The organism is Rhodoferax sp. GW821-FHT07F03 (assembly GCF_059418745.1).
In genome coordinates, this window is sequence record NZ_JBWKQM010000004.1 from 342,980 (window position 1) to 385,157 (window position 42,178).

Annotated in this window: 39 protein-coding genes (1 of these 39 only partly in view); 25 read left to right on the forward strand and 14 right to left on the reverse strand. The window is 63.2% G+C overall.

Annotation, left to right across the window (positions count from 1 at the left end):
* From AC07R0_RS08020 to AC07R0_RS08055, 8 genes are all read left to right on the forward strand, one after another.
* Positions 1-507: the 3' portion of a 5-oxoprolinase subunit C family protein gene (locus AC07R0_RS08020; protein WP_495104417.1), read on the forward strand. It extends 474 nt beyond the left edge of the window; 507 of the gene's 981 nt are visible here — the last part of the coding sequence; its start codon lies beyond the left edge, outside the window; the stop codon is at positions 505-507.
* 268 nt (positions 508-775) lie between these two features.
* On the forward strand, positions 776-1,204 hold the full coding sequence (locus tag AC07R0_RS08025) for an acetyl-CoA carboxylase (RefSeq protein ID WP_495104418.1): 429 nt from the start codon (positions 776-778) through the stop codon (positions 1,202-1,204).
* A gap of 13 nt (positions 1,205-1,217) precedes the next feature.
* Positions 1,218-1,991: a LamB/YcsF family protein gene (locus AC07R0_RS08030; RefSeq protein WP_495104419.1), complete on the forward strand. Its 774-nt coding sequence runs from the start codon at positions 1,218-1,220 to the stop codon at positions 1,989-1,991.
* A 212-nt stretch (positions 1,992-2,203) separates the two neighbouring features.
* Positions 2,204-2,956 (forward strand): SDR family oxidoreductase, encoded by a 753-nt coding sequence (locus AC07R0_RS08035; RefSeq protein WP_495104420.1) that lies wholly within the window; start codon positions 2,204-2,206, stop codon positions 2,954-2,956.
* Between the two features lie 37 nt (positions 2,957-2,993).
* Positions 2,994-3,695 (forward strand): amino acid ABC transporter permease, encoded by a 702-nt coding sequence (locus AC07R0_RS08040; RefSeq protein ID WP_495074061.1) that lies wholly within the window; start codon positions 2,994-2,996, stop codon positions 3,693-3,695.
* A 2-nt stretch (positions 3,696-3,697) separates the two neighbouring features.
* A complete protein-coding gene (locus tag AC07R0_RS08045; RefSeq protein ID WP_495104421.1) occupies positions 3,698-4,447 on the forward strand; it encodes an amino acid ABC transporter permease in 750 nt (249 codons plus the stop codon).
* Between the two features lie 23 nt (positions 4,448-4,470).
* Entirely contained in the window at positions 4,471-5,205 is a 735-nt protein-coding gene (locus tag AC07R0_RS08050) for an amino acid ABC transporter ATP-binding protein (protein ID WP_495104422.1), read from the forward strand.
* Positions 5,206-5,256: 51 nt separating this feature from the next.
* Positions 5,257-6,099, forward strand: coding sequence for an ABC transporter substrate-binding protein (locus tag AC07R0_RS08055; protein ID WP_495104423.1), 843 nt, complete (start codon positions 5,257-5,259; stop codon positions 6,097-6,099).
* Between the two features lie 47 nt (positions 6,100-6,146).
* Here the strand turns inward: AC07R0_RS08055 and AC07R0_RS08060 are convergent, their stop codons facing one another.
* Together AC07R0_RS08060 and AC07R0_RS08065 are read right to left on the reverse strand one after the other, a co-directional pair.
* The gene (locus tag AC07R0_RS08060; RefSeq protein WP_495098983.1) at positions 6,147-7,136 is read right to left on the reverse strand and encodes a phosphatidate cytidylyltransferase; all 990 of its coding nucleotides are present in this window, start codon (positions 7,134-7,136) and stop codon (positions 6,147-6,149) included.
* Entirely contained in the window at positions 7,133-7,759 is a 627-nt protein-coding gene (locus AC07R0_RS08065; RefSeq protein WP_495104424.1) for a lysophospholipid acyltransferase family protein, read from the reverse strand. The genes AC07R0_RS08060 and AC07R0_RS08065 overlap by 4 nt, the downstream gene beginning before the upstream one ends.
* 263 nt (positions 7,760-8,022) lie before the next feature.
* Between AC07R0_RS08065 and AC07R0_RS08070 the strand changes: the two genes are divergently transcribed.
* The 7 genes from AC07R0_RS08070 (at position 8,023) to AC07R0_RS08100 (ending at position 17,550) form a co-directional block, all read left to right on the forward strand.
* Positions 8,023-9,273, forward strand: a complete 1,251-nt coding sequence (locus AC07R0_RS08070) for an ABC transporter substrate-binding protein (RefSeq protein ID WP_495104425.1) — start codon at positions 8,023-8,025, stop codon at positions 9,271-9,273.
* A gap of 167 nt (positions 9,274-9,440) precedes the next feature.
* Complete coding sequence (locus AC07R0_RS08075) at positions 9,441-10,322, forward strand: carbohydrate ABC transporter permease (protein WP_495104426.1); 882 nt, start codon at positions 9,441-9,443, stop codon at positions 10,320-10,322.
* Positions 10,312-11,181, forward strand: coding sequence for a carbohydrate ABC transporter permease (locus AC07R0_RS08080; RefSeq protein WP_495104427.1), 870 nt, complete (start codon positions 10,312-10,314; stop codon positions 11,179-11,181). The genes AC07R0_RS08075 and AC07R0_RS08080 overlap by 11 nt, the downstream gene beginning before the upstream one ends.
* Before the next feature lie 5 nt (positions 11,182-11,186).
* Positions 11,187-12,257, forward strand: a complete 1,071-nt coding sequence (locus AC07R0_RS08085; protein ID WP_495104428.1) for an ABC transporter ATP-binding protein — start codon at positions 11,187-11,189, stop codon at positions 12,255-12,257.
* 102 nt (positions 12,258-12,359) lie between these two features.
* Entirely contained in the window at positions 12,360-13,931 is a 1,572-nt protein-coding gene (locus AC07R0_RS08090; protein WP_495104429.1) for a methyl-accepting chemotaxis protein, read from the forward strand.
* Positions 13,932-14,069: 138 nt separating this feature from the next.
* Entirely contained in the window at positions 14,070-15,200 is a 1,131-nt protein-coding gene (locus tag AC07R0_RS08095) for a helix-turn-helix transcriptional regulator (protein ID WP_495104430.1), read from the forward strand.
* 148 nt (positions 15,201-15,348) lie between these two features.
* A complete protein-coding gene (locus tag AC07R0_RS08100) occupies positions 15,349-17,550 on the forward strand; it encodes a beta-glucosidase (RefSeq protein WP_495104431.1) in 2,202 nt (733 codons plus the stop codon).
* Here the strand turns inward: AC07R0_RS08100 and AC07R0_RS08105 are convergent.
* The 4 genes from AC07R0_RS08105 to AC07R0_RS08120 all read right to left on the reverse strand — a co-directional run bounded on the left by AC07R0_RS08105 (position 17,547) and on the right by AC07R0_RS08120 (position 20,980).
* Positions 17,547-18,041: a thioesterase family protein gene (locus tag AC07R0_RS08105; RefSeq protein WP_495098988.1), complete on the reverse strand. Its 495-nt coding sequence runs from the start codon at positions 18,039-18,041 to the stop codon at positions 17,547-17,549. The two genes, AC07R0_RS08100 and AC07R0_RS08105, sit on opposite strands and share 4 nt — an antisense overlap.
* 1 nt (position 18,042) lies before the next feature.
* Positions 18,043-19,008 (reverse strand): L-carnitine dehydrogenase, encoded by a 966-nt coding sequence (locus AC07R0_RS08110; protein WP_495098989.1) that lies wholly within the window; start codon positions 19,006-19,008, stop codon positions 18,043-18,045.
* A gap of 39 nt (positions 19,009-19,047) precedes the next feature.
* The gene (cdhC, locus tag AC07R0_RS08115; protein ID WP_495098990.1) at positions 19,048-19,938 is read right to left on the reverse strand and encodes a 3-dehydrocarnitine:acetyl-CoA trimethylamine transferase CdhC; all 891 of its coding nucleotides are present in this window, start codon (positions 19,936-19,938) and stop codon (positions 19,048-19,050) included.
* Between the two features lie 100 nt (positions 19,939-20,038).
* Positions 20,039-20,980 carry a choline ABC transporter substrate-binding protein gene (locus tag AC07R0_RS08120; protein WP_495098991.1) on the reverse strand — a complete coding sequence of 314 codons (942 nt, stop codon included), beginning with the start codon at positions 20,978-20,980 and terminating at the stop codon, positions 20,039-20,041.
* A gap of 298 nt (positions 20,981-21,278) precedes the next feature.
* Here AC07R0_RS08120 and AC07R0_RS08125 point away from each other — a divergent pair, with 298 nt between their 5' ends.
* The 7 genes from AC07R0_RS08125 to AC07R0_RS08155 all read left to right on the forward strand — a co-directional run bounded on the left by AC07R0_RS08125 (position 21,279) and on the right by AC07R0_RS08155 (position 28,912).
* Positions 21,279-22,466 (forward strand): gamma-butyrobetaine dioxygenase, encoded by a 1,188-nt coding sequence (locus AC07R0_RS08125; RefSeq protein WP_495104432.1) that lies wholly within the window; start codon positions 21,279-21,281, stop codon positions 22,464-22,466.
* A 15-nt stretch (positions 22,467-22,481) separates the two neighbouring features.
* Positions 22,482-23,432, forward strand: coding sequence for an alpha/beta hydrolase (locus AC07R0_RS08130; RefSeq protein WP_495104433.1), 951 nt, complete (start codon positions 22,482-22,484; stop codon positions 23,430-23,432).
* A 51-nt stretch (positions 23,433-23,483) separates the two neighbouring features.
* Positions 23,484-24,452, forward strand: coding sequence for a GlxA family transcriptional regulator (locus tag AC07R0_RS08135; RefSeq protein WP_495098994.1), 969 nt, complete (start codon positions 23,484-23,486; stop codon positions 24,450-24,452).
* 296 nt (positions 24,453-24,748) lie between these two features.
* Complete coding sequence (locus AC07R0_RS08140) at positions 24,749-25,987, forward strand: ABC transporter substrate-binding protein (protein ID WP_495104434.1); 1,239 nt, start codon at positions 24,749-24,751, stop codon at positions 25,985-25,987.
* A gap of 85 nt (positions 25,988-26,072) precedes the next feature.
* A complete protein-coding gene (locus AC07R0_RS08145; protein ID WP_495104435.1) occupies positions 26,073-26,939 on the forward strand; it encodes a carbohydrate ABC transporter permease in 867 nt (288 codons plus the stop codon).
* Complete coding sequence (locus tag AC07R0_RS08150; protein WP_495098995.1) at positions 26,932-27,792, forward strand: carbohydrate ABC transporter permease; 861 nt, start codon at positions 26,932-26,934, stop codon at positions 27,790-27,792. The genes AC07R0_RS08145 and AC07R0_RS08150 overlap by 8 nt, the downstream gene beginning before the upstream one ends.
* A gap of 4 nt (positions 27,793-27,796) precedes the next feature.
* Positions 27,797-28,912 (forward strand): ABC transporter ATP-binding protein, encoded by a 1,116-nt coding sequence (locus AC07R0_RS08155; RefSeq protein ID WP_495098996.1) that lies wholly within the window; start codon positions 27,797-27,799, stop codon positions 28,910-28,912.
* Positions 28,913-28,983: 71 nt separating this feature from the next.
* Here the strand turns inward: AC07R0_RS08155 and AC07R0_RS08160 are convergent, their stop codons facing one another.
* Positions 28,984-30,231, reverse strand: coding sequence for a YbiU family protein (locus tag AC07R0_RS08160; protein WP_495098997.1), 1,248 nt, complete (start codon positions 30,229-30,231; stop codon positions 28,984-28,986).
* Positions 30,218-31,231, reverse strand: coding sequence for a LacI family DNA-binding transcriptional regulator (locus AC07R0_RS08165; RefSeq protein WP_495104436.1), 1,014 nt, complete (start codon positions 31,229-31,231; stop codon positions 30,218-30,220). Before AC07R0_RS08165 ends, AC07R0_RS08160 begins: the two co-directional genes overlap by 14 nt.
* 106 nt (positions 31,232-31,337) lie before the next feature.
* On the opposite strand from AC07R0_RS08165, the gene AC07R0_RS08170 reads away from it, so the two are divergent.
* A complete protein-coding gene (locus AC07R0_RS08170; protein WP_495104437.1) occupies positions 31,338-32,339 on the forward strand; it encodes a Gfo/Idh/MocA family protein in 1,002 nt (333 codons plus the stop codon).
* A complete protein-coding gene (locus tag AC07R0_RS08175; RefSeq protein ID WP_495104438.1) occupies positions 32,336-32,647 on the forward strand; it encodes a Dabb family protein in 312 nt (103 codons plus the stop codon). The genes AC07R0_RS08170 and AC07R0_RS08175 overlap by 4 nt, the downstream gene beginning before the upstream one ends.
* Before the next feature lie 146 nt (positions 32,648-32,793).
* On the opposite strand, the gene AC07R0_RS08180 is transcribed toward AC07R0_RS08175, so the two are convergent.
* The 5 genes from AC07R0_RS08180 to AC07R0_RS08200 form a co-directional block, all read right to left on the reverse strand.
* On the reverse strand, positions 32,794-34,380 hold the full coding sequence (locus AC07R0_RS08180; RefSeq protein WP_495104439.1) for a methyl-accepting chemotaxis protein: 1,587 nt from the start codon (positions 34,378-34,380) through the stop codon (positions 32,794-32,796).
* Positions 34,381-34,457: 77 nt separating this feature from the next.
* Positions 34,458-34,919, reverse strand: coding sequence for a cache domain-containing protein (locus tag AC07R0_RS08185; protein WP_495104440.1), 462 nt, complete (start codon positions 34,917-34,919; stop codon positions 34,458-34,460).
* A gap of 262 nt (positions 34,920-35,181) precedes the next feature.
* On the reverse strand, positions 35,182-37,728 hold the full coding sequence (locus AC07R0_RS08190; protein ID WP_495104441.1) for a bifunctional diguanylate cyclase/phosphodiesterase: 2,547 nt from the start codon (positions 37,726-37,728) through the stop codon (positions 35,182-35,184).
* Positions 37,729-37,907: 179 nt separating this feature from the next.
* On the reverse strand, positions 37,908-39,347 hold the full coding sequence (locus AC07R0_RS08195) for a sensor histidine kinase (protein ID WP_495074041.1): 1,440 nt from the start codon (positions 39,345-39,347) through the stop codon (positions 37,908-37,910).
* Positions 39,344-40,036: a response regulator gene (locus AC07R0_RS08200; protein WP_495074040.1), complete on the reverse strand. Its 693-nt coding sequence runs from the start codon at positions 40,034-40,036 to the stop codon at positions 39,344-39,346. Before AC07R0_RS08200 ends, AC07R0_RS08195 begins: the two co-directional genes overlap by 4 nt.
* Before the next feature lie 110 nt (positions 40,037-40,146).
* Here AC07R0_RS08200 and AC07R0_RS08205 point away from each other — a divergent pair, with 110 nt between their 5' ends.
* Positions 40,147-40,809, forward strand: coding sequence for an HAD family hydrolase (locus AC07R0_RS08205; RefSeq protein WP_495074039.1), 663 nt, complete (start codon positions 40,147-40,149; stop codon positions 40,807-40,809).
* 65 nt (positions 40,810-40,874) lie between these two features.
* Here the strand turns inward: AC07R0_RS08205 and AC07R0_RS08210 are convergent.
* Positions 40,875-42,178: hypothetical protein (locus AC07R0_RS08210; protein WP_495104442.1), on the reverse strand; the 1,304-nt coding region annotated here is incomplete at its 5' end.

Here is a 42,178-nt window from a genome sequence, read left to right on the forward strand (position 1 = left end):
GGTGAGCCTGCGGTGGACTTCGGCGTCATGCCCCCGGCCATCGCCCTGCCGCTGATGCGCGATGGCCTGCCCGCCGTGCGGGTGCTGCCCGCGGCGGAATACGCCTGCTTCAAGGAAGATTCGCGCGCCGCCTTCTGGGCCGGTGCATGGAAGATCACCGCGCAAAGCGACCGCTACGGCTACCGCATGCAGGGCACGCCGTTGGTGCCGATCGAGGCGATGGAGATCCGCTCGCACGGCATCGTGCCCGGCGTGATTCAGGTGCCTTCGGGCGGCCAGCCCATCGTGCAGATGCGCGACGCCCAACCTTCGGGCGGTTACCCCAAGTTCGGTACCGTGATCGAGGCCGACCTCTGGCGGCTCGGTCAGGCCGCGATTGGCAGCCGCATGCGTTTCGTCGAGGTCGACTACGAGGCGGCCGTGGTCGCCCTCGACGAAGTGCAGGCCTGGCTGGACGAGGTCGGCCGGATGATCGATCTGCAGCGCTGGGCGCTGCAAAGGAACTAGGGCCTGCTCACATTATGGATACAAGATGCGTTGCTGTTCAAAGGGCCAGAGGCAAGGCGCAAAACGCAGCCGGGGTAAACCCCGGCAAGGCTTTGCAACGCTGCGGCTGGTCTTTTGGGCTGCAACCCGGAGGGAACGTGGTTAAAAAACCGCCACTCCGCGTTGCAGTCCTAGGCCAGGCGGCCAGCCTGGCCGTTGTCCCGCGCCTTGATTGGCGCTTTTTTAACCACGTTCGCACTTGCATCCATAGTGTGAACAGGCCCTAACGATGCAGACCAAAGACATAAGCCAACTGGCCGCATGGCTGGCCGAAACCGACATCGACTTCCTGGAGCTGCGTGGCCCGGACGTGCAGATCGAGATCCACCGGGACGGCAGCGCCAACGCGGCCATCGTGCAGCCGATGCCACCTGAGCCAATACCTGCTCACAGGACGGCCCACACGCCGGTCCACGCCACATCCGTCGGCGTGCTGCTGGACCGCATTCCCGGCCGCGCCACGCCACTGTGGTTGCCCGGCAGCGCTGTCCAGGCCGGCAGCCTGCTCGGCCTACTGCAGGTCGGGCCGCTGCTGCTGCCGGTGCATGCCCCCTGCGACGGCTGGCCGGGCGAATGGCAGGTGCCACCGGGCAGCACGGTCGGTTATGGCACGACGCTTTTGGACATCGACACCGAGCCTGTGGCCGACGCAATTTAAGGAGGAGTTTGCAATGGACATCGACTTGAACGCGGATCTCGGTGAAGGCTTCGGCCCCTGGCGCATGGGCGACGACGAAGCTTTGCTGAAGATCATCTCCTCGGCCAATATCGCCTGCGGCTTTCACGCGGGCGACCCGGTCATCATGGAGCGCACGGTGCGCCTGGCGGCCACCCGCGGCATCGATATCGACATCGGCGCGCATGTCGGCTTCCCCGATCTCATGGGTTTTGGGCGCCGGCAGATGCAGATCGACCCGACCGAGCTGGCCAGCCATGTGATCTACCAACTGGGTGCACTGGCCGGCATCACCCAGGCCTGCGGCCGGCGCATGACACACATGAGTTTCCATGGCGCGCTCGGCAACATGGCTGCAGCCGATCCGGCGCTGGCGATGGTGCTGGTCGAAGCCGTGGCCCGCTTCGATGCGGGACTGATCATCAGCTCGTCGGCCAGCGTGGCCATCGAACGCGCGGGCGACCACCACGGGCTGCGCGTGGCCAGCAGCTTCCTGGCAGACCGCGCCTGCGACGACAACGGCCTGCTGGTGCCACGCAAGCTGCCCGATTCGGTGATCCACAACAGCGGAAAAGTGCTTGAACGGGTGACGCAACTGCTGGAAGAAGGTACGGTCACCAGCTACAGCGGACGCAAGATCCCCATGCGGGCCAGCTCCATCCTGCTGCATGGCGACACCCCTGGCTCGGTGGCCCTGGCCGAGGCCGTGCGGGCCAAGATCGAAGTCACTGGCGGGCGCATTGTGCCGATCTCGCGGCAGTCGCTATGAAGACCCGCACTCCACCCCATAGGGCACCAATGTGGCGTTTTTCTGCCTGGCCGTGCACTGTAGCGGAGCAACATAAGGGCAGCTTATCGCCTCACAGTCAATCCGTCTTGGCGCGATCGACACCGCGTCGATAAAGTCAGTCCATTCGTGGTCACGCCGCCTGCACGACGCAGGTATCCAGGCCTCGGCCCCCCACAAGAAAGAAACCCGACATGCCTTTTTCTGACTACAAAACTGCCCTCGTGACCGGAGCCTCCTCGGGCATCGGCGCGGCTACCGTCGAACGCCTTTGCGCCGAAGGCCTGCAGGTCCACGCGCTGGCGCGCAGCGCCGGCAAGCTGGCCGAACTCGCCGCGCGCACCGGCTGCATTCCACACGCCATTGACGTCAGCGACCTGGCCAGCGTGACGCGCCTGGCCCAGGAAATCGAATTCGACGTGGTTGTCAACAATGCCGGCGTGGACCGGCCAGGCTCGATCCTGAAGGCCGACGCGGAAGGCATCGACTTGCTCATCGATGTGAACCTGCGTGCTGTGCTGCACATCTGCCGGCTGACCCTGCCTGGCATGGTGGCGCGCGACCGCGGCCACATCATCAACATCAGCTCCATTGCCGGGGCCTACAACTTCGGCGGTAACAGCACCTACCACGCAACCAAGGCCGCGGTCAGCATGTTGTCGCGCCAGTTGCGCATCGATGCTTTTGGCAAACGCGTGCGTGTTACCGAAATCTGCCCCGGCCGCGTTGCCACCGACATCTTTGCCCATGTGCACGGCGACAGCGCTGAGATCCACGAACGCTTTGTTGAAGGCTTCGAGCTACCGCAGGCCGAAGACATCGCCAACGCCATCGCCTTCGCCATTGCTGCACCGATTGCCGTCAACGTCGGCCACATGGAAATCACCCCCACGCTGCAGGTGCCCGGCGGGCTGTCGACGACGCGCCCCGAACGCCCGCAAGCCTGAGGCCGCAGCTGCACCACCAGCCTGGTAGAAGCCACGCATGAAAAACTTCGATCTGATGGCCATATTGCTGAACGCTGAGTTCAGTGCCATGCTCCTCAAAGGCGTGCGGATGACTCTGCAAATCGCCGCGGGCTCCTGGCTTCTGGCGATGGCCTTGGCGGTGGTGCTGCTGGTCGTGCGCCTGATGCCCGTTCGCGTCACGGAGCGTGCCGTGGAGGCCTATGTGTCCTACCACCGCAACGTGCCCACGCTGGTGCAGCTGATGCTGTGGTACTTCGGCATCTCCAGCCTCTTGCCCGACGAACTGCAGAGCTGGCTGTCGGAACACAACGGCGAGGCTTTGTTCGCCATCGTCGCGCTCGGCCTGTGCCAGGCTGCTTACTTCAGCGAAGACCTGCGCTCCGGGCTTCGTTCCATACCCGACGGGCAGACCGAGGCCGCTCGCGCCCTGGGGCACAGCTATCTCAGCGCGATGCGCTACGTGATCCTGCCGCAAGCGGTGCGCAATGCAGTCCCGGCCCTGGTGAATCACAGCGTCTCTTTGTTCAAGAACAGCAGCCTGGCCATGGCCATCGGTGTGGCCGAGTTGACCCACGCAGTGAAGGAAATTGAAAGCCAGAGCTTTCGCACCTTTGAGGCCTACCTTGTCGCCACGGTGGTCTACCTGGGCTTCTCGCTGCTGATCATGGCCGCCGGAGCCTGGTTGTCCAAGCGCTACAGCATTGCCGGGGCGAGGTAAGCATGATCGATCTGTTCAACATCTTGCGCGACAACTGGCTGCTGCTGCTGGTTGGCCAGTACCCGAACGGCCCCATGGGCGGCATCGTCTGCACGCTGGTGCTGTCGGTACTGGGCATTGTGCTGGCCTTCCCGCTGAGCGTGCTGCTGGCGCTGGCCCGGCTCTCGCCCTGGCGCGTGCTGCGCTGGCCCTCCACCGGCCTGATCTATGTGGTGCGCGGCGTGCCGCTATTGATGGTCATCCTGTGGGTGTATTTCCTGGTGCCGCTGCTGATCGGTCGCAACGTCTCCGGCTTCACCACCATGCTGTGCACGCTGGTGATCTACGAAGGCGCCTATCTGTCGGAAGTGGTGCGCGCCGGCATCCAGGCGCTGCCGCGCGGCCAGTTGGAAGCTGCCCGGGCCCTGGGCAATAGCTACCTCGGCGCGATGTGGAGCGTCATCCTGCCGCAGGCGCTCTACAACATGCTGCCCAGCCTGCTGAGCCAGTTCGTGTCGGCGATCAAAGAGACCACGCTGGGTTATGTGATCAACGTGCAGGAGCTGACATTCGCGGCCAACCAGATCAACAACCAGCTGCTGACCAAGCCCTTCCACGTGTTCTTCATCCTGGCGGTGACTTACTACGTGGTCTGCTACAGCCTCACCCAGTTGGCGCACTGGTTGGAGCGGCGCGTGGCGCGCAAGCGCCGGGGCCTGCTGGGCACCGCACCTGCCGCGTTGCAGCCCGCGGGCGCAACGGTTGAATCCTGAACTTTCCGTCCAAAGAGACCACCATGATCTGTTTCAACGAAATCAACAAATGGTACGGCAGCTACCATGCCCTGATCGACATCAATGCCGAGGTCAAGAAGGGTGAGGTGGTGGTGGTGTGCGGCCCCTCGGGGTCGGGCAAGTCCACGCTGATCCGCACAGTCAACCGGCTGGAAGAAATCAAGTCGGGTCAGCTGCTTTTTGATGGCAGCGACATCCACGCGCCGATGAGCAGCCAGGCGTTGAACCGCCTGCGGAGCCGGATCGGCTTCGTCTTCCAGAGCTTCAATCTGTTCCCGCATCTGTCGGTGCTGGAGAACATCATGATGTCGCCGATGCGGGTGCGTGGCGTGGGCCGCAGCGACGCCAAGGCCAAGGCGCAGCAACTGCTGGACCGCGTGGGCCTGTCGAGCAAGGCCGACGCCTATCCTGCGCAACTATCCGGCGGCCAGCAGCAGCGCGTGGCCATTGCCCGGGCCTTGGCCATGGAGCCGCCGGCGATGCTGTTTGACGAGCCCACCAGCGCGCTCGACCCGGAAATGGTGGGTGAGGTGCTGTCGGTGATGCGCAGCCTGGCCAACGACGGCATGACCATGATGTGCGTGACCCACGAGATGAACTTCGCCCGCGAAGTGGCCGATCAGATCTGGTTCATGGATGCCGGCCGCATTCTGGAGACGGCAACGCCGAAGGAGTTTTTCAGCAGCCCGCAGCACCCGCGTGCCAAGCGTTTTCTGTCCGACCTGCGGGCGCACTAGCCACCTCGGTTTTCGAGTTTCCTCCACGTTTTTCTATTCCAGGAGTTCACCATGTTCCATACCTATCGTCTCCCCCGCATGACGGCGGTCGCCGCTCTGCTTGCTCTCAGCTTTGCCGCCCAGGCCGACCAGTGGCAGGACATGGTCCAGCGCAAGGAGCTCAAGTGCGGCACCTTCGCCGATGTGCCTCCTTTTGCTGCCCCCGATCCCAAGACCCGCGAGATGGTGGGCTTCGATGTCGATATGTGCAATGCCATCGCCAAGCAGTTGGGTCTCACGGCCAAGATCACGCCCTTGTCGGTTGAGGCCCGCGTGCCCGAGGTCAAGATGGGCCGGGTCGACCTGACCGTGGCCAACCTGGCCTACACCAAGAGCCGCGGTGAGCAGATCCAGTTCAGCGACCCCTACTACATCGCCAAGGAAATGCTGGCGGTGAAGGCGTCCGACCCGGGTACCACCAAGGCTGACTTCAAGGGCAAGCGGCTGAGCTCCACCAAGGGTTCGACCTCGGAGCTGTCGATCAAGATGAACGGCTCCGACCCCGTCACCTTCCAGGACACTGGCTCCGCCTACATGGCCGTGCAGCAGAACAAGTCGGTGGGCGTTGTCGCCAACACCATGACCATCACCAAGCTGGTCAATCAGTCCAAGACCACCGGCGTCGAGCTGAAGATGATCAAGGACCCGATGGTGTTCCAGCCTATCGGCGTCGGCATGAAGAAGGACGAACCCGTGCTGCTGGCCAAGGTCAATGCTGCGCTGCTGGCCATGGACAAGGCCGGCGAGATCGACCAGATCTGGGCCAAGTGGATCGGCCCGAACACCGAGTTCAAGCTGGTGCGTGAAGAAAAAGTGACGCCGCTGGCCGACCTGAAATTTGAACTATTGCCTTGAGTGAAAGTCTGTCGCCACCCATGGCGCATCCTGGCGAACCAAGGCAGCTACACCCGGAAATACCATCGGACCGAGTGGAAGAAGATGGGGGCGGCAAAGCATAGGGCATCCACCCGGTCCAGCAGGCCGCTGGCGCCGGTGATGGACTGGCCCTCGCTGCCCCAGTTGGTGATACCGCGGTCGCGCTTCAACGCCTTCATCACCAGGTGGCCCAGCGAGCCGGCCACGCAGGCAATCAGCGCCATGGCCAGGGCCTGGCCGGGTTTGAACGGGGTGATGCCGGCCAGCAGCCCACCCAGCAGGCCGCCTGCGGCCACGCCTATGCCCCAGCTGGTCCAGTTGAAACTTTGGCTGATGTGGGGCGCGCGTGGCGCGCGCTTGAGCTTGCGGGTGGCCAGGTGCTGTACCAGCATGCAGGTTTGCACCACCAGCACCAGAAAGAACACCATGAAGGCACCCTTGTCCTGGTAGCCCGGGAAGTCCAGCCGCACCAGCGCCGGCACGTGGCTGGTGCCGTAGACGCAGACCATGATGCCCCACTGCATCTTGGCATTGCGCTCCAGAAAACGGTGCGGGTCGTCGGCCAGGGCTCCCACGATGGGCAGGGCCAGAAAGACGTAGACCGGCACGAACACCGTGAACAGGTCGAAGTGCTTGCCGCCCACCAACCAGAACTGCACCGGCAGCACCACAAAAAACGCCAGGATCAGACTGCGGTGGTCGCCCCGGTGGGTGGGCGATAGGGTGATGAATTCGCGCAGCGCGAAGAAGGCCACCAGTGCGAACAGCGTAATCGCCACCCAGCCGCCCACGGCCCAGCACAGCCAGAACACACCGGCCATGAACCAGGTGTTCTTCAGCACCCGGCGCAGATTGTCCAGCTCGGCTCCGAAGGCCGCACCAAACGCGTTGTCGTCGCGCTCGCGCAGCGACAACAGCAGCAGCGCGCCGCTGGCCAGCAAGAGCACGCCAAACACCAGGACGAACATCGCCCCCACCTGTTGCGTACCGCTGAGGCTGCGCAGGAACTGGTTCATATTTCTCTCAGCGCGATCACGTTGGCGCGCGCCCGTTCCAGAAAGGCGTGGCGGTCTTCATCGGGCGCCAGCTGCATCGGCGTGCCGAAGGTGACCGAGCACAGCACCGGCACCGGAATCACCTCGCCCTTGGGCATGACACGCTGCACGTTGTGTATCCAGGTCGGCACCAGCACCACCTGCGGGAATTTCTGCGCCAGCTTGTACAGCCCGGCCTTGAAGGCCTGAGGCTCGGGGGCATGGCCGCGTGTGCCTTCGGGGAATAGGATGATGGAGTCGCCGCTCTCCAGTGCCTCGACCAAGGGCTCCAGCGGATCTTGCTCCATGCCGCTGGCGTCCTTGGTGCGGCTGCGGTCTACGTAAACGGCATTGAATACGGCCGTGGTCAGCCACAGCTTGAAGCGTGAGGCGGTCCAATAGTCCTTGGCGGCGATGGGGCGGGTGATGCTGCGCAACTCGGAGGGCAGGGCGGCCCAGATCAGCACCAGGTCGGCATGGCTTTGGTGGTTGGCAAAATAAATGCGCTGCTCGGCCTTGGGCGGGCAGCCGTACCAGCGGGCTTGGGCGCCTGTCAGCACCCGCACCAGGCCCAGTAAAACAAACCCCATGATCTTTGCAAGCATGGCGGCGATCATAAACGCCGGGCTATTCCGCTGTTTTTTTACTGAACGAAAATGACCGGTGGCGCATATTGTGTCTGCACAGGGTGCTATCAATTTTGATTTTTGAGGAGAAGTCTTTACGCAGTCCCAGGGAAATCCCTAGTGTTCATTTTTCATTAATTAATGAAAAATTAATGAATCAGCGGGGCGCGGTGCCCGGTTGAGCCAACCCTTTGCCGTACCAATCCGCCTAAAGTCGGGGGCGGCAAATCCAGGAGACATAGATGTTGAAGCTTTCCAAATTGGCGCTCGCCATGGTTGCAGTGGTGTCCGCAGGTGCTATTCAGGCCGGCGAGGTCGAAGTACTGCACTACTGGACCTCCGGTGGCGAAGCCAAGTCGGTGGCTGAGCTGAAGAAGATCATGCAGGCCAAGGGCCATGTGTGGAAGGACTTCGCCGTGGCTGGCGGCGGTGGCGACAATGCCGCCACCGTGCTGAAGAGCCGCGTGGTCTCGGGCAACCCCCCTGCCGCAGCCCAGATCAAGGGCCCAGCGATCCAGGAATGGGCTGCCGAAGGCGTGCTGGCCAACCTGGACGCCACCGCCAAGGCCGAACAATGGGACAGCCTGCTGCCCAAGGCCGTGGCCGATGGCATGAAATACAAGGGCAACTACGTTGCAGCTCCGGTCAACGTGCACCGCGTGAACTGGGTGTGGGCCAACCCCGAAGTGCTGAAGAAGGCCGGCGTCACCGGCATGCCCAAGACCTACGCTGAATTCTTTGCTGCCGCCGACAAGATCAAGGCTGCAGGCTTCATCGCCGTGGCCCACGGTGGCCAAAACTGGCAAGACTTCACCACCTTTGAAACCGTGGTGCTGGGTGTGGGCGGTGCCAAGTTCTACAGCGACGCACTGGTCAAGCTGGACAACAAGGCGTTGACCAGCGACACCATGAAGAAGTCCCTGGAAACCTTCCGCAAGATCAAGGGCTACACCGACGCTGCCTCCGCAGGCCGCGACTGGAACCTGACCACCGCCCTGGTGATGCAAGGCAAGGCCGGCTTCCAGTTCATGGGTGACTGGGCCAAGGGCGAGTTCCTGGCTGCTGGCAAGGTGCCAGGCAAAGACTTCCTGTGCGCAGCTGCTCCTGGCACCGCTACCTCCTACACCTACAACGTGGACTCGTTTGCCATGTTCAAGCTGAAGGACAAGGATGCGCAAAAGGCCCAGGGCGACCTGGCTGCCGCCATCATGGGCACCGAGTTCCAGGAAATCTTCAACCTGAACAAGGGTTCCATCCCGGTTCGTCTGAACATGAAGATGGACAAGTTTGACGACTGCGCCAAGCTGTCCGCCAAGGACTTCGTGGACACCGCCAAGACCGGCAGCCTGGTGCCTTCGATTGCCCACGGCATGGCTGTGAGCCCTGCAGCTGAAGGCGCCATCAAGGACGCGGTCAGCCAGTTCTGGAACGATGACAAGATCAGCATCGACGCTGCTGTGAAGAACATCGCTTCCGCCGCGCAAACCAAGTAACTGGCACCCCCCAGGCTGCGCGCACCTTTGTGCCGTAGCGCCCGCCCCGCGCACATCGCTTGTGATGTGGCACGCGGGGCAGGGCGAACAACCGATGCGTCGGTTGGCAGCCTTATCCCCCATCCCGCTACGGCGGAATGGGGCCTTATTTTTTGAGAGCCACTCCCATGAAACCGAATTTTGAGCAGGCCTTGCCCAAGCTGGTGATTGCGCCCGGCTTCGTGCTGGGCTTTGCCTTCATCTACGGGCTGATGATCTGGAACGGGGTTTTGTCCCTGACCGCATCGCGCATGCTGCCCAACTACGACGAGTTCGTCGGCCTGGCCCAATACGCCAAATTGTGGGAGATGGACCGCTGGTGGCTGGCGCTGAAGAACCTGGGCATCTTCAGCGTGTTGTACGTGGGCGGCGCGATGCTGATCGGCATGGCGCTGGCCATCGTGCTGGACCAGAAGGTCCGAGCCGAAGGCCTGCTGCGCACCATCTACCTGTACCCCATGGCGCTGTCCTTCATCGTCACCGGTACCGCCTGGAAGTGGATGCTGAACCCCAGCCTCGGCCTGGAAAAACTGATGCATGACATCGGCTGGAGCAGCTTCAGCTTCGACTGGCTGGTGCAGAGCGACACCGCCATTTACTGCGTGGTGATTGCCGGCATCTGGCAGTCCGCCGGCTTTGCGATGGCCTTGTTCCTGGCCGGCCTGCGCGGCATCGACGACAGCATCATCAAGGCCGCGCAGATCGACGGCGCCAGCCTGCCGCGCATCTACTGGCGCATTATTTTGCCGATCCTGCGCCCGGTGGTGTTCTCCACCATCATGGTCTTGTCGCACCTGTCGATCAAGAGCTTCGACCTGGTGATGGCCTTGACCGGCGGCGGCCCCGGCTATGCCACCGACGTGCCTGCCACCTTTATGTACGTGATGAGCTTTACCCGCGGCCAGATCGGCCTGGGCGCTGCCAGCGCGACCATGATGCTGGCCACCGTAGCCGCGATCGTGGTGCCTTATTTGTACAGTGAACTGCGGAGCAAGCCCCATGATCGCTAAGAACCCTCTCCAAGTACTGATTCCCCGTGTATTGATTTATGGCGTGCTGCTGCTGGCGGCTTTCTTCTTCCTGGCACCCATGTATGTGATGCTGGCCACCTCGTTCAAGGACGCTGAAGAAATCCGCAGTGGCAACCTGCTGAGCCTGCCGCACGCGCTGAACTTCGAGGCCTGGCAACTGGCTTGGTCCACCGCCTGTACCGGCACCGACTGCCGTGGCCTGCAGCCCTTCTTCTGGAACTCGGTGCTGATCGTGTTCCCGGCGGTGATCATCTCCACGCTGTGGGGCGCCATCAACGGCTATGTGCTGAGCCTGTGGAAGTTCAAGGGCAGCGAGCTGCTGTTCGGCTTCATGCTGTTTGGCGTGTTCATGCCCTTCCAGGTGGTGCTGCTGCCCATGAGCCAGATCCTGGGTTGGCTGGGTATTTCCAGCTCGGTCTACGGTCTGATCCTGGTGCACTGCCTGGCCGGTCTGGCCGGTACCACGCTGTTCTTCCGCAACTACTACGCGTCCATCCCGAAAGAGCTGGTGAACGCCGCGCGGATTGACGGTGCCGGTTTCTGGCGCATTTTCTTCCGCATCATCGTGCCGCTGTCCACGCCCATCGTGATGGTCACGCTGATCTGGCAGTTCACGAATATCTGGAACGACTTTCTGTTTGGCGTGGCCTTCAGCGGTGCCGACAGCAAGCCCATCACCGTGGGCCTGAACAATATGGTCAACACCACCAGCAGCGTGAAAAACTACAACGTGGACATGGCGGCTGCCGTGATCGCGGGCCTGCCCACCATTCTGATCTACGTGTTGGCAGGCAAATTCTTCGTTAAAGGACTCACAGCCGGTGCTGTGAAAGGATAAAAGTTATGGCATCCGCACTCCACATCCAAGGCATACGTAAAACTTTCGGCAACGGCGACAAGATGGTCGAGGTGCTCAAGCGCATCGACATCGACGTCGCGCCGGGTGAATTCCTGATCCTGGTCGGCCCGTCCGGCTGCGGCAAGTCCACCCTGCTGAACATCATCGCCGGCCTCGAAGAGCCGACCGAAGGCGCCATCCGCATTGGCGACCGCAACGTGGTCGGCGTGCCGCCGGCCCAGCGCGACATCGCCATGGTGTTCCAGAGCTATGCGCTGTACCCCACCATGAGCGTGGCCGAGAACATCGGCTTCGCGCTGGAAATGCGCAAGGTGCCCAAGGCCGAGCGTGAAAAGCGCATCAACGAAGTGGCCGCCATGCTGCAGATCACCCACCTGCTGGACCGCCGCCCCGCGCAGCTGTCTGGTGGCCAGCGCCAGCGTGTGGCCATGGGCCGCGCCCTGGCACGCCAGCCGCAGCTGTTCCTGTTCGACGAACCGCTGTCCAACCTGGACGCCAAGCTGCGCGTCGAAATGCGTGCCGAAATCAAGCGCCTGCACCAGGTGTCCGGCATCACCAGTGTCTACGTGACCCACGACCAGATCGAGGCCATGACCCTGGGCAGCCGCATCGCGGTGATGAAGGACGGCGTATTGCAGCAACTGGGCACCCCGGACGACATCTACAGCCGCCCAGCCAATACCTATGTGGCCGGCTTCATCGGTTCGCCAACTATGAATTTGATAGCTGGCAGCGCAGGCAATGCAAGCGCTGGCGGCCAATTTTCCTTCAAGGGCGGCAGCCTGCCCCTGGCTTGCCCGGCGGTGGGCAAGGACGCGTTGCTGGGCCTGCGCCCCGAGCACATCGAGCTGGTGGACAACGCCGCCTGGCGCGGTGAAGTCAGTGTGGTGGAGCCCACCGGCGCCGACACCTATGTGGTGGTGAAGACCGAGGCCGGCAACGTCACCGTGCGCACCTCGCCACAGGCGCGCTTCCAGCCGGGTGAGAAAGTCGGCCTGCACGTGTCGGCCGCCCAGGTCAGCTGGTTCGACGAGAAGACCGGCGTGCGCCTGTAAGCACGGCAGCCTCTACTTCGCACGCCTCCGCGCATCTTCGCGGCCACCGCTGGTGGCCTGCGTACGCCCCTTGGGGCAGACCCTTCGTCAGACGGAATTGCTATGAAATTGCGTAACCAGGTACTTTCTATCGGTTTGGCGGGCGCGGTGATGGCCGCGGTGGTGGGCGGCGTAGGCCTGCTCAGCGCCGGGCGCCTGGCCGGTGCCTTCGGCGAGTCGGTGCAAATGGGCGCAGCCGTGCAGAGCAGCCAGCAGGCCGCCATGATGCAGGGCGCGGTGCGCGGCGATGTGCTGTTGGCCCTGTTCGGCGCCATTGGCCGCGACAAGTCGCAGCTGGAGCGCTCGCAAAAGGATTTGGCCGACCATGTGGCCCAGTTCAACACCGCCTTCCAGAGCCTGCAGGCCTTGCCGTTGTCGCCCGACGTGAAGGCCGTCATCGACAAGACCCAGCCCCTGGTGAAGCAATACACCGAGGCCGCCAGCCGCGTGCAGGACCTGGCCGCCAAGGGGGCCGCCGCGGCCGGCGCAGTGCCCGAGTTCAACCGCATCTTCGGCGAGCTGGAAACCCAGATGGCCGTGCAGGTGCGGGCCATTGAAAAAGACGTGGCCGCCAACAGCGCGCATTCGGCCGCTGTGGTCGGCCAGGGCCAGATGCAGGTGGGTGCTGTGCTGGTGCTGGCGATCGTGTTGCTGGTGGCCGCCGCGCTGTGGCTGGCCCGGCGCCTGGCCCAGCCCATGGCCTATGCCGTCAGCATTGCCGACGCACTGGCCGAGGGCGATCTGTCACGCCCGGTGCAGCCGGTGGGCAATGACGAAACCCAGCAGCTGCTGCACGCCATGGCGCGCATGCAGGCCAGCTTTGCCGGCATCGTGCGCAGCGTGCAGAGCAACGCCGAGCACGTGGCCTCGGCCAGTGCCGAGATTGCCCAGGGTAACCATGACCTGAGCGCCCGTACCGAGCACCAGGCCAGCGCCCTGGAGGAAACAGCCGCCTCTATGGAAGAGCTGCGCTCCACTGTGCAGCACAACGACCAGAGCGCCCAGCAGGCCAACCAGTTGGCGCGCGGCTCCTCCACCCTGGCGGTGCAGGGCGGCGAGGTGGTCGGCCAGGTGGTGGCGACCATGAAGAGCATCAACGAGGCATCCGGCAAGATCAGCGACATCATCAGCGTGATCGACGGCATCGCCTTCCAGACCAATATCCTGGCGTTGAATGCAGCGGTCGAAGCCGCGCGCGCCGGCGAGCAAGGCCGTGGCTTTGCGGTGGTGGCCAGCGAGGTGCGTAACCTGGCCAGCCGCAGCGCCGACGCGGCGAAAGAAATCAAGCAGCTCATCTCCACCAGCGTGCAGCGGGTAGAGCAGGGCAGTGCCTTGGTGGACCAGGCGCGCAGCACCATGGCCGAGGTGGTGGCCAGCATCCGCCGCGTGACCGATATCGTGGGCGAGATCAGCGCCTCCAGTAGTGAGCAGAACGCCGGCGTGGCCCAGGTGTCGGAGGCGGTGTCGCAGATCGACCAGACCACCCAGCAGAACGCCGCCCTGGTGGAGCAGATGGCCGCCGCCGCCAGCAGCCTTAAGGCCCAGTCACAGGAGTTGGTGGACACCGTGGCGGTGTTCCGCCTAGGGGCGGAAGACCCTGCTTTGCACCGGCAGCCGGCACTATCGATTCAATAGCTGCTGGCGCAGCTACCATCTGCGCTAGAGCCTGATTTGGCTCAAACGATTTTCAGGGAAAACGCCTCCTCCAAAATACAAGAATCTGGAGGCTCTGCCAGCCGGTTCGCCCGCAGGCAGCGAGACAGGAGACAAGCGATGGGGCAACGAGACTGGCAACAAGACTATGCCGACCCGGCCATGGACGGTGCGGCGCCCGTCTGGGACTGCGGCGCCGCTTTGGATGCCTGGCGCATGCCGGAGCAGCGCTCGGTCACCAGCACCCTGGTGCGCTTGTGCATGGACGGAGCCGAGCAACACGGCATCGGTCCGCAGGAGTTCCAGCGCCTGACCGGCATCGCCGCCTGGGAGCTGGAGTCGCCCCAGGCCCGCATCTGCGCCGCCAAACACCTGGCCGCCATGCGCTTGGTGCAGTACATGCCCGTGCCCAGCGACTACTGGCAGTTCGACATCCAGGCCTGCCTGCAGCCCTTTCCCACGCTGTACGCGGTGGTGGCGAATGCGCCGAATCTGGCGGCCGGGCTGGGGGCCTACTTCCACCACCGCAGCCTGATCGGCAATGTGGACGTGATCCGCTGCCTGCGCCAAGGCATGCAGTTTGAATTCGACTACCAGCTGGACGACAGCGGCGGCAACGCCTTCAGCGCCTTTGGCAACTTCTTCCTGCTGCACCGCATCGTGTGCCACTACGACCCGGAAGGCGGCCGTGCCTGCGTGCTGGAGCTGACCGGCGAGCCCTTCGCACCGGTCGCCCAGTTGCGCGCAGCGATGGGCTGCGAGGTGCGTTTCGGCCAGGCGCGCAACCGCCTGCTGCTGCAGGCCCCGGCCTGCGACCAGCCCTATGCGCAGCACAACCCGAACCTGTATGCCTTCTTCCTCGGCCAGGCGCGGGCCGAGCAGGCCCGGCTGGAGCCGGCGCAGACCTTTGCCCTGGGCCTGCAGCGCTTTCTGGCGCAGGCGATTGCAGCCGGCGACGCCATCGGCAGCGGCAGCCAGCTGCTGGTCCAGGCCTGTGCGCATTTCAATACTTCACGCTGGGGGCTGAACCGGCGGCTGCAGCTGGAGGCCACGCATTTCCAGGAGGTGCTGGGTAGCGTGCGTGCGGCCCAGGCCCGGCGCATGCTGCTGCAGGCGCAGAGCCCGATCTCCGAGATCAGCGACCTACTGGGTTTCTCGTCGCTGAGCGCGTTCTCGCGGTTTTTCTCGGGCGCGTTTGGCGTGTCGCCATCGCAGTTTCGCAAGCAGGCGGCGGATGCCACCGTCCATTAGCTTCATCTTGTTTCACTTTTCTTTGCAGTCCTGCACCTCTGGGTAAAGTGCTGCTCCCGCAGGTCAATCCTGCGGTGTCTCCCCTGGCTACAGTGCCGCTGACCCGCCCGTGCCGGGCGCGGATCACACACCATAAGGAGACAAAACCGTGCACCTCAAACGCCCCCTCGTCATCGCCCTTGTTACCGCCGGACTACTCTACGGCTGCGGCGGCGACGATGCCCCCACCGTAGACCAACAAGCCGCTGCGCTGCTGGCCAAGATGACGCTGGACGAAAAAATCCAGCTGGTCCACGGCGAGGGTTATGGCGTGCCGGACGCTCTCGGCGGCGCAGGCGTGGTGAAAGGTATTCCCCGCCTGGGCATACCCAATCTGACCAATGCCGACTCGGCCGGCGGGGTCAACGTGGTGGGCTCGAACGCTACGCCGTACCCGGCCCCCATCGCCCTGGCCGCCAGCTGGGACCCAACGCTGGCCCACAGCTACGGCAGCGCCATCGCCACCGAACTGCGGGCCCTGGGCTTTGCCGAAGGCCTGGGCGGCGGTGTGAATTTGGCGCGTGAGCCGCGCAATGGCCGCACATTTGAGTACATGGGTGAAGACCCGGTACTGGCAGGCAACATGATTACGCAGCGCACGTTGGGCACGCAGTCGCAAAAAGTGATTGCCACCATCAAGCACTTCGCAGGCAACGAGCAGGAAACCAACCGTTTCACTTCCAATTCGGTGATTGACGAACGCACCTTGCGCGAGCTGTACCTGCTGCCCTTCGAGATGGGTGTCAAAGATGGCGCGCCCGGTAACGTGATGTGCGCATACAACTTGCTCAACGGCGTCAAAGCCTGCGAAAGCGCGTATCTGCTGACTGATGTGCTCAAGACCGAGTGGGGCTTCAAAGGCATCGTCCAGTCCGACTGGTTCTTTGCGGTGACCGATACCGTGCGTGCCGCCAACGCCGGGCTGGACGAAGAAGAAGCTGGCAGTGCCGACGACTACACCCCTACCTCCTTTGGCAGTTTCGCTTTGCCTGCCACGAGCTTCAACCAGAAGCTCAAGGCCGCCGTCCAAGCCGGTACCGTGCCGCTGGCCCGCCTGGACGATATGGTTCTGCGCAAGCTGCGCACCCTGTACGCCAGCGGTGTAATGGCATCGCCTCCCAAGGCCGGTGGTACCGTTGACCAGGCCGCAGGCAATGCCGTGGCCCAGAAGGTCGCCGAACAGTCCATGGTGCTGCTGAAGAACGCAGTGGCCAGCGGCGACACGGCCAATGTGCTGCCGCTGAGTACCACGGCAGCGCAAACCATTGTGGTCATTGGCGGCCATGCGGATGCGGGCGTGATCTCGGGCGGCGGCTCCGGCGCGGTGCCCGCCCGCGATGGCAATGCCGTCACTTGCCTGGTGCCCAACACCAGCACGTTCGGCTCGTGTGCCGTCTGGTACAAGTCCGCACCGCTGGCCGCCATCCGGGCCATGGCTCCCAACGCCACAGTCACCTACCTGGACGGTAGCGACCCCGCCGCTGCGGCCAGCGCAGCCGCAGCGGCTGACGTGGCCATCGTTTTTGCTACCCAGTGGCAAACCGAAGGAGCGGACCTACCGAACCTGAGCCTGCCCAACAACGCCGCCGACCCGGCCAATCAGGCCTATGACCAGAACGCCCTGATCACCGCCGTGGCCGCCGCCGCCAAGCGCAGCGTGGTGGTGCTGGAAACCGGCACCGCCGTCACCATGCCCTGGCTGGCGAATGTGAACGCGGTGGTCGAGGCCTGGTACCCCGGCGTGCAGGGCGGCCCGGCGATTGCCAACGTGTTGTTCGGCGCCGTCAACCCCTCGGGCAAGCTGCCGCTGACCTTCCCGCAAAGCGAAAGCGACCTGCTGCAGGCGGCCATCTCGGCGACCGACCTGACGGTGAACTACAGCGAGGGCCTGAAGATGGGTTACCGCTGGTACGACGCGCAAAACATCACGCCGCTGTTCCCCTTCGGCCACGGCCTGTCGTACACCAGCTTCAGCTACAGCGGCATCAGCACCCGCTCCAACAGCGACGGCTCGGTGACGGTGGGCTTCACGCTGAAGAACACCGGCGCGCGTGCCGGCGCCGAGGTGGCCCAGGTGTACGCCGGCCTGCCGGCAGCGGCCGGCGAGCCGCCCAAACGCCTGGTGGCCTGGGAAAAGGTGCAACTGGCGGCCGGCGAGAGCAAGGCCGTCAGCATCACCGTGAAGCCCGAGCGCCTGAGCATCTGGAACGCCACCACCCACCGCTGGCAAACGCCTAGTGGCAGCTATAGCTTCGTGGTGGGCGGCTCTTCCCGCGACAGCGCCCAGTCCGCGGTGCTGGTGCGCAGCTAGGTGGCTTGCGGGGGAAGGCCCATGGTCCGGCCCACATGGCGGGGCCGGGGCAGCTGGCGGTGCGCGACGTACAGGGCCTGCACACGCGCCAGCACCTCGGCGCTGAAGGGGGCGGACCTGGGGCCCCGGGTGTCCACATGCAGCAGCATTTGCTCGCTCACGGCCACCGGCTCGCTCAGGTCCGGTCGGTACATGCTGAAATAGATGTGCAGGCGCTTGCTGTCATGCGCCAGCAGCTGCATGTCCACCTGCAGCTCGCTGCCCAGCTTGACCTCGTGCAGGTAGTTGATGTGGCACTCCAGCGTGTAGATGCTGCTGTGCAGGCGCTCCCGGCCGGCGGCATCCAGCCCCAGTTGGCCCATCAGCGCATCGCTGGCATAGCTGAAGACCAGCAGGTAAAAGGCGTCGCGCAAATGGTCGTTGTAGTCCACCCATTCAGGCTGGACCGTCTGTGTGAGCAGGGGCAGGGGGGCGGCTGCAAGACTGTCCATCTCACTCCCCGCTGCGCAGGCCGTGGCGTGACTTGGCGGCGGCCACCGCGTCCAGCACGCTGAGGATGCAGTCGTCCCGGTAGCGTTCCAGTTGCTTGATGGAGTGCTCGCCCAGCTGTTGCGTCGTGCCTTCGACCACGCTGTCGATCAAGGCATCTGTCAACGGAGGCGCCACCAGCTTGGTCCATGGCAGTTGCAGCGCCGGGCCGAACTGGGCCATGAAGTGCCGCATGCCGGCATCGCCACCGGCCAGGGTATAGGTGAGAAAGCTGCCCATGAAGGACCAGCGGATTCCCGCACCGAAGCGGATGGCGTCGTCTATTTCGCCAGTGCTGGCCACACCTTCGTTGACCAGATGCAAGGCCTCGCGCCACAGGGCTTCCAGCAGCCGGTCAGCAATAAAGCCGGGCACTTCCTTGCGCACATGCAGAGGACGCATGCCTAGCGTGCTATAGATTTTGATAGCAGCGGCGATGGTTTCCGGTGCCGTGCGCTGGCCGCCCACCACCTCCACCAGGGGCAGTAGATAAACCGGGTTGAACGGGTGACCTACCACGCAGCGTTCCGGGTGCAGGGCATCGGCATAGAAGTCGGACGGCAGCAGGCCCGAGGTGGAGGAGCTGATGATGGCGTCCGGCCTGGCTGCGGCGCTGATTTGCGCATGCAAATGGCGCTTCAGGTCTTCGCGCTCGGGGGCGCTTTCCTGGATGAAGTCGGCGTCTTTCACGCAGTCTGCGATGGTGTCCACAAAGCGCAACCGCAGGGGCGATGCACCCGGGGCCAGGCCGGCGCGCTCCAATGCAGGCCAGGCATTGGCAATATTGCTGCGCAGCTGCTGTTCTGCGCCGGGGGCCGGGTCCCAGGCAGTGACGTCCAGGCCGTGGGCCAGGGCGCGAGCGACCCAGCCGCTGCCGATAACGCCTACGCCCAGTGCGGCAAAGGTCTTGATGGAGGTGATGACGGTCATGCGGTGACTTTCCAAGGGTTGCGGGGGCGGCAAGGTGGTTCAGCCGCGCTTTTTGAGGCCCAGTTTCTTGCGGCCTTCTTCGGGTGTCAGAGGGCGTGCGCCCAGTTTCTGGATGATGTCTATTGCGCGCTCTACCAGGCTGCCATTGCTGGCGTAGACGCCCTTGTCCAGCCAGAGGTTGTCTTCCAGGCCCACGCGCACATTGCCGCCCAGCAGCATGGCTTGGGCCACCATGGGCATTTGCATCCGGCCTATGCCAAAGCCTGCCCATATCGCCCCGGGGGGGAGGTTGTCCACCATGGCTTTCATGGTGGTAGTGTCGGCCGGGGCACCCCAGGGAATGCCCAGGCAGAGCTGAAACAAGGGCTGTTCGTCCAGCAGGCCTTCCTTCAGCAGCTGCTTGGCAAACCAGAGATGCCCGGTATCAAACACCTCCAGCTCTGGCTTCACGCCCAGCTCCTGGATGCGCTTGGCGCCAGCGCGCAGCTGGGCTGGCGTGGACACGTAGATGTAGTCTCCATCGCCAAAATTCAGGGTTCCGCAGTCCAGTGTGCAAATCTCGGGCAGCAGCTCCTCCACATGGATCAGCCGCGCCAGGCCGCCGACTAGGTCCGTGCCCTTGCCGAAGTGCATGGGGTCTTCACCCGCGCCAATTTCCAGGTCACCACCCATGCCTGCGGTCAGGTTCAGCACCATGTCCACGCCTGAAGAGCGGATGCGGTCCACAAGTTCGCGGTACAGGTTTGGATTGCGGCTGCCCTTGCCGGTCTCGGGGTCGCGCACATGGCAGTGCACGACCGTGGCTCCTGCCTTGGCCGCCTCTACTGCGGCATCGGCAATCTGCCGGGGGGTCACGGGCACGGCCGGATGGCGGCCTACAGTGTCGCCTGCGCCTGTGACGGCGCAGGTGACGATGATTTCATGGTTCACGGAATACTCTCCATTGGCAGCTGGCCGGAGCCGGCCCTGGCTGCCGTGTTGATATGGGGGATGGTCGGCGGGCTTGCCGACGGGGAAGTTCAGCTGTGGCTTAAAGGCCCAGATAGGTTTTGACAGCGGGCAGGCCGTCTTTGCCATCCACGGTTTTGACGCCGATCAGCCATTTATCTAGCACCTGCGGGTTCTTTTTGAGGTAGTCCTTGGCGGCGGTCGACGGGTTGACCTTGGCCATGATGGGGATCATCAAGCGGCTTTCCATATCGGTACTGAACTGGAGATTGGAGACCAGCTTGCCCGCATTGGGGCAGCGGTCCAGATAGTCTGTGGCCACCAGGGTGTAGACCTTGGCCTCACCAAAGTTGGCGCCGAATACCGCATCGCCACCGCTGAGGTAGCTGATCTTGAACTCGATATTCATGGGGTGCGGTTCCCAGCCCACAAAGACGATTTTCTTCTTTTGCCGGACCGCGCGGGTCACCTCGGACATCATGCCGGCCTCGCTGGACTGCACCAGCTTAAACCCACCCAGGCCAAATTCGTTCTTGTCAATCATGGCCTGGATGTGCGCATTCGCACTGCTGCCGGCTTCTATGCCGTAGATCTTGCCGTCGAGCTCTTTCTGGAACTTGGCAATGTCGGCAAAGTCCTTCAGCCCCTCATCGGCGGCATAGGCAGGCACAGCCAGGGTGGCCTTGGCGCCGACCAGATTCGGTGGGTCCAGCACTAGCAGGCTTTTGGACTGCACCAATGGCTCCACCATCTGGGTCTGGATGGGGCTCCAGTAGCCCAGGGAAATATCGATCTGCTTGCTTTTCAGGCCGGCGAAAGAAATCGGCACCGATGCCATTGTCTTGCTGGGCTTGTAGCCCAGGCCTTCAAATACCGTGCTGGCCAGGGCGGTGGTGGCGGTGATGTCGCTCCAGCCTATATCGACAAAGCGTACGTTGCGGCAGCTTTCCGGCTCATCCGCCAAGGCTGGCAGGGTGAGCAGAGCTGTGAACAGGAAACAGGCATACCGGGTAAGCGTTTTCATAATTGCTCCGTAGAAATAACAAGGGTTTGGCAGGAACTGGGTGGTAAAGCCCCAATGGGGGGAACGCGTTTCTTCAATGTCGACCGCGTTGGCCTAAAGGTAAGGGGGGCAGCGCCTTTGGCATCGCTCCATAGCGACCCTTCGTAGCCCTGGTGCGACCCGTATGCGCAATCGTCAACAAGGCATCCTCTCATTTCCCCTCCAGCGTCGCACCAAGGCTACGAAAGGTCGCTATCGGGCGAACAAGCCGCGGCCAGGCAACGTACCTTGCAGTCCTCAACCTGGAAGGAGTAGCGAAATGCAAGCAGTAGCCACCGTGGCCGATTGGCGGACCTATCCCGTGACGCATGCCGTGGCGGACGTAACCGTGGAGGGAGATGCAGCGCGGGTGCGGTGGACGGACGGGCGTTCCAGCGCATTCCACTTTGTCTGGCTGCGCGACAACTGTCCCTGTGCGCATTGCGTTTATCCGGTGACACGCGAGCAGGTTTTCGAGGTGCCGGATATGCCCGAAGACTTGCTTCCTCGCCAGGTGTCGTTAGATGCCCAGGGAGGGCTGCAGATTGCGTGGGAGGATGGCCATGCCAGTGCCTTCCATGTCGGCTGGCTGCGTGCACATGCCTACGATGCCGAATCGCGCGCCGAGCGGCGTCGGGCCGTGGCTCCCCGGCAGCTCTGGGGTGCGGAGCGCAACCAGTCTTTGCCATGCTTCGATTTCCAGGAGATCATGCAGGACGACAGCGCGCTACACGCATGGTTGCTGGCCGTGCGTGATGTGGGCCTGTGTTTGTTGCGCGGCTGCCCGACCGAGCTGGGCACGGTAGGCCGTGCCGCAAAACGTATCTCTTTTATCCGGGAAAGCAATTTCGGCTTGTTGTTCGATGTGGCGTCCAAGCCCAAGCCGGACAGCAATGCCTACACCTCCTTCAATCTGCCGCCGCACACCGATTTGCCGACACGCGAGCTGCAGCCGGGTTTGCAGTTTCTGCACTGCCTGGTGAATGGGGCGGTGGGCGGCGACAGTCTGTTTGTCGATGGCTTTGCGGTCGCCAGCGCATTGCGGGAGCACCATGCGGACGATTTCGCGGTGCTGAGCGGTACGCCGGTGGAGTTTCGCAACAAGGAGCCGCATACCGACTACCGCTGCACCGCGCCCATCATCCAGCTGGACCCGTTTGGCACGATTGTGGAAGTCCGGTGTGCCAATTTTCTGCGCGCCCCGTTCGATGTGCCTGCCGAGCAGATGCCCGTGCTGTACCGGGCTTACCGCCGTTTCACCCAGCTGGCGCGGGAGCCACGGTTCTGCGTCAGCCGGCGCCTGCAGCCTGGCGATATGTGGGTGTTTGACAATCGGCGTGTGCTGCATGCCCGCACCGCATTCGACCCGGCAAGCGGTGCGCGCCATTTGCAGGGCTGCTATGTGGACCGGGACGAGTTGCTGTCGCGTATCCGCATACTGGAGCGTGCCCAGCAACGGGCGTCCTGAGTTTCTGGATACACCATGTCCGCATATTTGCTAGCCCCTGGTTTGGCCGAATTCGTGGCGCGTACCGAGGCCTTGACTTCCGATGCCGACGACCTGGCTGCACAGCGCGCGGCCTACCAACGCATGTGCGAGGTATTCACGCCGCCGCGTCCTGCCGGTGTTATTGCCACGGACCAGATACTGGCCGCGGCAGGGCACGCCGTGGCGGTCCGTCGTTATGTTCCAGAGGGAGCCGCACCTGATTCGGGTTGGCCCTGCGTGCTGTACTTTCATGGGGGCGGCTGGGTATTGGGCGGACTGGATTCTCATGAGTTCCTGACAGCTGCGTTGGCCGCCAGCCTGCAAGCCATGGTGATTGCCGTGGACTACCGACTGGCGCCGGAGCACCCTTTTCCTGCGGCCTTTGAAGACAGCTATGCCGCATGGCTGGCGGTGCACGCCGGGCATGATGAACTGAGCCTGGACCCGCGGCGCGTGGTGGTGGCCGGGGACAGCGCTGGCGGCAATCTGGCTGCGGCTCTGTGCCTGGCCTTGGCCCGGGAGGGATTGCCCGGCCCTTGCGGGCATGCGCTGCTCTATCCGGCGCTGGTCAGCCCTTGCACGCAGCCGTCTTATGCCGAGCACGCGGATGCACCGCTGTTGCGGGCTGCGGACATGGTCGATTTTTTACGGCTGTATCTGCCCGATTTGACGATGCGGAATGACCCACGGGCCGCACCGTTGGCCGCTGCTTCCTATGTGGACTTACCGCCGGCCTTTGTGGCTGTTGCCGAGTTTGACCCCTTGCGCGATGAAGGTGTGGCCTACGTAGAGCACTTGCAGAATGCGGGAGGCAGGGCAGAACTGTATTGGGGCGCAGGGCTGGTACATGGCTGCCTGCGTGCCCGCGGAGCGTGTGGCGCAGTGGACGATTTGTACGCGGCATTGGTCGCCGCGATAGCCCGCTTTCAGGCGAAGCCGGTTTGATCTTTTCTGACCTGTCCCATGGACTACCTGCTACAAAATACGGCTATGGTCATGCCATCCACCTCTCCGCAGGAAATCCACTTCTTGCTGCTGCCGGAATTCTCCATGATGGGCTTTGTGTCCGCATTGGAGCCGCTGCGGGTGGCCAACCGCTTCCGTGGCCCCTTGTACCGTTGGCATATCTTGAGTGCGGATGGTGGCCCGGTGACGGCCAGCAACGGCATGTCCCTGCATGCTGACGGCGCATTTGCATCGGTTGAGCAGGCAGAAACCCTGTTTGTGGTTTCTGCTTTTAATCCCATGGACCACTACACCCCGGCACTAGGGGCTTGGCTGCGTCTGTTGGACCGGGCGGGTACCACCTTGGGGGCTATTGACACCGGCTGCTTTATCTTGGCCGAAGCCGGATTGCTGAAGAGCCAAAAGCTGACACTGCATTGGGAGGCGATATCGGCTTTTCACGAGCGTTTCCCAGGGCGGGTGGTGACGCAGGAGTTGTTTGAGATCGACGGGCGGCGTATCACCTGCGCGGGTGGTACGGCATGCATAGACATGATGCTGGACCTGATGGGGCGCCGCCACGGGCATGCCCTGGCCACGGCTGTGTCCGAGCAGTTTGTGCTGGGGCGTATACGCAACCCTTCGGACCACCAGCGCATGCAGATTGCCGCACGCTATGGTGTCCACAATCCCAAGACCATACAGGTCATCGGTGTGATGGAGCAGCATATCGAGGAGCCGCTGTCGGCGGATGCCCTGGCCGCGGCCATCGGTGTGACGCGCCGGCAGCTGGAGCGGTTGTTCAGCACCCACCTCAAAGACACCCCCTCGCATTTCTATCTGTGCTTGAGGCTGGACCGCGCTCGCCAATTGCTGCAGCAGACCGATATGGGCATTTTGACCATCAGCGTGGCGTGTGGATTCGAGTCGCCTTCGTATTTTTCGCGGGCGTATCGCACCCGTTTTGCCGTCAGCCCCAAGGACGACCGCGGCGGCAGTCAATTGTCTGGGCGGCGTTGAATCTGCGGCAACTGGTTGCGCTGCATCTGGTGCAAGCTGGTGCGGGGGCGATGGCTACAGATAGACGGTCAGCCATATTTTTGCGAATGTTTTGGGGGCTGGCGGTGTAGTGGTGCAGGTGCTGGAAAAGGGGCGGTAGTACTCGCGGGCGAAATTGCCGCATTTACAGGGAAAACACTTGCTGCTGCTGGTGTTAATTAATGAACAATGAATGAGTTCGGCGCTGCATTGCAAGCCCGGATCCAACGGGCGCCGCCTGTGCTGTGCCCTCACCATAACGAGATAGGAGACAAGGCATGAAGAAGACACTCATCGGGCTGGCGGTCACCGCTGCCTTTGCCGTTCCGGCCATGGCGCAACAAAGCGTGGAGGTGCTGCACTGGTGGACCTCGGGTGGCGAGGCTGCGGCGCTGGGCGTGCTCAAGGGCAATCTGGAAAAGCAGGGCATCAAGTGGAACGACATGCCGGTCGCCGGCGGCGGCGGCGAGCAGGCCATGACCGCCGTGCGCGCCCGCGTCACCGCCGGCAATCCGCCCACCGCCGTGCAGATGCTGGGTTTCGACATCCAGGACTGGGCCAAGCAAGGCGTGCTGGCCGACCTGAACGACGTGGCCGCCAAAGAAGGCTGGGACAAGACCGTGCCCGCCGCGCTGCAGCGCTTCTCCAAATTCAATGGCAAGTGGGTGTCGGCACCGGTGAACGTGCATTCCACCAACTGGGTCTGGGCCAACAAGGAAGTGCTGGCCAAGGCCGGCATCACCTCCGACCCCAAGACCTGGGACGAATTCATGGCCGACGGTGAAAAGCTGCAGAAGGCTGGCTTCATCGCCCTGGCCCACGGCGGCCAGCCTTGGCAAGAGGCCACCATGTTCGACGGCGTGGTGATCTCCACCGGCGGCGTGGACTTCTACCGCAAGGCGCTGATCGATCTGGACCCGAAATCGCTGAATTCGCCGACCATGCTGACGGCCTTTGACCGCATGTCGCAGCTGCGCAAGCTGGTCGACAAAGACTTCTCCGGCCGCGACTGGAATGTGGCCTCCGGCATGGTGATCAGCGGCAAGGCCGGCTTCCAGATCATGGGCGACTGGGCCAAGGGCGAATTCCTCGGCGCGAAGAAGGTGCCGGGCAAAGACTTCTCCTGCTTCCGCGTGCCTGGCACGCAAGGTGTGGTGTCGTTCAACTCCGACCAGTTCGCGATGTTCAAGGTCGGCGCCGACAAGGTGGCAGCCCAGACCAAGCTGGCCTCCGCCATCATGGACCCTGGCTTCCAGTCGGCCTTCAACGTGGTCAAGGGTTCGGTGCCCGCGCGTACCGATGTGTCCGACAAGGACTTTGACGATTGCGGCAAGAAGGGCATGAAGGACTTCGCCGAAGCCAATACCAAGAATACCTTGGTCGGCTCCATGGCCCACGGCCACGCCGTGCCGGCTTCTATCAAGAACGCTTTCTACGACGTGATCACGCGCCACTTCAACGGCCAGATCGATTCGAAGAAGGCCGTTGTTGAATTGGCCGCTGCAGCCAAGTCCTAAGCGCTGGCCGGGCGGGTTTTCGCCCTGTGCTTGTGCGGGCCGGCGCGCTAGCGTCGGCCTTTCCATTTCCTTCGTAAGGTTCGGAATGAAAGCTGGTTTTTTACCCAAGCTGCTGATCACGCCCAGCGCCTTGCTGGTGCTGGTCTGCGTCTATGGATACATCATGTTCACGGTGTATCTGTCGTTCACCGCCTCTACCCTGATGCCGCAGTACGAGTGGGTCGGCACGGCCAATTACCACCGCCTGATGGGCCTGGAGAACTGGTCGGTGGCGCTATCGAACCTGTGGGTGTTTGCCTCGCTGTACATCGTGATTGCGATGGCACTGGGCCTGACCCTGGCGATTCTGATCGACCAGAAAGTGCGTGCCGAGAGCGGCTTGCGTTCGGTGTTTCTGTACCCGATGGCGCTGTCCTTCATCGTCACCGGCACGGCGTGGAAGTGGCTGCTCGACCCCGGCGTGGGCCTGGAGCACACCATGCAGACCCTGGGCTGGAGCAACTTCACTTTCGGCTGGATCAAGGATTCGGAGATGGCGATCTACTGCGTGGTGATTGCCGCCGTCTGGCAGACCACCGGCTTTGTGATGGCCATGTTTCTGGCCGGCCTGCGCGGGGTTGATTCTGAGCAGATCAACGCCGCCCGCCTGGACGGCGCCAAGAGCTGGCAGATCTACCAGCGCATCATCATTCCGCAGCTCGGACCGGTGTTCATCTCGGCCTTTGTGATCCTGGCGCACATGGCCATCAAGTCCTACGACCTGGTAATCGCGCTGACCAATGGCGGCCCCGGCCGCTCGACCTGGCTGCCCTCGGTATTCATGTACCAGTACACCTTTACCCGCAACGAAATGGCCGTCGGTGCGGCCAGCTCTGTGCTGATGCTGATCGCCATCGGCGTGGTCGTGCTGCCGTACTTGTACGGCGAAATGCGGAAGGTCAAAAATGGATAAAACCTTGTCGCGCTTTCTGCGCATTGCGCTGTACGTGGTGCTGGTCGGGACGGCGTTGCTGTTCATCTTGCCGGTGTATGTGATGGTGGTGAATTCGCTGAAACCACTGGACGAAATCCGCAGCGGCAATCTGATGTCTTTGCCGATGGACTGGACGCTGGCGCCCTGGCGCAGCGCCTGGAGCACGGCGCAGATCGGCGTGCAGGCCACGGGCTTGAAGCCGTATTTCATCAACTCGTTTCTGCTGGTGATTCCGGCAGTGGTGATCTCGACGCTGATCGGCGCGTTGAACGGCTACATCCTGACCCAGTTCAAGATGCGCTTTGCCCACGCGCTGTTTGCGGCCATGCTGTTCTCGGTGTTCATTCCGTTCCAGATCGTGCTGATCCCGATGGCCAAGACCCTGGGTTTTCTGGGCCTGGCCGGCACGGTGAAGGGGTTGATCTTCGTCAACGTGGTCTACGGCATCGGCTTCACCACGCTGTTCTTTCGCAACTACTACGCGGCCTTTCCGGCCGAGCTGATCCGCTCGGCGCGCATGGATGGTGCCAACTTCTTCGGCGTGCTGTGGCGCATCCTGTTGCCCAACAGCACGCCCATCATCGTGGTCACGGTGATCTGGCAGTTCACCAACATCTGGAACGAGTTCTTGTTCGGCGCTTCGTTCAGCGACTACACCTCGTTTCCGCTGACGGTGGCCTTGAACAACCTGGTGAGCAGCTCCACCGGGGTCAAGGAATACAACGTGCATTTCGCCGGCGCCTTCATCGCCGCGATCCCCACGCTCATCGTCTACCTGGTGTCGGGTAAATATTTCGTCCGCGGCCTGATGGCCGGGTCTGTCAAAGGTTAATCACATGGCTTCGTTAGATCTGGTTCACATCAAAAAGAGTTTCGACAGCGTTCAGATACTGCACGACATCACCATCTCGCTGGCCGATGGCGAATTCCTGGTGCTGGTCGGCCCCAGCGGCTGCGGCAAGAGCACGCTGATGAATGTCATCGCCGGCCTGGAAGACCCGACTGCCGGCAGCCTGCGCCTGGACGGCCAGGACATCACCCAGGTGGCACCGGCCGAGCGCAACATCTCGATGGTGTTCCAGTCGTATGCGCTGTACCCAAACATGACGGTGGCCAAAAACATCGAGTTCCCGCTGGAGATGCGCAAGGTGGCGAAGAACGTGCGCACCGAGCGCGTCGCCAGCGTCGCCAAGCTGCTGCAGATAGAGCACCTGCTAGAGCGCAAGCCGCGCCAGCTGTCAGGCGGCCAGCGCCAGCGCGTGGCCATCGGCCGGGCCCTGGCGCGTGAGCCCAAGCTGTATTTGTTTGACGAACCGCTGTCGAACCTGGATGCCCAGCTGCGACTCGACATGCGCACCGAAATCAAGAAGCTGCACCAGCGCCTGAAAGCCACCATCGTCTACGTGACCCACGACCAGATCGAGGCCATGACCCTGGCCACGCGCATCGCGGTGATGAAGGGCGGCGTGGTCCAGCAGCTGGGTACGCCGCACGAGGTTTATAACCGCCCAGCGAATACCTTTGTCGCCAGCTTCATGGGCTCGCCGCGCATGAACCTGGCCAAGGCCCGTGTATTGGAAGACGGTGCCGGCCTGGCGCTGGAGATACAGCAGGGCGACCGCCCGACAGTGCGCATCGCTCTGCCCTCGGTGCCGGCCGGACTGAACGCCTACCGCGGCAAGGAAGTGATTGCCGGCATCCGCGCCGAGGCGATCGACCTGGTGCGCGACGGCGCGACCCAGAATGCCATGCACCGTTTGGTGCAGGCTCGTGTCGAAGTGATAGAGCCCACCGGCGCCGACACCCTGGTGGTGCTGAATGTGGGCGGCCATGAGTTCACCGCCCGGGTCGAGCCCGACGCGCCGCTGACGCCGGGCCAGGAGACGCAGTTCCTGGTCGATCTGGGCAAGCTGGTCTGCTTCGATGTGCAGACCGAGCAACTGATTGCGTGAAGAAATTGCGAACTAAATAAGCTGTCAGCGCAGGTAGTACCTGCGCTGACAGCTATCAATTCTGTAGTATTTCAGCTGCCATACCCCATTTGCCTGCGCCCCAGTGGTGTCAAATCCGCGGGTGTAAATCGCCCTTCAAAATCCACTTCGTAGTCTTCGGGCGCAAAGTCGGGTGACGACTTGCCGGCCTCGAACGCCGGCCGCTGCTTGGCCAGAAATGCTTGGTTCTTGGCGCAGTCGGGGGCGGCGCCGATGTAGATCACGTTGCTGTAGCCCTGCCCCAAGTGCTTGTCTTCCACGCCGTGGATGGTGTCGGGGTGCCACCAGACGGTGTCGCCAGCGTTGACCTTGGGGATGGGGCCGTAGGCGCGCAGCAGCAGCGCGTGGTGTTCGGGCGATGCGACCAGGGCGCGGCCGGCGCGGGCGCCGCACAACTGGTCTTCAGCGATGTCGTCCTGTAGCGCGCGCAACAGCATCCAGGCCATGGCGTTGGCGATGGGTACCAGGTTCAGCGTGCCGTCGCCCGGGCCTTGCGGCGTCAGCGCAGTCCAGCCCTGGAAGGTGCGGAACATGCTGCACACGGCGGGCGAGGGGATCTCGTGGGTTTCGGTGCGGTAGGCCGCGGCAAACGGGTCGTACTGGCTAATGTCGCCACCAAACACGTGGCGGAAGACGTTCTGGTAGCCGGGGTCGATCCAGCGTTCGATGGAGCCGCCGTCCATGTGGGGTGACAAGCCCAGCGAGGCGTCACCCGGTTCGCGCTGGCGTACGCGGTCGGAGTAGGTGCATTCCTGGTCGGGGTTGAACACCGGCTTGCCGTCATGCAGGTTGTTCCAAAGCCGGTTCAGCCAGCGCCGGGTCTGGGCGAGCTCGACCGACTGGCGCGCATCCATTTGCGGCTTGGACCAGTAGATGCCGTAGATCTGCGGCTTGGAGCTGGCCAGGGCGCTGAAGTACTTGTCGATGCCGCGCTTGCTGACCTGTTTGTCCAGGTAGTGGTTGTCGCTGATGTAGCTGGCCAGGTCCGCGTTCCATTGGGCCACGCGGGCCGGATCGAACACGCCGCGTATCACCACGCAACCGCGCTGCTTGATGCGGGCGATCTGCGCCGCGTCCAGCGTGTCGAGCTGGCTGAACTGCACCTCGGGTACGGGCTGCAGGCCCTGGGCGCGCTCGCGCTCTATCGCTTCCACCTGGGCTTCGATATTGCGCGTCAGTGCTTCGAAGCGTTCTTTCAGGTCGGGAATCTGGGCGCGCAGCTGGCGCTTGGCGGCAATGATCTGGCTTTGGAAGTCGAGGTTGGTGTCAGCTTGTTGCATGGAATAGCTCCAGAGGTGGCGGGGTGAAAAGTTGCTGGCGGGGCGCCAGATCGGGCTGGGCAAAGCGCGCCAGCATGCGGCTGCCCAGCGCGTGGCCGGCGCGGTGCATGTCTTCAAAACAGGCCCAGAACGGTTGGCGTATGTACTGCGGCAGCGGGCTGCTGTAGCGCAGGACCAGCTCCATTTGCTGGCTGGCGCCCGGGCCGACCTGCAGGCCGCTGTCGGCCAGGGCGCTGAGCAGGGGCAGGATGGGCGCCTCGCGTGTCAGCACCAGGCCGTCGAATGCGCTGGCGTGGGCGCGGGTCCATTGGTAGATGGCATCCGGCGGGTCGTCCAGGCTGATGGCCTGTATGCATTCACCGGCTACGCCCAGGCGCACGCAGGCCTGCGCGAAACCGTCGGCCAAATGCTGGTGGAAGCTGGCGTCTGCCGCCGGCAGCAGGATACCCAGGCGCCTGCGGCCCTGCGCCACCAAGGTTTCCACCGCCATGTCGGCAAAGCGCTCGTTGGCAAAGTCCACGCTGTCGTGCGCCGGCAGTTGGGTGCGGCCATAGCTGATGAAAGGAAAGTCCATGCGCTGCAGCCAGCGCACACGCGCATCCTGCGGCGCGGTATAGGACAGCACCAGGCCGTCGGCCAGGCCGCGCTCGATCACGTACTGCACGCTGTCCAGCGCGTCGTGGCCAGCCAGCTGGGGTAGCACGATCAGGTGGTAGTCGGTGTCTTGCAGCGCATCGCCCAGGCCCAGCAGAAAGTCCTTGAAGCCCAGCTGGGTGGCGTCCTGCCGGTCCTGGATGAAGGCTAGGGTATGGGTCTTGCCAGTCTTCAGCCGCACCGCCGCGCGGTCCCGTACATAGTGCAGTTCGCGGGCGGCCTGCAGCACCTTGTCGCGGGTTTCGGGCAGCACGCTGGGCAGGCCGGCCAGGGCGCGCGACACCGTGGCCGACGACAGGCCGGTGGCCTTGGCCAAGGTGGTAATACTGGCTTTTCTGGCTTGCATCTTGTCTCCTGGTGCAAATTATGTAAACGTGTACATGGCTTGTCAAGCTTTGACTCGGCTAAATGTAAACGTTATCATTTTGATTTTAAAAAATACAGGAGACCTTATGCGTTGGGCATTTATCGGAGCCAGCACGATTGCTGGCGAGTGGATGGTGGCCGCCGTGCGTTCCGTCGGCGACGAGGTGGTGGTCGTGGTCTCCGGCGATCTGGCGCGGGCCCGGGCTTTTGCCAACAGCCACGGCATCGCCCACGCCACCGACGACGAAGCCGCGCTGGCCAGCCTGGGCGTGGACGCGGTCTACATCTCCAGCACCAACGAAAAGCACGAGGCCTCGGTGCTGCACGCCGCCAGCCTGGGGCTGCATGTGCTGTGCGAGAAGCCGCTGGCAACCTCGCTGGCCGCAGCCCAGCGCATGGTGCAGGCCTGCGCCAGAGCCGGCGTGGTGATGGGCACCAACCACCATCTGCGCCACAACAGCGCGCACCGGCAGATGCGCGACAAGATCCAGCAGGGCGCACTGGGCCGGCTGGTGTCGGCGCGCGTCAACCATTCGGTGTACCTGCCGGCGCATCTGCAGGGCTGGCGCTTGAAGGACAAGGGCGCGGGCGGCGGCGTGGTGCTGGACATCGCGGTGCACAACGCCGATTCGCTGGCCTTTCTGCTGGGCGAGTACCCGACCGAGGTGGTCGCCATGACCAGCAACAGCGGCATGGCCGAAGGCATGGAAGACAACGCCATGTCGGTCTGGCGTTTCCCCAGCGGGCTGACCGCTTTCACCCACCAGGGCTTCAATACGCCATTCGCCGATGTAGGGCTGGAAGTCCACGGCACCCAGGGTTCGCTGAAAGGCGTGGGCGTCCTGCACCAGGGGCCGGACGGTCGGCTCGACTTCAAGAACGCCCAGGGCGAGCAGGCCTTGCCGCTGGACCAGGTCGACCTGTACAGCCGTGGCGTGCAGAACTTCCATCGTGCCATCCAGGGCCTGCCCCACGATATGGCCGACGGCCAGGCCGGCGTGCGCTCGCTGGCCGTGGCGCTGGCGGTGCTGGAGAGTGCGCAGACCGGCCGCAGCGTGGCCGTGCAATACCCGGGGGCCGCAGCATGATCCACCACTGCGTTTTCATCCGCTTTCGGTCCGAGATCAGTACGGCCAGCAAGCAGGCGCTATGGGCTGAGTTGCAGGCACTGGTGGGCGTGGTACCCGGCCTGCGCGAAGTGCGTGCCGGTGCCAATGCCCGCTATGAAGACCTGGACCACGGCTTTGCCGACGGCTTCATCGCGGTGTTTGACGACCGGCAGGCGCTGGCCGCCTACCAGGCCCATCCGGCCCATCAGGCGACTGGCGCCAAGCTGGTACAGGCCGCGCTTGGTGGCTTGCAGGGCCTGATGGTGTTCGACCTGGACCTATCGTAGTTCCGCAGAACTGGAGTTGCCGGCACCGGCAGGACACGACGATGTGCGGCAGGACGTGACCGGTCTGTACTTGCGTAGGCTACGCGACTGTCTCTGGGCGAGCGCACCTATGCGATGAGTCTTGGCCCGATGACGAGCCACTACGGCTAGTTACCTGGGAGCAGGGCGGTGGGATGGGCCGTCGGAGTATGCGACATGCCATTCAGCCGGAATGTAGACGCCAGTTGGGCCAGTCGGTGGGCCTGCTCGCCCAGGCTTTCTGCAGCGGCTGCAGACTGTTCCACCAGTGCGGCGTTTTGCTGCGTCATCTGGTCCAAATCGGTTACGGCAGTATTGACCTGTGTGATGCCTTCGCTCTGTGCAGTGGATGCGGTCGAAATTTCGCCAATGATGTCTGACACTCTGCGAACCGAGCTCACAATTTCTGTCATGGTCTTGCCTGCGTCTGCGACCAGTTGAGAGCCCAAATTAACTTTGGTGACGGAGATGTCAATGAGGGTCTTGATCTCCTTGGCCGCTCCGGCAGAGCGTCCGGCCAGGTTGCGCACTTCACTTGCCACGACCGCAAAACCGCGCCCTTGCTCGCCTGCGCGTGCAGCCTCCACGGCTGCATTCAGCGCCAGGATGTTGGTCTGGAATGCGATGCCATCGATGATGCCGATAATGTCGGAGATCTTGCGCGCGCTGACGTTGATTTCCTCCATGGTGCTAACCACATGCTCCACTGCCGTTCCACCACGCACTGCCACTGCGGTCGCCGACGCGGCAAGCTGGTTGGCCTGGTGCGCAGAGTCAGCTGACTGCCGCACTGTGTTGGTGAGCTGATCGGTCGAGGCGGCTGCATGCTGCAGATTAGTGGCCGTTTGCTCTGTACGGAGCGCCAGATCCTTGTTGCCGGTGGCAATCTCTGCGCTCGCCAAGCGAATCGATTCAGAGGAGTCGAACACAGTGGAGATTGACTGGTTCAGCTGGGTCACCATCGCGCTCAGCGCATGCATCAGATCCCCAACTTCATCTGTGCGCTCACTAGTGGCATCCACCCGCAAGTCGCCACCGGCTACGTCATAAGCAACTTCTGCGGCCCGGATCAGTTCGTTGACTACCTTACGCTGCATGAGCCAGGACAGGCCTACTGCGACACACGCGACCAGCAGGCTCAACCCCGCTAACCATAGGTTGGTATTGCGAGCGCGTTGCAGGGACGCTTCTATGGCGGCATGGGATACGGCTTCGCCTCGCTCGACAATGCCGGACATTGTTTTGTTGACCGAGCTGAAGGCGGCGTCTGCGCTTTGCATGGCGGCAACACCGGTGTTGGGGTCTACCGAGGATAGGTCTATGGCCGAGTCAGCTTGCTTGCCATAGTTGCTGATGTGTTTGTTGAGTTCACTTACGGCTGCGCGCTGCTCGGGAGTATCTCCGTCAGCGTCGGTTAGCTCGGCCGTCACCCGTTGAATCGCACTGAGCTGGGTTGCCAATTCGGTGCGGAACGCCTTCACCTTTGCGTCGTCCAGTGACGCTATCAGGGTCATCGTTTTGTACACACTGGCATGTAACTGGCCGAGTTGTAGCTGGATTTGGGCAACTGTCTTGTAGTCGTCTAGGCTGGCAACCGAACTGGCCAAACCCTTGTTGCTCTCCCGGGTGATCAGCCAGGCATCAATTTGCCCTGCTGCCAACACGGCCAACGCCGTGAGCAACGGCGCGGCAAGTAGTTTCATTCCGAGTTTCATCGCGACTCCTGAACACAAGCGGTGGGCGGCGAACGGCATGCCCAGCCGTGACAGCCGGGCATGCGCGATGCGGCGGTTTACTTGTAAATGCCGCCGCAGACCACTTCGTCGTCCAGCTTCTCGCAGTACATGCTTTTTGGTGCGATCTTTTTGGTGGTGGGATCGGTGAACTTGTAGTCTTGCCAGAAAGTGCCCTTGGACTTAGCTAGCTCCATGCGCTCTTTGACGAACTCTTTCCCGTCAACATCTTTCAAGTCGATCAGGTTCTTTCCAACCATTTTCTCGTTGGCACCATGAGCGAGCACCGTACCATCCAGACGGTACATCACCAAATAAAGGTCGCGGCTAACGAATTGACCGCTCTTGTTGCTGATCTCGGCGGCACCTTTTTCTTTTCCATTCGCTTTGACGAATGCCACACCCTTTTTAACCATGGCTGTCGCCTCTGCGGCAGTGGCCTTGTCCTGCGCGTGAGCTAACCGCATGGCCGGCAAGGCCAGCACACAGGCGATAGATGCAATGAGAACAGAATGCTTCATGGGGGGGCTCCTGTGAATAGCTGCGAACGGGAATCAAACAATGGGATGAGTCGTGTGCACCATCGCATAGCTGCTTCACAGTTTCAACCTATTCGGCCGATTAAACGCTAGAGGTTTTCCCTTTTTTTGTGGATGCGTGCGAATGCGGCGAACTGGGTGGTTGATCGTACGGTGCACACCCCGCAGCGCGCGGAGTTTAGTACTTAAATGCTATAAATTATATAGCTTAAGGCGCTTGTTTTGATTGCACTGGTGACTTATTTCAAGCCTGATCTACGTCGTCGCCGCGCAGAGTGCGCGGTCTCCAGTCGAGTTGTTCCAGCGGCACCGGTCGGCCAAACCGGTAGCCCTGTGCATGGCTGCAGCCCATCTGCCGCAGGTGCTGCGCCTGGGCCTCGGTTTCCACGCCTTCGGCCACTACCGCGACGCTAAAGCCTTGCGCCATCTGCAGCACGGCGGCCACGATGGCCGTGTCTTGCGGCGTGCTACCGAGTTGGCGCACAAAGCTTCGGTCGATCTTCAGGCAGTCGAATGGCAGCAGGCCCAGGTAGGCCAGCGAGGAGTAGCCGGTGCCGAAATCGTCGATGGCGATCTTCACGCCCTGGGCGCGGATTTCGCGCAGCCGCTCTTCGGTCTGGCCGTCTTGTTCGATCAGCACCGATTCGGTCAGCTCCAGCGTCAGGTGGTGTGGCGGCAGGCCGCTGTCGCGCAAGGCCTGTTGCAATGTGGCGCTGAAGTCGGACTGGATCAGCTGGCGCGCCGATACGTTCACGTGCAGCTCGAAGTTGGCTGGCAATTGCGTCAGGTGTTGGGCGATGTCGCGGGTGGCTGTGCGCAGCACCCAGTCTCCCAGCGCCAGGATCAGGTCGGAGGTCTCGGCGATCGGGATAAAGATGCCGGGGGGCACCATACCGCGTGTCGGGCTCTGCCAGCGCACCAAGGCTTCGACGCCGCTGACGCTACCCGTGGCCATATGGATCACGGGTTGGTAGTGCACCAGAAACTGGCCGCGCTCCAGTGCCTGGCGCAGCTCATTGGCCAGCCGCGCCTGCTCCAGCGATTGCTCCATCATGCCGGGCTCGAACACCACGCAGGCGCCGCGGCTGCGGCGCTTGACCTCGCCCAGCGCCACGCTCGCATTGCGTAGCCATTCGGGCAGGTCATCCGCCAGCAAGCGTCCCTGGACCACGCCCACCGAGGCGGTGACTCTGACCTCGTCGCCGCCCGAGGCGAACGGGGTGGTGAACAAATGTCCTATCTGTGCGCCCATCTCGGCCGCGGAGTGGACGGTGCCCCAGTGCAGCAAGGCGAACTCGTCGCCGCCTACGCGCGCCAGCAGCACTGGGGCGGGGAATCGGGCCCGCATGCGCTCGGCGATGGCTTGCAGCAAGTGGTCGCCAGTGGCATGCCCCACGTTGTCGTTGATTGCCCGGAAACCATCCAGCCCGACCAGGCACAGCACCGCAGGCCGGGCATCGCTCCAGTCCACTTCTTCCAGCAAGCCCTGGCGCGTCAGCAGCTGCGTCAGGTGGTCGTAGCGCAACTGCTTGCGCATATCGTTGAAGGAGTGTTGCAGGCGTTGGGCCATGGCATTGAAGGCCTGCACCAAGGTGTCGGTTTCCTGGACCGCGCTGCCTTTGTCGATCTTGGTATCCCATTGGCCTAGCGCGAGCTGGTTGGCTGCCTGCGCGGTGCGGTGGATGGGGCGGGTAATCCAGTTGATCGCCCATAGTCCGAGCAGGAAGCCCAGGGTGGCAAAGCCCGCAATCCCTACCAGGCTGCGCTGGCTCGAAGCACGGATGTCGCCCAGCAGATCGGACTCCGGCACCAGGGTCACGATGCGCCAGTTCAGCCCGCGGATGTCCGAATACGGCGCCACCCGGCAGATGTACAGCTGGCCGTTGACCGTTAGCTGAAAGCCTGTGGCGCTTCCCGTGGGGGCTTGCGCAACGGCCGGTGCGGCGGCGCGCAGCACCGGGTTGTCGGCCTCCTGGAGACGCATGCGTTCGCCGCGGGGTGTGCCGTTGTTGCCATCCGCCAGCACCGAGCCGGGTTCTGAATGCGCCACCAGGCGCCCCCCAACATCGGTAATGGCGATGATGCCGGTGCCGCGCAGAGGCTCTTCGTGTAGAAAATGGTTCAGACCGTCCAACTTGACATCGGCTTCCATGACGCCGATCAGCTTCGTGCCGACCTTGACGGGGCTTGCCGCCGAGATGGTGATTTCGGCCCGCTCGTCGTAGTTGGCATAGATGTCGGACCAGCCGGCCTTGCCGGACTGGGCAAACGGCGCGTACCAGGGACGCACGCGGGGATCGTATTTGTCGTAGGACGCGATGACTTCGCTGTCCGGGTGGTCGCCTTTGTAAATGAGCAGCTTGTTCTGGGTCGAGGCGTCTTTGAGCATCAGCGCGAAATTGGCTCCGGCGCCTTCGCGGCGCATGCCGGCGAGCTCACCCGCCTCGCTGCCAAAGTCCAACACGCTCATCTGCGTTTGGTCCATGTAGCGGTCTTGGTATACGCCGCGCAAATGGCGGTAGATGGGGCCCATGTCATTGGGGGTGTAGAGCCCGTGGCGGCTGATCGCGTCGGCAATATCGGCTTGGATGCGAAACGGCTCGTCCAAAAAGCTGGCCAGCCGATTGCTTGCGGCCACCATCAGGGCATCCAGTATGCGGGTGCTGGTCTTGTCGATTAGCCTGGCGGTGTTTTCTTGTTGCGTCAGCGCCTGCAGGGCCACGGTCACCACCAGGATCAGCGCAAACGGCACGGTGATCGCGACTCTGAGGGATGGGCGAAAAATACGCATGTACAAATCTAGGGGAACGGGGCTTGCGTCGATAGGTTTGCTGTGGCCGTCGGTTGCAGGTCGGGATGTGTGGGGCCACCGTCCGCCGACGGTTCCGTCAAAATTCAGTATCCCACACGCAGGTCGCTCATGAGGCCATAAATTGCGCTGCCGGGCCGCCTGAGAACCTATTCCAGGTCCTATGTCGGAGCTGGCTCAGCCAGCGGCAGGCTTAGGCGTACGCACAACCCCCGGGGTAGCACGTTCAAGGCCTGTGCCGAGCCGCCATGGCGCAGGGCGATTTCTGCCACGATGGACAAGCCCAGGCCGCAGCCACCGGGTATCTCACTGGCACGCCAGAAGCGCTCGAATACGCGGGGCAGGTCGGCTTCTGCCAGCTCCGGCAGGCCAGGGCCGTTGTCCTCCACTTCCACCACCGCCTGGTTGTGCAACTGTTGCACCCGCAAGGTGACGGTGGCGCCACGGCCTGCATAGTGCAGTGCGTTGTCTATCAGGTTGCTCAGGGCTTCGCGTAGCAACAGTTTCTCGCCTTGGGTGAGCAGTTTGTCGTCCCCTTCAAATCCCAGGTCGATACCGGCCGCGATGGCGCGTGGCGTCCATTCGCGGGCCACCTCGCGCGCCAGGGCGGCAACGTCCAGTGGCCGCTGCTGGATGTCGGCCTCGGTCCGGGCCAGCGACAGCAGCTGGTGTACCAGGTGGGCGCTGCGCAAGGCGCCGGCGTGCACCTTGGTCAGCCGGTCTTGCAAGGCCTGCGGGTCGCGCTCGGTCAGGGCCAGCTCGGTCTGGCTGATCAGGCCGGCCAGCGGTGTGCGCAGCTGGTGGGCAGCGTCGTTGATGAAGCGCTTTTCCTGGCCCAGGCTGCGGCGTACGGCGGCCAGCATATGGTTCACGGCCTCGGCCAGGGAGTGGACCTCTTGCGGCGCCTGGGTGAGTTCGATCGGCGACAGGGTGGTGAAGCTGCGCTGGGTGCGGTCGCCCAGCAGAGCCTCCAGTCGATTCAGGGGCTGCAGGCCGCGGCCCACGCCGATGTACACCACGATGCCCAGCAGCGCCCCCAGCAGCAGCAGGGGGAGCAGCATATCGGCTACCAGCTCACGCGCGATGCGCTGCTGCACGGCCAGGCTTTTGGCCACTTGCACACGCAGGCGCTGCGGGGCGTCGGCGTCGCCGTAGTTGACTTCCAGCAGGGCTACCCGCACCGGCTTTTTGTCCAAAAGAGCTTCGTAGATCAGCGGTTCGCCTGGCTCCACATGCACGTCCAGCAGCGGGTCGGGCAGTTGGCTGTTGCCCAGCACGAACTGGCCCGGCGGTGAGGACACCATATAGCTGACCCGGTCGTTCGGGTCCTGTTCAATTATGTCGCGCGCGGCCCGCGGGAAGTCCACCAGCAGGCCCGAGCCCATAGGTTTGACCTGGCGCGCCAGCGAGCGCACCGATTGGGTGAGCGACTGGTCTATACCTTTTTCGGCGTAGTTCAGCGCAATGCGGTAGGCCAGCAGCCCGCCCACCAGCCAGAGCACCAGCTGGGGCAGCAGCAGCCACAGTAGGAGCTGGCGTTTCAGCGATAGACCAGGGGCTTTGTCTTTTTGCAGACCTGGGGGTAAACCCAGCAGGCTCATGGTGCCGTGGTTTCCAGCATGTAGCCCAGGCCGCGTACGTTGCGTATGTTCAGGCCCGAATCGGCCAGCTTGCGGCGCAGGCGGTGCACGTATACCTCCAGCGCGTTGGACCCGGTGTTGGTGCCGTCGTTGGGGTCGGACTGCCACACGGCCAGCACCTCCTCGCGGCCCACCACCTGGCCGGCATTGGCGACCAGCAGCGATAGCAGGGACCATTCGCGCTGGGTCAGCTCCAGCGGTTCGTCGTCCAGCCAGGCCAGAGGCTGGGTGGCGTCCAGGCGCAGGCGCCCGGTGGGCATTTCCAGCGAGCCACCGAATGCCGGCAGGCGAGAGCGCCGCAGCATGGCGCCCAGGCGGGCTTCCAACTCGGCCATGCTGAAGGGTTTGGTCAGGTAGTCGTCGGCGCCGGCGTTCAGGCCCTCCACCCGGTCTTCCACACCGTCGCGCGCGGTCAGTATCAGCACTGGCAGGGCCAGTTGGCGTTGCCGTATCCAGCGCAGCAGGTGCATGCCGTCCATCACCGGCAGCCCCAGGTCCAACACGACGCCGTCAAAGCGTGTGCTTTCCAGCAGGGTTTGTCCGAGAGCGCCGTTGGCGGCCGTGGCCACCTGGTGGCCAGCCTGCCCCAATTGGGCGGCCAGGCCGTCACGCAGCAAATCGTCGTCTTCCACAATCAATAAATGGGCCATGTCCCGAGCATAAATGAATGTGGATGGAATTCCCCCCAGGCTTGCCCGTGGCAACGGTCGGCCACGCCTGCGGGCTGGCACGTTTACCATCGACCGCAAGGAGCGAAGTCATGAAATTTGAAGCGGTGTTGTTTGACTGTGATGGTGTGCTGGTGGATTCCGAGCCACTGACCAATGGCGTTCTGCGTGACATGCTGGCGGCCCAGGGCTGGGAGATGACGGCGGCGGAGTGCATGCGCTTCTTTGTCGGCAAGGCGGTAATGGACGAGGCCGCCGCCATCGAGGCCCGCACCGGGCGGCCTGTGACCGAGGACTGGATGGCAGAGTTCCGCGCCCGGCGCAACCAGGCTTTGCAAGACCAGCTGGAGGCGGTGCCCCATATCCATACAGCGGTGCGTGCCATCCACACAGGCTACGCCGGCCGTATCGCCTGTGCGTCCGGGGCGGATCGTATCAAGGTGGAGTTGCAGCTGCGCAAGGTGGGTTTGATTGAATACTTCGAGGGCCGCGTCTTCAGCGGCCATGAAATGCCCCGTTCCAAGCCATGGCCCGATGTCTACCTGGCGGCGGCCGCAGCCCTGCAAGCCAGGCCCGCGCACTGTGCGGTGGTGGAAGACACGGTGACCGGTGTGCGTGCCGGGGTGGCGGCTGGGGCCACGGTGTTCGGCTACGCGCCAGACACCTCTGGCCATGTGGATGCCCAGGCTTTGCGTGAGGCGGGCGCCTCGGTCACTTTTACAGGCATGGACCAGCTGGCGGAGCTGCTGGTTTGAGGCGCAAAAACAGCCAGGCCCGGCGCGCCTGAGCGGGCCGGGCCTGGATAGAGCTTGCGCTGACCTTACTGGTCTACGCTGATCTGGAAGGCATTGAAGTTGGGTACCGACTGCACCGACACCCCCATGCCGCGCAGGTTCAGGCTGGTGCGCTCACGTACCGTCACGCTGGCATTGGCCGCGCTGGTGGCCGTGGTGGCGGCGCGGAAGTTGTAGCCATCGCGCGGGTTGTTCTGCACGATGGTTTGCTGGAAGGTGTCGGTGCCACTGGCGCTGACCAGCAGGGTCCGCGTGACGCTGCTGGTGGCGCTATCGACGGCGGTGACGGTGTAGCCCACGTCGGAGGACAAGGTGTTCGCCACCAGGGTGTTGCTGGCGCGCGCCGACCAGCCGGCAGGGCCTACGGAGTTCACGGCCGGCAGGCTCAGAGTGCGCTTGTGCGTCCAGGTCGATACGCTGCCGTCGCCGGCGATTTGCACCAGCATCAGGTCACCATTGCCGGCACGGTAGGCGAACGCACGATCGGTCCATGTATCGTTCGCCGCCGTGCTGGCCAGGTCGAACCCGCCTGCGCTATTGCTGCTGAAGTGTATGGACGGGCTGGCGTTGCTGGTGCAGGTGGCGCTGCTATTGGCGCCGTCGCAGGCCAGGACCGAGCTGAATACACCGCTGCTGTCGACGGTGGCAGTGAAAGTGTCAGTGGCGTAGGCTGTTCCCCCGCTGTTGAGTTCAAAACCCAGGCCGTTCCAGTTGCCGGCCAGGTCGGACACGGCAATGGTCTGCTTGGGGATGGCGAAGCGCAGGCGGTAAACGCCATTGTTCAGCACCCTGGCCATCAGCACGCCGGCCTGGGACACGACCACGTCGCTGACGCCGTCGGCCGCCAGATAGCGGCAGCTGGCACCATTGGCGCTGAGCACGGTCGAGCTGCCGACCAGATTGGTCATGGTCTGGCTGGTGGCGTCAAAACTGCCGCTGGCAATCTGGTCGCTGATACTGCCATTCATGGTTGGGCTGAAGACCCAGTAGTCGCCGCTGCGCAATGCCGAGCAGTTGCTATCTGCAGCCTTCAGCAGCTGGGCGGCGGGCAAGCTGGCAATGTTGTTGCTGGCGTTTGTCGTGGTGCTGGCAGACGGCGAGGCCGCGGCCACGGTGGTGGTCAGTGTGTCCAGGGTGGTGCCGCTGGCGGCGAGCTGGGTCTTCAGTGCGTCCAGTACCTGGTCGTAGGCATTGCCGCTGGTGCTGGAGGTCGCTGCCACTAAGGTGCCGGTCAGCAGATCCGTTGAAGCTGTAAAAAAACTCCTGGCACGACGTTTGCGATCCATCCGACCAAGGAGATCGCGACCATGGCCCGCTACAAACCCCAAGA

Coding starts and splice junctions, on each gene's coding strand:
- AC07R0_RS08075 (WP_495104426.1), top strand. CDS start 9,441: ATGAAACCGAATTTTGAGCAGGCCTTGCCCAAGCTGGTGATTGCGCCC.
- AC07R0_RS08160 (WP_495098997.1), bottom strand. CDS start 30,231: ATGCAACAAGCTGACACCAACCTCGACTTCCAAAGCCAGATCATTGCC.
- AC07R0_RS08085 (WP_495104428.1), top strand. CDS start 11,187: ATGGCATCCGCACTCCACATCCAAGGCATACGTAAAACTTTCGGCAAC.
- AC07R0_RS08105 (WP_495098988.1), bottom strand. CDS start 18,041: ATGGACAGTCTTGCAGCCGCCCCCCTGCCCCTGCTCACACAGACGGTC.
- AC07R0_RS08090 (WP_495104429.1), top strand. CDS start 12,360: ATGAAATTGCGTAACCAGGTACTTTCTATCGGTTTGGCGGGCGCGGTG.
- AC07R0_RS08175 (WP_495104438.1), top strand. CDS start 32,336: ATGATCCACCACTGCGTTTTCATCCGCTTTCGGTCCGAGATCAGTACG.
- AC07R0_RS08155 (WP_495098996.1), top strand. CDS start 27,797: ATGGCTTCGTTAGATCTGGTTCACATCAAAAAGAGTTTCGACAGCGTT.
- AC07R0_RS08080 (WP_495104427.1), top strand. CDS start 10,312: ATGATCGCTAAGAACCCTCTCCAAGTACTGATTCCCCGTGTATTGATT.
- AC07R0_RS08040 (WP_495074061.1), top strand. CDS start 2,994: ATGAAAAACTTCGATCTGATGGCCATATTGCTGAACGCTGAGTTCAGT.
- AC07R0_RS08190 (WP_495104441.1), bottom strand. CDS start 37,728: ATGCGTATTTTTCGCCCATCCCTCAGAGTCGCGATCACCGTGCCGTTT.
- AC07R0_RS08035 (WP_495104420.1), top strand. CDS start 2,204: ATGCCTTTTTCTGACTACAAAACTGCCCTCGTGACCGGAGCCTCCTCG.
- AC07R0_RS08145 (WP_495104435.1), top strand. CDS start 26,073: ATGAAAGCTGGTTTTTTACCCAAGCTGCTGATCACGCCCAGCGCCTTG.
- AC07R0_RS08165 (WP_495104436.1), bottom strand. CDS start 31,231: ATGCAAGCCAGAAAAGCCAGTATTACCACCTTGGCCAAGGCCACCGGC.
- AC07R0_RS08125 (WP_495104432.1), top strand. CDS start 21,279: ATGCAAGCAGTAGCCACCGTGGCCGATTGGCGGACCTATCCCGTGACG.
- AC07R0_RS08185 (WP_495104440.1), bottom strand. CDS start 34,919: ATGAAGCATTCTGTTCTCATTGCATCTATCGCCTGTGTGCTGGCCTTG.
- AC07R0_RS08110 (WP_495098989.1), bottom strand. CDS start 19,008: ATGACCGTCATCACCTCCATCAAGACCTTTGCCGCACTGGGCGTAGGC.
- AC07R0_RS08095 (WP_495104430.1), top strand. CDS start 14,070: ATGGGGCAACGAGACTGGCAACAAGACTATGCCGACCCGGCCATGGAC.
- AC07R0_RS08205 (WP_495074039.1), top strand. CDS start 40,147: ATGAAATTTGAAGCGGTGTTGTTTGACTGTGATGGTGTGCTGGTGGAT.
- AC07R0_RS08045 (WP_495104421.1), top strand. CDS start 3,698: ATGATCGATCTGTTCAACATCTTGCGCGACAACTGGCTGCTGCTGCTG.
- AC07R0_RS08140 (WP_495104434.1), top strand. CDS start 24,749: ATGAAGAAGACACTCATCGGGCTGGCGGTCACCGCTGCCTTTGCCGTT.
- AC07R0_RS08030 (WP_495104419.1), top strand. CDS start 1,218: ATGGACATCGACTTGAACGCGGATCTCGGTGAAGGCTTCGGCCCCTGG.
- AC07R0_RS08050 (WP_495104422.1), top strand. CDS start 4,471: ATGATCTGTTTCAACGAAATCAACAAATGGTACGGCAGCTACCATGCC.
- AC07R0_RS08025 (WP_495104418.1), top strand. CDS start 776: ATGCAGACCAAAGACATAAGCCAACTGGCCGCATGGCTGGCCGAAACC.
- AC07R0_RS08170 (WP_495104437.1), top strand. CDS start 31,338: ATGCGTTGGGCATTTATCGGAGCCAGCACGATTGCTGGCGAGTGGATG.
- AC07R0_RS08120 (WP_495098991.1), bottom strand. CDS start 20,980: ATGAAAACGCTTACCCGGTATGCCTGTTTCCTGTTCACAGCTCTGCTC.
- AC07R0_RS08065 (WP_495104424.1), bottom strand. CDS start 7,759: ATGCTTGCAAAGATCATGGGGTTTGTTTTACTGGGCCTGGTGCGGGTG.
- AC07R0_RS08195 (WP_495074041.1), bottom strand. CDS start 39,347: ATGAGCCTGCTGGGTTTACCCCCAGGTCTGCAAAAAGACAAAGCCCCT.
- AC07R0_RS08200 (WP_495074040.1), bottom strand. CDS start 40,036: ATGGCCCATTTATTGATTGTGGAAGACGACGATTTGCTGCGTGACGGC.
- AC07R0_RS08130 (WP_495104433.1), top strand. CDS start 22,482: ATGTCCGCATATTTGCTAGCCCCTGGTTTGGCCGAATTCGTGGCGCGT.
- AC07R0_RS08055 (WP_495104423.1), top strand. CDS start 5,257: ATGTTCCATACCTATCGTCTCCCCCGCATGACGGCGGTCGCCGCTCTG.
- AC07R0_RS08150 (WP_495098995.1), top strand. CDS start 26,932: ATGGATAAAACCTTGTCGCGCTTTCTGCGCATTGCGCTGTACGTGGTG.
- AC07R0_RS08070 (WP_495104425.1), top strand. CDS start 8,023: ATGTTGAAGCTTTCCAAATTGGCGCTCGCCATGGTTGCAGTGGTGTCC.
- AC07R0_RS08180 (WP_495104439.1), bottom strand. CDS start 34,380: ATGAAACTCGGAATGAAACTACTTGCCGCGCCGTTGCTCACGGCGTTG.
- AC07R0_RS08135 (WP_495098994.1), top strand. CDS start 23,484: ATGCCATCCACCTCTCCGCAGGAAATCCACTTCTTGCTGCTGCCGGAA.
- AC07R0_RS08060 (WP_495098983.1), bottom strand. CDS start 7,136: ATGAACCAGTTCCTGCGCAGCCTCAGCGGTACGCAACAGGTGGGGGCG.